Annotated in this window: 32 protein-coding genes and 1 pseudogene; 19 read left to right on the top strand and 14 right to left on the bottom strand. The window is 74.2% G+C overall.

Going from position 1 to position 45,092, the window contains the following annotated elements; translation table 11 throughout:
- The first annotated feature begins 366 nt into the window (after positions 1-366).
- From AB0411_RS36560 to AB0411_RS36545, 4 genes are read left to right on the top strand one after another with little or no spacing between them, the layout of a single operon-like run.
- On the top strand, positions 367-1,494 hold the full coding sequence (locus AB0411_RS36560; protein WP_366421546.1) for a glycosyltransferase family 4 protein: 1,128 nt from the start codon (positions 367-369) through the stop codon (positions 1,492-1,494).
- Positions 1,491-2,720 (top strand): glycosyltransferase, encoded by a 1,230-nt coding sequence (locus AB0411_RS36555; RefSeq protein WP_366421545.1) that lies wholly within the window; start codon positions 1,491-1,493, stop codon positions 2,718-2,720. The genes AB0411_RS36560 and AB0411_RS36555 overlap by 4 nt, the downstream gene beginning before the upstream one ends.
- Complete coding sequence (locus tag AB0411_RS36550) at positions 2,717-3,676, top strand: SGNH/GDSL hydrolase family protein (RefSeq protein ID WP_366421548.1); 960 nt, start codon at positions 2,717-2,719, stop codon at positions 3,674-3,676. Before AB0411_RS36555 ends, AB0411_RS36550 begins: the two co-directional genes overlap by 4 nt.
- Positions 3,673-7,287, top strand: coding sequence for a hydantoinase B/oxoprolinase family protein (locus AB0411_RS36545; RefSeq protein WP_366421544.1), 3,615 nt, complete (start codon positions 3,673-3,675; stop codon positions 7,285-7,287). The genes AB0411_RS36550 and AB0411_RS36545 overlap by 4 nt, the downstream gene beginning before the upstream one ends.
- A 20-nt stretch (positions 7,288-7,307) precedes the next feature.
- On the opposite strand, the gene AB0411_RS36540 is transcribed toward AB0411_RS36545, so the two are convergent.
- From AB0411_RS36540 to AB0411_RS36530, 3 genes are read right to left on the bottom strand one after another with little or no spacing between them, the layout of a single operon-like run.
- Positions 7,308-8,171: a biotin-dependent carboxyltransferase family protein gene (locus AB0411_RS36540; protein WP_366421543.1), complete on the bottom strand. Its 864-nt coding sequence runs from the start codon at positions 8,169-8,171 to the stop codon at positions 7,308-7,310.
- Positions 8,171-8,791, bottom strand: coding sequence for a 5-oxoprolinase subunit PxpB (gene pxpB, locus AB0411_RS36535; RefSeq protein ID WP_366421542.1), 621 nt, complete (start codon positions 8,789-8,791; stop codon positions 8,171-8,173). The genes AB0411_RS36540 and pxpB overlap by 1 nt, the downstream gene beginning before the upstream one ends.
- Positions 8,788-9,564 carry a LamB/YcsF family protein gene (locus AB0411_RS36530; RefSeq protein ID WP_366421541.1) on the bottom strand — a complete coding sequence of 259 codons (777 nt, stop codon included), beginning with the start codon at positions 9,562-9,564 and terminating at the stop codon, positions 8,788-8,790. Before AB0411_RS36530 ends, pxpB begins: the two co-directional genes overlap by 4 nt.
- A 306-nt stretch (positions 9,565-9,870) precedes the next feature.
- Here AB0411_RS36530 and AB0411_RS36525 point away from each other — a divergent pair, with 306 nt between their 5' ends.
- From AB0411_RS36525 to AB0411_RS36495, 7 genes are all read left to right on the top strand, one after another.
- Positions 9,871-10,614 carry a GntR family transcriptional regulator gene (locus AB0411_RS36525; RefSeq protein WP_366421540.1) on the top strand — a complete coding sequence of 248 codons (744 nt, stop codon included), beginning with the start codon at positions 9,871-9,873 and terminating at the stop codon, positions 10,612-10,614.
- Between the two features lie 169 nt (positions 10,615-10,783).
- The gene (locus tag AB0411_RS36520; RefSeq protein ID WP_366421539.1) at positions 10,784-11,494 is read left to right on the top strand and encodes a DUF969 domain-containing protein; all 711 of its coding nucleotides are present in this window, start codon (positions 10,784-10,786) and stop codon (positions 11,492-11,494) included.
- Positions 11,491-12,459 carry a DUF979 domain-containing protein gene (locus AB0411_RS36515; protein ID WP_366421538.1) on the top strand — a complete coding sequence of 323 codons (969 nt, stop codon included), beginning with the start codon at positions 11,491-11,493 and terminating at the stop codon, positions 12,457-12,459. Before AB0411_RS36520 ends, AB0411_RS36515 begins: the two co-directional genes overlap by 4 nt.
- Before the next feature lie 105 nt (positions 12,460-12,564).
- Entirely contained in the window at positions 12,565-13,209 is a 645-nt protein-coding gene (gene pcp / locus AB0411_RS36510) for a pyroglutamyl-peptidase I (RefSeq protein WP_366421537.1), read from the top strand.
- 180 nt (positions 13,210-13,389) lie between these two features.
- Entirely contained in the window at positions 13,390-14,913 is a 1,524-nt protein-coding gene (locus AB0411_RS36505; RefSeq protein ID WP_366421536.1) for a hypothetical protein, read from the top strand.
- 139 nt (positions 14,914-15,052) lie between these two features.
- Entirely contained in the window at positions 15,053-16,024 is a 972-nt protein-coding gene (locus tag AB0411_RS36500; protein ID WP_366421535.1) for a hypothetical protein, read from the top strand.
- A gap of 59 nt (positions 16,025-16,083) precedes the next feature.
- Positions 16,084-20,784 (top strand): hypothetical protein, encoded by a 4,701-nt coding sequence (locus AB0411_RS36495; protein WP_366421534.1) that lies wholly within the window; start codon positions 16,084-16,086, stop codon positions 20,782-20,784.
- A gap of 27 nt (positions 20,785-20,811) precedes the next feature.
- Here AB0411_RS36495 and AB0411_RS36490 read toward each other — a convergent pair whose 3' ends face one another.
- Both AB0411_RS36490 and AB0411_RS36485 read right to left on the bottom strand, forming a co-directional pair.
- The gene (locus AB0411_RS36490) at positions 20,812-21,897 is read right to left on the bottom strand and encodes an S-(hydroxymethyl)mycothiol dehydrogenase (RefSeq protein WP_366421533.1); all 1,086 of its coding nucleotides are present in this window, start codon (positions 21,895-21,897) and stop codon (positions 20,812-20,814) included.
- 297 nt (positions 21,898-22,194) lie between these two features.
- A complete protein-coding gene (locus AB0411_RS36485) occupies positions 22,195-23,001 on the bottom strand; it encodes an IclR family transcriptional regulator (RefSeq protein WP_366421532.1) in 807 nt (268 codons plus the stop codon).
- A 160-nt stretch (positions 23,002-23,161) separates the two neighbouring features.
- Here AB0411_RS36485 and AB0411_RS36480 point away from each other — a divergent pair, with 160 nt between their 5' ends.
- Positions 23,162-23,491, top strand: coding sequence for a bifunctional 3-phenylpropionate/cinnamic acid dioxygenase ferredoxin subunit (locus AB0411_RS36480; RefSeq protein ID WP_366421531.1), 330 nt, complete (start codon positions 23,162-23,164; stop codon positions 23,489-23,491).
- A 52-nt stretch (positions 23,492-23,543) separates the two neighbouring features.
- On the opposite strand, the gene AB0411_RS36475 is transcribed toward AB0411_RS36480, so the two are convergent.
- Positions 23,544-24,032 carry a hypothetical protein gene (locus AB0411_RS36475; protein WP_366421530.1) on the bottom strand — a complete coding sequence of 163 codons (489 nt, stop codon included), beginning with the start codon at positions 24,030-24,032 and terminating at the stop codon, positions 23,544-23,546.
- A 267-nt stretch (positions 24,033-24,299) separates the two neighbouring features.
- On the opposite strand from AB0411_RS36475, the gene AB0411_RS36470 reads away from it, so the two are divergent.
- The 5 genes from AB0411_RS36470 (at position 24,300) to AB0411_RS36450 (ending at position 30,097) form a co-directional block, all read left to right on the top strand.
- Entirely contained in the window at positions 24,300-27,239 is a 2,940-nt protein-coding gene (locus AB0411_RS36470) for a nitrate- and nitrite sensing domain-containing protein (RefSeq protein ID WP_366421529.1), read from the top strand.
- Entirely contained in the window at positions 27,236-27,676 is a 441-nt protein-coding gene (locus AB0411_RS36465) for a roadblock/LC7 domain-containing protein (RefSeq protein WP_366421528.1), read from the top strand. Before AB0411_RS36470 ends, AB0411_RS36465 begins: the two co-directional genes overlap by 4 nt.
- Before the next feature lie 81 nt (positions 27,677-27,757).
- A complete protein-coding gene (locus tag AB0411_RS36460; RefSeq protein ID WP_366421527.1) occupies positions 27,758-28,171 on the top strand; it encodes a DUF742 domain-containing protein in 414 nt (137 codons plus the stop codon).
- A 204-nt stretch (positions 28,172-28,375) separates the two neighbouring features.
- The gene (locus AB0411_RS36455; protein ID WP_366421526.1) at positions 28,376-29,248 is read left to right on the top strand and encodes an alpha/beta fold hydrolase; all 873 of its coding nucleotides are present in this window, start codon (positions 28,376-28,378) and stop codon (positions 29,246-29,248) included.
- Between the two features lie 237 nt (positions 29,249-29,485).
- On the top strand, positions 29,486-30,097 hold the full coding sequence (locus AB0411_RS36450; RefSeq protein ID WP_366421525.1) for a GTP-binding protein: 612 nt from the start codon (positions 29,486-29,488) through the stop codon (positions 30,095-30,097).
- A 72-nt stretch (positions 30,098-30,169) separates the two neighbouring features.
- On the opposite strand, the gene glpK is transcribed toward AB0411_RS36450, so the two are convergent.
- The 6 genes and pseudogenes from glpK to AB0411_RS36420 form a co-directional block, all read right to left on the bottom strand.
- Complete coding sequence (gene glpK, locus AB0411_RS36445) at positions 30,170-31,696, bottom strand: glycerol kinase GlpK (protein ID WP_366421524.1); 1,527 nt, start codon at positions 31,694-31,696, stop codon at positions 30,170-30,172.
- Positions 31,697-31,793: 97 nt separating this feature from the next.
- The gene (locus AB0411_RS36440; RefSeq protein WP_152105270.1) at positions 31,794-32,561 is read right to left on the bottom strand and encodes an MIP/aquaporin family protein; all 768 of its coding nucleotides are present in this window, start codon (positions 32,559-32,561) and stop codon (positions 31,794-31,796) included.
- A 457-nt stretch (positions 32,562-33,018) separates the two neighbouring features.
- Positions 33,019-34,206: a lipid-transfer protein gene (locus AB0411_RS36435; protein ID WP_366421547.1), complete on the bottom strand. Its 1,188-nt coding sequence runs from the start codon at positions 34,204-34,206 to the stop codon at positions 33,019-33,021.
- 291 nt (positions 34,207-34,497) lie between these two features.
- Positions 34,498-34,935 (bottom strand): annotated as a pseudogene (locus AB0411_RS36430) (Zn-ribbon domain-containing OB-fold protein); the annotation flags it as partial.
- A 478-nt stretch (positions 34,936-35,413) separates the two neighbouring features.
- Positions 35,414-36,259 (bottom strand): M15 family metallopeptidase, encoded by an 846-nt coding sequence (locus AB0411_RS36425; RefSeq protein WP_366421523.1) that lies wholly within the window; start codon positions 36,257-36,259, stop codon positions 35,414-35,416.
- Between the two features lie 227 nt (positions 36,260-36,486).
- Complete coding sequence (locus AB0411_RS36420; protein WP_366421522.1) at positions 36,487-38,883, bottom strand: glycoside hydrolase family 31 protein; 2,397 nt, start codon at positions 38,881-38,883, stop codon at positions 36,487-36,489.
- Between the two features lie 340 nt (positions 38,884-39,223).
- On the opposite strand from AB0411_RS36420, the gene AB0411_RS36415 reads away from it, so the two are divergent.
- Positions 39,224-41,254, top strand: coding sequence for an acetoacetate--CoA ligase (locus AB0411_RS36415; RefSeq protein WP_366421521.1), 2,031 nt, complete (start codon positions 39,224-39,226; stop codon positions 41,252-41,254).
- 150 nt (positions 41,255-41,404) lie between these two features.
- A complete protein-coding gene (locus AB0411_RS36410) occupies positions 41,405-42,331 on the top strand; it encodes a hypothetical protein (RefSeq protein WP_366421520.1) in 927 nt (308 codons plus the stop codon).
- Positions 42,332-42,427: 96 nt separating this feature from the next.
- Here AB0411_RS36410 and ptsP read toward each other — a convergent pair whose 3' ends face one another.
- On the bottom strand, positions 42,428-44,098 hold the full coding sequence (gene ptsP, locus AB0411_RS36405) for a phosphoenolpyruvate--protein phosphotransferase (RefSeq protein ID WP_366421519.1): 1,671 nt from the start codon (positions 44,096-44,098) through the stop codon (positions 42,428-42,430).
- Between the two features lie 77 nt (positions 44,099-44,175).
- On the bottom strand, positions 44,176-44,625 hold the full coding sequence (locus AB0411_RS36400; protein ID WP_366421518.1) for a PTS sugar transporter subunit IIA: 450 nt from the start codon (positions 44,623-44,625) through the stop codon (positions 44,176-44,178).
- Positions 44,626-45,092: the final 467 nt, after the last annotated feature.

Below are 45,092 nucleotides of genomic sequence, written 5' to 3'. Positions count from 1 at the left end.
CACCCGCGCAGGCCCGTCACCGGCACCCGACAGCCCCGCGCAGCGGACCGGCCCGCCGCAGGCGCAACGGCAGGGAAGTCAAAAACATGGGCCACAGGCAAAGCGCAGCGAAGCGGCGCAACGGCGGGCGCACCGCGGCAGCGGGCGGCAACCGGCGAGCAACCCCCACGGCGGGACAGCCAAAAGCGTGGGCGGCAAGCAAAGCGCAGCGGACCGGCTCGCCGCCAGGCGCAACGGCGAGCAACCCCACGGCGGGAAGCCAAAAACGTGGGCCAAAAGCCAAACGCAGAGGACGGTCATGGGACGTTCCCCAGTTGGAAAGATCCCCTTGGTCCCCTCCACGCACGGTGCGCCGACAACAGCGGTATGCGTGTCGCCCTGGTCACCGAATCCTTTCCGCCCGATGTCAACGGCGTCTCCCACTGCGCCCTGGAAACCGTCCGGCACCTCGTCCGGCGGGGCCACGATCCGCTCGTGATCGCCCCGTTCGGTGGCGCGTCCCCGGCCACCGGTACGCACGAGAGTCCCTGCCCGGTCGTCCGGGTGCCCTCGATGCCGCTGCCCGGCTATCCGCAGGTGCGGATCGCGCTTCCCGGGCGCCGGCTGTCCGCGGCGCTCGACGGGCACCGGCCCGATCTCGTGCACCTCGCCAGTCCGTTCGTGCTCGGCGCCCGGGGGATGGCGGCCGCCGCCCGCCGCCAGGTGCCCGCGATCGCCGTCTACCAGACCGACCTGGGCCGCTACGCCCGCACCTACCTCGGCGGCGGCGCGGCCACCGCTTGGCGGCGCATCCGTGCGGTGCACGGCGCCGCCGACCGCACCCTGGCGCCCTCCAGTGCGGCGCTGCTGGACCTGACCGAGCACGGGGTGCCGCGGGTCCACCTGTGGCCGCGTGGCGTCGACTCCGCGCGGTTCCACCCCGGGCGGCGTGACGCGGTGTTGCGCAGCTCGCTCACCGCGGGGCGGGAGCTGCTGGTGGGGTACGTGGGACGGCTCGCGCCGGAGAAGGACGTCGGGCTCCTGGCCGAGACCTCGCGGCTGCCGGGGGTGCGCACCGTCGTCATCGGCGAGGGGCCCAGCGCCGCCGGGCTGCGGACCGCGCTGCCCGGGGTCCGCTTCCTCGGTCGCCGTACCGGCGATGAACTCGCCCGTCTCTACGCCTCGTTGGACGTCTTCGTCCACACCGGTCCGTACGAGACCTTCTGCCAGACCGTGCAGGAGGCGATGGCCTCCGGGGTGCCGGTGGTGGCGCCGCGGGCGGGTGGTCCGCTCGATCTGGTGGACCACGGCCGTACGGGGCTGCTGGTGACACCGGGTGACGGCGGCGCGTTCCGGGACGCGGTGCGGGTGCTCGCGCGCAGCGCCGAACTGCGCGTCCGCTACGGTGCCGCGGCCCGCCGGGCGGTCGAGGACCGTACCTGGGAGGCGGTCGGCGACCAGCTCCTGGGCCATTACGAGGCCGTGCTCAGCGACCGGACGGCGGTGGCGGCATGACCGCCCGGCACGGCCGCCGGGCGGGCCTGCGGATCGTCCGGATCGCCAACTTCGTCACCCCGGCCTCCGGCGGGCTGCGCACCGCGCTGCACGAGCTCGGCGCGGGCTACCGGGCCGCCGGGCACGAGCCGGTGCTGATCGTGCCGGGCCCGCCCGCGGCGGACGGGACGGCCGGCCTGCGCGAGGAAGTCACCGCGCAGGGACGGGTGATCACGCTGCCGGGGTCGAAGCTGCCGGGCAGCGGCGGCTACCGCATGCTGACCGACCGCCCGCGGCTCCGGCGGTTGCTGCACGCGCTGGCCCCCGACCGGCTGGAGGTCTCCGACCGGACGACGCTGCGCTGGACGGGGGAGTGGGCCCGCCGGGCGCGGGTCCCCGCGGTGATGGTCTCGCACGAGAGCATCGACGGGGTGCTGCGCACCTGGGGCGTACCGCAGCCGGTGGCCCGCGCCGCCGCGGACCGGCTCAACCGCCGTACGGCGCACGCCTACAGCCGGGTCGTGTGCACCACCGACTGGGCGGCGGCGGAGTTCACCCGGGCCGGGGTGCGCAATGTGGTGCGCGCGCCGCTCGGGGTCGATCTCGCCGCCTGGCACCCGGACTGCCGCAGCGCGGAGCTGCGGCGGCGCTGGGCGGGCCGGTCGGAGGTCCTGCTGCTGCTCTGCTCCCGGCTGTCGCAGGAGAAGCGGCCCGGGCGGGCCCTGGACGCGCTGGCGGAACTGCGGCGGCGCGGGGTGGACGCGACGCTGGTGGTGGCCGGTGACGGGCCGCTGCGGGCCCGCCTGGAGACCCGGGCGCGGGCCGAGCGGCTGCCCGTGGCGTTCGCCGGGCATCTCGCCGACCGGTCCCGGCTCGCCGCGCTGCAGGCCGGTGCCGATGTGGCCCTGGCGCCGGGCCCGGCCGAGACGTTCGGGCTGGCCGCGCTGGAGGCGCTCGCCTGCGGCACCCCGGTGGTCGCGAGTGCGGCGTCGGCGCTCGCGGGGCTGGTCGGCAGCGGTGGCGACACGGCGCTCGACGACGGGCCCTCGTTCGCCGACTCGGTCCAGCGGGTCCTGGCCCGGCCGGAGACCGCCCGCCGCGCCGCCGCACGGCGGCACGCCGAGGGCTACGGCTGGCAGCCCGCCGTCGCGGCCTTCCTGGCGGCGCACGATGCGCCGACGCCGCTCGGCAGGCCGGTCGCCGCCCGGTCGGCGACCTCCCCGGCCGGCCCACTGGGCGGGTGGTGACGGTGCGCGCCGAAGGGGAGGCGAGAGGGGAGCGGGCGCCGGACGACGGCCGGGCCCCGGTCCGCTTCGTGGCGTTGGGTGATTCGCTGACCGAGGGGCTCGGCGACCCCGTACCGGGCGGCGGCTGGCGCGGCTGGGCGGCCCTGCTCGCCGGGGCGCTGGGCGAGCGGCCGGGTGGCGTGGAGCTGGTGAACCTGGCGCGCAGCGGGGCGCTGGCGGCGGAGCTGGCCGAGCGGCAGCTGCCCCTGGCGCGTGCGCTCGCGCCGCGCTTCGCCTCGCTGGTCGTCGGGGCGAACGACACCCTGCGCGCGGCCTTCAGCATCGAGCGGGTCGCGGCCGCGCTGGACCGGGCGCACGGTGCGCTGAGCGCCGACGGGGCCGTGGTGCTGACGGCCTGTCTGCCCGATCCGGGCCGGATGCTGGGGCTGCCCGCGCCGCTGGCGCGCCCGCTGGCCCGCCGGATGCGCGCCGTGAACACCGTCGTCCATGCGGTGTCGGCACGCCACCGGGGCGTGCATCTGCACCTCGCCGCACACCCCTGGGTCGCCGAGCGCGCATGCTGGAGCGTGGACCGGCTGCACCCCAGCGAGCGCGGCCACCGGCTGCTGGCCCGCGGTTTCCACGGGGCCCTGGTCGCCGCCGGCCTGCCCGTCGGACCGCCGCCCCCGCTCACCCTCGACGGCCCGCCGCCGACCCGTGCCGGATCCGCCCGGTGGATGGCGACCCGCGGCACCCGCTGGGTCGCCCACCGGTGCACGGACCTGCTGCCCGGCCTGCTCGGCCTGGCGCTCCGGGAGTGCCGGCACCACGTGGCGGGGTCCGGCCGGCTGCTGGACACCGCGGCCGAGCGGGCCGCGCTGGCCGCGCTCGCCGCCCTGGCCGGGCCGGACGCGGACGCCGGCCCGGCGGGGAAAGCCGCCGCGAGGGCGGGGGGCGCTGCGACAATGACAGGATGACCGGACGCTGGGAGTTCTGGATCGACCGCGGTGGCACGTTCACGGACGTCGTCGGACGCAGGCCGGACGGACGGCTGGTCACCGGCAAGCTCCTGTCACACCACCCGGAGCGCTACCGGGACGCCGCGGTGGCCGGCATCCGGATGATGCTGGGGCTCGGCCCGGACGAACCGGTGCCCGCCGAACGGGTCTCCGTCGTCAAGATGGGCACCACCGTCGCCACCAACGCCCTGCTGGAGCGCAAGGGCGAGCCGACCGTGCTGCTGACCACCGAGGGGTTCCGGGACGCGCTGCGGATCGCCTACCAGAACCGGCCGCGGATCTTCGACCGGCACATCGTGCTGCCCGAGGCGCTCTACGACCGGGTGATCGAGGTGCCGGAGCGCATCGGCGCCCGCGGCGAGCCCGTCCGGCCGCTGGACGCCGATGCGGTGCGCCGGGCGCTGATCCGGGCCCGCGCGGACGGCCTGCGCAGCGCCGCCGTCGTCCTGTTGCACGGCTACCGCCACGCCGACCACGAGCGGGCCGTCGCCGAGCTGGCCAGGCGCGCCGGGTTCTCCCAGGTCAGCTGCTCGCACGAGGTCAGCCCGCTGATGAAGCTGGTGCCCCGCGGCGACACCACCGTCGTCGACGCCTATCTCTCCCCGATCCTGCGCCGGTACGTCGACGAGATCGCCGACCAACTCCCCGGCATCCGCCTGATGTTCATGCAGTCCAACGGCGGACTGCGGCAGGCCGCGCACTTCCGCGGCAAGGACGCGGTGCTGTCCGGCCCCGCGGGCGGTGTCGTCGGCATGGTGCGGGCCGCGACCGAGGCCGGCGGCGGCCACGACCGGGTGATCGGCTTCGACATGGGCGGCACCTCCACCGACGTGTCCCACTATGCCGGGGAGTTCGAGCGGGTCTTCGGCAACGAGGTCGCGGGCGTACGGATGCGCGCCCCCATGATGAACATCCACACCGTCGCGGCCGGCGGCGGATCCGTCCTGCACTTCGACGGCCGCCGCTACCGGGTCGGCCCCGACTCGGCAGGGGCGGACCCGGGACCGGCCTGCTACCGGCGCGGCGGCCCGCTCACCGTCACCGACGCCCAGGTGATGCTCGGCCGTATCCAGCCCGACCACTTCCCCGCGGTGTTCGGGCCGGACGGCGACCGGCCGCTGGACGCCGAGGTGGTCCGCACCCGCTTCGCCGAGCTGGCCCGGCGGGCCGCCGCCGAGACCGGGGACGACCGCGGCCCCGAGGAGGTCGCGGCCGGGTTCCTGGACATCGCGGTGCTCAACATGGCCAACGCCGTCAAGAAGATCTCGGTGCAGCGCGGCCACGACATCACCCGTTACGCCCTCATCAGCTTCGGCGGCGCCGGCGGCCAGCACGCCTGCGCCGTCGCGGACGCGCTGGGCATCGACACGGTGCTGGTCCCGCCGCTGGCCGGGGTGCTCTCCGCATACGGCATCGGGGTCGCCGACGCGACCGCGATGCGCGAGCAGGCCGTCGAGGCGGACTTCACCGACCCCGCGGCGGTCGGGAGGGTGCACGAGGTGTGCGAGGCGCTCGCCGGGCAGACCCGGCGCGAACTCCTCGACGACGGCGTGCCGGACGCCTCGGTCACCACCCGCGCCCGGGTGCTGATCCGCTACGCCGGGACCGACTCCACCATCGGCGTCCCGCTGGCCGACGCCGCCACCATGACCGCGGACTTCGTCCGGGCCCACCGCGAGCGGTACGCCTTCACCATGGACAAACCGCTGGTGGCCGAGGCGGTGTCGGTCGAGGCGCTGGGCGCGGCCGGCGGCGCGGGCGGCCACGAGACGCAGGCGGGCAGCAGAGAAGGGGAGCTGGCGCCGGCCGCCACGGTACGGATGTACACGGCCGGGCGTTGGCAGGACACCCACCTCTACCGCCGTACGGACCTGCGCCCCGGCGACACCCTCACCGGCCCGGCCGTCATCGCCGAGGAGGACGCGACCACGGTCCTCGAACCGGACTGGCAGGCGGCCATGGGCGGGGGCGGGCACCTCGCGCTGACCCGGGTGCGGCCGCGCACCGGCCGGGCCGCGGTCGGCACCGGCGCCGACCCCGTGATGCTGGAGGTCTTCAACAGCCTCTTCATGGCCATCGCCGAGCAGATGGGCGTCCGGCTGGAGCACACCGCACACTCCGTCAACATCAAGGAGCGCCTCGACTTCTCCTGCGCCCTCTTCGACGCCGACGGCAACCTCATCGCCAACGCGCCGCACATCCCCGTGCACCTGGGCTCGATGGGGGAGTCCATCAAGGAGGTGCTGCGGCGCCGCGCCGGCGAGATGCGGCCGGGCGACGTGTATGCGATCAACGACCCGTACCACGGGGGCACCCACCTCCCCGATGTCACCGTCGTCACCCCCGTCTTCGACACCGAGGGGACCGAGCTGTTGTTCCTGGTGGCCTCGCGCGGCCACCACGCCGAGATCGGCGGCATCACCCCGGGCTCGATGCCCGCCTTCAGCCGTACGATCCAGGAGGAGGGCATCCTCTTCGACAACTGGCTGCTGGTGCGCGACGGCGAGCTGCGCGAGCGCGCGACCCGCGAGCTGCTCGCCGCCGGCCCCCACCCCTCCCGTGCGCCCGACGCCAACCTCGCCGACCTGCGCGCCCAGATCGCCGCCAACGAGAAGGGCATCGGGGAACTCCGGCGGATGACCGACCAGTTCGGGCTGGACGTCGTCCGGGCCTACATGGGGCACGTCCAGGACAACGCCGAGGAGTCGGTGCGGCGGATCATCGCGCGGCTGTCGGACGGCAGCTGCCGCTACGAGACCGACAGCGGGGCCGAGATCCGGGTCGCGCTGAGCGTCGACCGTGCGGCCCGCAGCGCCGTGCTGGACTTCGCCGGCACCTCGCCCCAGCAGCCCGGCAACGCCAATGCGCCCCGCTCGGTGGTGATGGCGGCGGTGCTGTACGTCTTCCGCACCCTGGTGGCCGACGACATCCCGCTCAACAGCGGCTGCCTCAAGCCCGTGGAGGTCCGCGTCCCGGAGGGCTCGATGCTCGCGCCCGTCTTCCCGGCGGCCACCGTCGCGGGCAACGTGGAGACCTCCCAGGCGGTCACCGGCGCGCTCTACGCCGCGCTCGGTGTCCAGGCCGAGGGCTCGGGCACCATGAACAACGTCACCTTCGGCAACGACCGGGTGCAGTACTACGAGACCGTCGCGAGCGGCTCGGGCGCGGGCGACGGCTTCGACGGCGCGGACGCCGTGCAGACCCATATGACCAACTCCCGGCTCACCGACCCCGAAGTGCTGGAGTGGCGCTACCCCGTCCGCGTCGACGCCTTCGCCATCCGCTCCGGCAGCGGCGGCACGGGCCGCTGGCACGGCGGCCGCGGCGTCGAGCGCCGGCTGCGCTTCCTGGAACCGATGACCGTGGCCCTGCTGACCAACCACCGCAGGGTCGCGCCGTACGGCATGGCGGGCGGCGCCCCGGGTGCGCTGGGCGCCAACTGGGTGGAGCGGGCGGACGGCTCGCGGGTGGAACTGGCGGGCTGTGACGTGGCGGACGTCGGCGTGGACGACGTGCTGGTGCTGCGCACCCCGGGCGGCGGCGGATACGGGGCGGCGGACGAGGGCTGACGGCCGCCGCCCGCACCCTGCTAGCGCATCCGGAGGAAGCGGACCGGGGTCCCCGGCGCCGCCTGGGCCGCGGGGGCCAGATAGCGCTCGGGGACGACGCCGACGACCGGATAGCCACCGGTCGTGGGGTGGTCGTGGAGGAAGAGGACCGGCAGGCCGTCGGGCGGGACCTGGAGGGCGCCCAGGGGCATGCCCTCACTGGGGAGTTCACCACTGCGGGCGCGCTCCAGGGGCGGGCCCACGGTGCGCAGGCCGATGCGGTTGCTGGCCGGCGAGACGCGGAACCGGCCGGTGGTGAGGGTGTGCAGGCCGGCGGCGGTGAACCACGCGTCGCGGGGGCCGGGCAGGAACGGCAGGACGAGCTCCGTCACCGGGCCGGGGTGCGGCACCGCGTCGGCGCCCGCGGCCGGGCCGTACGGGGCGCCCAGCGCGAGCACCGCTCCCTCGGTGAGCGGGTCGGGGCCCAGGCCGGAGAGCAGATCGGCGGCGCGGCTGCCCAGGACCCGTTCGGTGTCGATGCCTCCGGCGAAGGCCAGGTGGGAGCGCAGGCCGTGGGTGGCGGGACCCACGTCCAGGACGGCGCCCGCCGGGACGCGGACCGGCGCGCCCCAGGGGGCGGGGCGGCCGTCGACCGTCACCGGGCAGGGCGCGCCCGTGACGGCGACGGTGGTGGCCGTACGGACCCGCAGGGCACAGCCCGTGAGCGTGGTCTCCAGGGCGGCGGCGGACTCGGGGTTGCCGACCAGGCGGTTGGCGAGCCGGTGCGCGGGCTCGTCGAGGGCGCCGGCCCGCGGCACGCCGAGGTGGGCATGGCCGGGCCTGCCGAGGTCCTGGACGGTGGTGAGCGCACCGGCCCGGACGACCGAGAAGGCGCGGTCGGTCATCAGGCGGTCTCCTGAGGGACGAAGCGGACACGGGTGCCGGGGGCGAGCAGCGCGGCCGGTTCGCGGCGCGGGTCCCACAGGACGGTGTCGGTGGTGCCGATCAACTGCCAGCCGCCGGGGGAGGAGCGGGGGTAGACCCCGGTGTAGGGGCCGGCCAGGGCGACCGAGCCGACCGGGACCTTCGTACGGGGAGTGTCCCGGCGCGGTACGTGCAGCGGCTCGGGCAGCCCGGTCAGATAGCCGAAGCCGGGGGCGAAGCCGCAGAAGGCGACGCGGAACTCCGTGGCGGAGTGCCGCCGGACGACCTCGTCGGCGGTGCAGTCCCACAGGGCGGCGACATCGGCGAGATCGGGGCCGTCGTAGCGGACCGGGATCTCCACGGCGGGCCGGTCGCCGGCGGTGAGCGGTGGAATGTCCCAGGCGGCGAGCTCGGCGAGGAGCCCGCGGGGGTCGGCGAGACCGTCGAGGAGCACCGTACGGGCGGCCGGCACGATCTCGCGCAGCGGCGGCAGGGCGCCGTCGGCGGCCCGGCGCAGCAGTTCGGCGTGCAGCGCCTCGACCTCCTCGGCGCTGTCCAGCTCGATCAGCAGGCCGTGTTCACCGACCGGCAGCGGCCTCATACGAAGCTCCGGATGTGCACGCCGGCCGCGGCCAGCTCGGACCGTACGCGCCGGGCGAGGTCGGCTGCGCCGGGGGTGTCGCCGTGCAGGCACAGCGAGCGGGCGGTGATGCCGACACGGCGGCCGTCGCGGGAGGTGACGGTGTGGTCGCGGGCCATGCCGAGGGCCCGCTTGACGACCTCGTCGGCGTCGTGGACGACCGCACCCGGTTCCCGGCGGGGGACGAGGGTGGCCTCGTCGGTGTAGGCGCGGTCGGCGAAGGCCTCGCCGACGACGGGCAGTCCGGCCCGCCGGGCGGCCTCGTGCAGCCGCGAACCGGGCAGTCCGAGGACCGGCAGGCCGCCGCCCGCGGTGAGGATGCCGTCGACGACGGCACCGGCCTGCTCCTCGTCGTGGACGCAGCGGTTGTAGAGCGCGCCGTGCGGTTTGACGTAGCCGACGCGGGCACCGGCGGCGCGCGCGAAGACCTCCAGCGCGCCGATCTGGTAGGTGATCTCGGCGGACAGCTCGTGCGGCGGCACCTCCATCGCGCGGCGGCCGAAGCCGGCCAGGTCGCGGTAGGAGACCTGGGCGCCGATGACCACGCCGCGCTCGGCGGCCAGTTCGCACACCCGGCGCATGGTGGCCGGGTCGCCGGCGTGGAAGCCGCAGGCGACGTTGGCGCTGGTGACGACGGAGAGCAGGGCCTCGTCGTCGGTGAGCTGCCAGCGGCCGAAGCCTTCCCCGAGGTCGGCGTTGAGGTCGATGACGGGAGGGGCCGCCGGGTCGCTCATGTGGGTCCGTTCCATGGGGCTCGGGGCCGCCCGGTGCGGTGGGGGCACCGGTGCGACGGCCCGTGCGCGGGCAGGGGGCGGGCGACGTTCCGGCCGGCCCGTATCCGTAGTGACTCTCCCCCGAGGGCACTCGAGCCGACCGGTGTCGAGGACAACGTAGAGGATTGTTCAACGATCCGACAAGAGGTGTTCCAGGGGCGATCACGGATGCGTTGTTTCGTTCTCCCATCTGGGATTGACTTTCGCTCATACGACTCCGGGACGGCCCCGATCGCCGCCCGGTACGGCACGAGAGCGGGGAGCGGTATGGCGGGCGGAGCGGCGAAGAACGACCAGGGGCGGCTCACCGAGGTCGCGAGCCTGGAAGGCGACCGTGCCCTGCTGGGGCGCTCCAGTACGGCCGAACGGGTCGCCGACATCCTGCGCGACCGGATCGCCGAGGGCTACTTCCCGCCCGGCGCCCGCCTCTCGGAGGAGAGCATCGGCGGCGCGCTGGGCGTCTCGCGCAACACGCTGCGCGAGGCGTTCCGGCTGCTGACGCACGAGCGGCTGCTGGTGCACGAGCTCAACCGCGGGGTGTTCGTCCGGGTGGTGACGGTCGAGGACCTGGAGGACATCTACCGGGTGCGCATGCTCGTGGAGTGCGCCGCGGTGCGGGGGCTGGGACAGGGGCCCTACGGCGCCGCCGCGGCCGGCGCCGTCGCGGCGATCGAGGCCGCCGTGCGGGCCGGCGAGGCCGCCTCCGAGGGCCGGGAGTGGCAGGCGCTCTCGACCGCCAACATCCGCTTCCACCAGGGCATCGTCGCCCTGGCGGGCAGTCCGCGCACGGATGAGCTGATGCGGGGCGTGCTCGCCGAACTCCGGCTGGTCTTCCATGTCATGGCCGACCCCCGGCGCTTCCATGCGCCCTATTTGACCCGTAATAGGCAGATTGTGGAGGCGCTGCAGGCGGGCGATACCGCCGAGGCGGAGCGGCTGTTGCTGTCGTACCTGGAGGACTCGCGCAGCCAGCTCTCGGGGGCGTACGCGCAGCGCATCGCGGAGGGCTGAGGCCCCGCGGGGCCGCCGCGCCGCCCCCGGTGAGGCCCGCGGTGGGGGCGGCCTGGGATCCGCTCCCGCAGACCCCTTGTCGAATCGTTGAACAATCGCCTAGCCTCCGCTGCAATCTCTTCCTCTCCCCACGGACCTGTGGGGCTCCCCGTACGCGGAAGGCGGATCCATGATCGTGCTCCTCGGCGTGCTCGTGGTCGTGATCGGCTTCGCCACGAAGCGCAATCCCCTGCTGGTCGTGGGGGTGGCCGGCATCGCGACCGGCCTCCTCGGAGGGCTGTCTCCGGGCAAGGTGCTCGCCGCGTTCGGCGACGGTTTCGCCGGCAGCCGGGCGGTGACGATCTTCGCGATCACCCTCCCGGTCATCGGCCTCCTGGAGCGCTACGGCCTCCAGGAGCAGGCCCGCCGCCTCATCGCCCGGTTCGCCAAGCTCACCACCGGACGCTTCCTGGCGCTCTACCTCGGCCTGCGGCAGATCGGCGCCGCGGTCGGACTGACCAATGTCTTCGGCCACGCCCAGACCGTCCGCCCGCTGGCCGTCCCGATGGCCGAGGGCGCCGCCGAGCGCAAGTACGGCCGCCTCCCGGAGCGGACCCGGGAGAAGGTCCGGTCGTTCTCCGCCAGCGCGGACAACGTCGGCCTCTTCTTCGGGGAGGACGTCTTCCTCGCCGTCGGCTCGATCCTGCTGATCACCGGCTTCGTCAACACCACCTACGGCACCCACCTCGAACCGCTGCAGCTCGCGCTGTGGGCGATCCCCACCGCCGTGTGCGCCTTCGTGGTCCACGGCTGGCGACTGCTGCGCCTGGACCGCCAGTTGGAACGCGAACTGCTCACCGCCCACGTCCACGACACCGCCGCAGTGGAGGCCGCCCAGTGATCAAGGCAGAGTGGTTCTACTGGCTGGTCGGCCTCAGCTTCCTGGTGATGGCCTCCCAGATGGTCACCGACCGCAGCAACCCCAAGCGCTTCGGCACCGGCGCCTTCTGGGGCCTGATCGGCGCCGGCTTCATCTACAGCAGCTGGGTCGTCACCAAGCAGGCGCCGGCCGAACCCCTGGGCGCCGCGGTGCTCGTCATGGCCTGTCTGGCCGGCTTCGGCTTCACCGGGCGCGGCACCCCGCGCACCACCACCCCCGAGCAGCGCACCGCCAGCGCCGTCAAGCTGGGCAACAGGCTGTTCGTCCCCGCGCTCACCATCCCGGCCGTCGCCATGGCCTGCGCCATCGGCGTCAAGCACCTGACCATCGGGGGCGAACCGGTCCTCCAGGAGGGCAGCGAGACCATCCTGGGCCTGGGCATCGGCGCCGTCGTCGCCCTCGTCGTCGGCATGATCATGCTCCGTGAGAAGCGGATCTCGGTGCCCGTGCAGTCCGGCCGTTCCATGCTCGAGGCGATGGGCTGGGCGATGCTGCTGCCGCAGATGCTGGCCACGCTGGGCGCCATCTTCCAGGTCTCCGGCGTCGGCGACCAGGTCGGCAAGCTCACCACCTCCGTCCTGCCGAAGGACTCGCTGTATGTCGCGATCGTCGTCTACTGCGTGGGCATGTTCGCCTTCACCATGATCATGGGCAACGCCTTCGCGGCCTTCCCCGTGATGACCGCCGCCGTCGGCTGGCCGGTCCTGATAGGCCACTTCGACGGCAACCCGGCCGCCGTCCTGGCCATCGGCATGCTCGCCGGGTTCTGCGGCACCCTCGTGACGCCCATGGCCGCCAACTTCAACATCGTTCCGGCGGCCCTGCTGGAACTGAAGGACCAGTACGGGCCCATCAAGGCGCAGCTGCCCACCGCGGCAATCCTGCTCGGCTGCAACATCCTGATCATGGCGCTGTTCGCCTTCTGACCCCCGGGCCCACGGCGCCGCACTCCGCGGCACCGCGGGCCCGCCGCCTCCCGCCCCCGCCTCCGACGCCGGACGCACCCACCGCACCGCACCGAGGATGACCGTATGACCCGGGTACTGCTGACCGGATTTGCACCCTTCGACGGCGAATCCACCAACCCCTCCTGGCAGGCGGTACGCGCCGTCGCCGACGAACCGCCCAGCGGCATCGAGGTCTTCGCCGTCGAGCTGCCCTGCGTCTACGGGGCCTCGGTGGCGGTGCTGCGCGCCGCGATCGAGGAGACCCGCCCCGAGATCGTGGTGTGCGTCGGCCAGGCGGGCGGCCGCCCCGACATCACCGTCGAACGCGTCGCCCTCAACGTCGACGACGCCCGGATCCCCGACGCCTCCGGTGCCGAACCCGTCGACGAGGCGATCGTGCCCGGCGGCCCCGCCGCGTACTTCTCCACCCTGCCGGTCAAGGCGTGCGTGGCCGCCGTCCGCGCCGCCGGGCTGCCCGCCTCCGTCTCCAACACCGCCGGCACCTTCGTCTGCAACCACGTCTTCTACGGCCTCGCCCACCTCATCGCCACCGAAGTGCCCGACCTGCGCGGCGGGTTCGTCCACGTCCCCTACGCGCCGGAGCAGGTCGTCGACCGCGCCCAGCCCTCGCTGCCGGCCGACGCGGTCGCCCGGGCCCTGCGGGAGATCGCGGTCACCGCCGCGCACACCCGCACCGACCTGCGCATCGCCGGCGGGGCCACCCACTGACCGCCGGCACCGGCTCCGGCACGAGGGCCCGGGACCTGGCCGCCGACCGCCGCGGGCCACGCCGTAGACTGACGCGCCGGCCCGGCGAGCGGTCCGTCAACGGATCCACCGGCGGTTCCACCCATGAGCGGATCCGCGCCGTTTCGTCCGTTGTCAGTGCGAGCGCCTACTCTGTGCGACGTGACTTTTTCCGCCCCGGGGGCCGCTGCGCCCCAGCTCAACGGGCCGAACCGGCCCGCGCCGGGCCCGGCCGCCGACGAAGGCCTGGCCCGCCGGCTGCGCGCCCTCGCGTGCACCGCGCCGCTGCACGACCTCGACGTGCGCAAGGCCAACCTCGCGGGCGAGTACGGCGTCTACGCCATGGCGGAGGTGGCGCTCGCCGTCATCGACCTCGTCACCCTCAACATGGACTTCGACACCGGCGCCGACCATGAGGAGATAGTGGCGAAGGTGCTCCCGAGGGTCGCCGCCCAGGCGCCCCGCCGCCCCACGGGCGAGCACGAGCGGGTGGCCCGCTGGGTGCTGGAGAACCTCATCAACGTCGGTAGCGTGGACCGCGGATTCCGGGCGGTCTACGGCACCTTCACCACCGAGGGCCAGTACGTCCGCCGCGACTACGACTTCAAGCTGATCGAGGAGGTCCCCGGCGCCGGCGGCACCGTCTTCCTGCGGGCCACCGACGAAGCGGTCAACGTCCTGGTCGGCGCGCTCGACACGGACGTCACCAGCGCCCAGATCGCCGCCGAGGTCAAGCTGGAGGTGCTGATCAGCCGCGGCCGGCTGGCCGACGCCCAGCTCGCCGCCGAGCAGGCCCGCTACCGCACCGTGCAGTACGCCGAGACGCTGCGCAGGACCCTGGACGCCACCCGCCGCAACGTCCGCGCCGTGGACTGGCTGGAGACCGTCCCGGACATGATCAACGAGGCGCTGGACCACGTCGCGGACCGCTACCGCCACGAGAACGCCATCCTCACCAACATCCGCAAGGCCCGCGACGAGACCGAGGAGCCCGAGCACAAGCGCCGCGCCGCCGAACTCGTCGACATCGTCAAGGACTGCATCCGCCGCCACACCCAGCTCCAGTCCCGGCTGCTGGAGGCCGGACCGCTCTTCCGGGCCGAACAGGACCGGCAGGCCTTCGCCGCCCCCGTGGCCCGCTCCGGACTCGACCTCTACGGCCAGCTCGTCGCGCCCCTGCTGCCGCTCCCCGCCGAGCAGGCCATCCGCGTCACCGACGCCTTCTTCGCCCGCGGCACGGGCCTGCGCACGCCCTCCGCCGTCCGGGTCGGCGACCTCGTCGAGGTGCTGCTCACCCCGCCCGTGGAGCGCGAGCACCTCGGCGCGGAGATGCCCGAGCCCGATCTGGTGACGACGCCCGACGACAGCCGCTTCAGCGAGGCCCAGCTCGACGCCGCGATGGCGCTGCTCGACCTGCCCGCCGACGCACCCCGCAGGCTCTCCGGGCTCCTCGCCGAGGCGCGCCGCAGCGACCCCGAACTCCCCTACCTGGTCGCCCTGCTGGCGGTGCACGCCGCCAGCCCGCCGGTCGGCACCGCCTACCGCCAGGGGGAGCACCAGCTGCTGTTCGCCGTCGACGACGGCACCGAGCTGACCGACTCCGAATTCGGCGGCGCCGACCTCATCGTCGGCACGGCCCTGCTGGACTCCGCCGGCATGGCGGCGGACCGTTCGGAGGTGGCGTGATGAGGTCCCGCCACCACGGCGGTCGGCCCGCGAACGGCGCGGCGGGCCCGGTCCGGCAGAGCCCCGGCGTGCCGGGCGGCGGCCCGCCGCCGTGCCGCGCAGAGATGTCCGAGACCGTCCCCCGCAAGGAGCTTGTTCCGTGACCCAGTACGACGAGGCGCCGCAGCCCGACCCGGCGTCCGGGGCCGGTGAACCGGGCTGGGACGCACCCACCGCCGACGCCGGTCCTGCCGCGACCGGGCCCTCCGCCACGCTCTCGGCTCCGCTCGAGCAGGCGGGACCCCCCTCCCTCAGCCCGGCCGATGCCGCCGACGCCGCCCGGCTGGTCTCCTTCGGACTCCAGCCCAAGCTGCTGCCCGCCCGTGACGCCGAGTACGGCGAACTGCTGCGCCGCTACCGCGACGAGCCGGCCTTCGCCCGCCTCGCCGACGCCGTCGCCACCGGTCTCGGCCTGGTCGTCCTGGAGGTCTCCACCCGCGCCGGGATGGCCGTCACCGCCGACGAGGACTCCGTCTTCGCCGTACGCATGGGCGACTACGCGCGTCGCGCCTCCGCCGACTCCGCGGACCGCTTCCTGCACGGCCTGGCCCATCTCGCCGTCGCCGCGCTGGCCTTCCCGCGCCCCGAGGACCTCGCCGACGACGGCTACATCGGCCGGATCACCGTCAACGGCGTCGACGCCTTCGTCCGGCAGGCCTGCCGCCGCCTGGAGGAGCGCGCCGAGCAGGAGGGCGAGAACACCGACCCGGCCACCGACGCCCCCGGCCTGGAATCCGCCTGGCGGATCTACGCCCGGCGCAGCGCCACCGGCGCCACCAAGGACGCCCGCCGGCTCGCCGGTTCGACCACCGGCATCATCGCCAAGGCCGTCACCTTCCTCGTCGACTCCGGCTTCCTGCAGCGCACCGGCGACGACTCCGGCGGCGCCTACCGCACCACCGCCCGCTACCAGCTCCAGGTGCGGGACATGGCCGGCAGCGCCGCCATGGCCGAGCTGCTGGAGCTGGGCATCGTCCCGGTCGCCGACGGCAGCGCCGCGCTGCTGCCGGGCGAGGACACCGACGACCTCGACCTGGTCTCCGACGCCGGCCTCCCCTTCCACTCCGGATGACGCCCCGGCCCCACGGCCACTGACCGTCCGACCTCCCCACACGACAACGAGAGTCCGCCATGTACGAGCTGTCCCGGGTCCGCCTCTACTCCATCGGGCCCGCCGGTGCGCGCTACGCCGACACCGTGCTGGACCTGCGCGGAGTCGGTGCCCCCGTGCCCCAACCGGCCCCGGCCCAGGCGGACTTCTTCGAGGACGAACCGGTCGGCCCGCCGCGCCGCCCGGCGCCCGCGGGCGTGCTCTTCCTGGAGAACGGCGGCGGCAAGTCCGTCCTGCTCAAGCTGATCTTCTCGGTGATGCTGCCCGGCCACCGCAACACCCTCGGCGGCGCCAGCTCCGGCGTCCTGCGCAAGTTCCTGCTCGCCGACGACTGCGGCCATGTCGCTCTGGAGTGGCAGCACGTCCTCACCGGCGAGTCCGTGGTCGTCGGCAAGGTCAGCGAATGGCGCGGCCGGCAGGTCTCCAACGACCCCCGGAAGTTCGCCGAGGCCTGGTACAGCTTCCGGCCCGGGCCGGGGATGAGCCTGGACTCCCTCCCCGTCGCCGAGGCCACCGTCGTCCGCCCCCGCCAGGAGAGCGGCGAGGGCAGCTCCGGAGCCCAGGGCCGCCGGCGCACCATGAAGGGCTTCCGGGACGTCCTCACCGAGGCCGGGAAGAACTACCCCAACCTCGACGTCGCCTGGGAAGAGATCCACGAACGCTGGAACGAACACCTCGGCGAGCTCGGCCTGGACCCCGAACTCTTCCGGTACCAGCGGGAGATGAACGCCGACGAGGGCGAGGCCGCCGGGCTGTTCGCGGTCAAGAACGACTCGGACTTCACCGACCTGCTGCTGCGCGCCGTGACGGACACCCGTGACACCGACGGCCTCGCCGACCTCGTGCACGGCTTCGCCCACAAGCTCGGCCGGCGCGCCGAACTCACCGCCGAGCGGGACTTCACCGCCGGCTCCCTCGATCTGCTCTCCCGGATCGCCGACGCCGCCGAGCAGCGCGAACGGGCCCGCGAGGTGCACGCCGGGGCCGAGCGCCGCACCCGCGCCCTCGCCCAGCGGCTGCACGCCCGGGGCACCGAGGAGCGCGGCCGCGCCGCCGAGCTGGCCGAACAGGTCGCCGCCGCGGCCCATCGCGTCACCGACGCCGAGCGCGTCCAGGAGCGCCGCTCCCTGGTCTCCGCCGAACTCGCCTACCGGCACGCCTCGCTGGCGCTGGCCGCCGCGGAGAAGGGCGCCGCCGCCCAGCGCCGCGAACTCAACGACGCCCGCACGCTGGCCAGCGCCTGGCAGGCCGCCGAGACCGCGCTGCGGCACCGCGCCGCCGCCGACCGCTCCGCGCGGGTCGCCGCCGCCATCCGCGAGGCCGAGCGCGACGCCGCCCCCGCGCTCGCCGCCCGGGCCACCGCCGCCGCCGACCTGGTGCGCGCCCTGCACGCCGCGGCCGAGGCCGGTGAGCGGGTCGCCAACGAGGAGGAGGAACGCTCCGCCGCCCTCCAGGAGGCCGGGGAGTCCGCGCACCGCGACGCCACCACGGCCGCCACCCACGCCCAGCGCGCCCGCAGCGAGGCCGACCACCTCAAGCAGCGGCTGGCCGAGGTCGCCGAGGAGACCGCCGAGGCCGTCCGGGCCGGCTGGCTGGACGACAGCGCTCCCGACGCCGATCCGGCCCGGGCCGCGCTCGCCGCGTCGGACGCCGAGAAGACCGCCGTCGAGGCCTGGGACTCGGCCCGCGAGACCGCCCGGCAGGCCACCGACCGCGCCCGGGAGGCCGCCGCTCGGCACTCCGCCGCCGAACTCGCGGCGGCCCGCGCCGAGGACGCCGCCGAGGCCGCCGGGCGCGCCCATGACGCCGAGCGCCGGGCGGCCGAGTCGATCGGCGCCGAGCAACGGCTCGCCGACCTCCTCGGGCTCCCGCAGTCCGAGGCCAAGGCCCTCGGCGTACCCGGCCCCCGTACGGCGACCCCGGACACCGCCCGGACCGCCTCCCCCCGCCCCCACGCCGGCCCGCTCACCGCCGAGGAGCTGGACCGCAACGCCGACGAGCTGCACGAGCTGCTGGAGGAGGGCGTCGCCGCCGCCGAACGGCAGCTGTTCGACCTGCGCACGGCCGCCGCCGACGACGCACGGATCCTCGGCGCGCTGGGCGACGGCGGCCTGCTGCCCCCGGGGCCCGATGTGCTGGCCGCCGTGGAGTACCTCGGTGAGCACGGCGTCCCCGCGCTGCCCGGCTGGCGCTATCTCGCCCAGTCCGTCGACCCGGCCGACCACACCCGGGTGCTCGCCGCCCGCCCCGAGCTCGTCGACGGCGTGATCATCACCGATCCGGACACCCATGCGCGGGCCCGCGGGGTGCTCGCCCAGGCCGCGTTGCTGCCGCGCTCGGCCGTCGCGGTCGGCACCGCCGCCGCACTGCTCGCCCCCACGCCCGCGCCCGAGGAGCAGGACTCCGGCGTCTTCCTCGTCCCGCCGAACCCGGCGATGCACGACGAGTCCGCCGCCGACGAGGAGCGGCAGGCGCTGCGGGCGCGCGCCATGGAGCGGGACGAGGAGATCCGGTCGCTGGCCGCCCGGCTCTCCGGGGACCGTGCGCTGGCCGCCCGGCTCGGCTCCTGGCGTGCGGGCTGCCCGGCCGGCCGGCTCGGTGAACTGGCCGCCGCGGCGGAGGAGACCCGTACGGCGGCGGACGAGGCGGCCGCCGAGCTGGCCGAGGCCCGTGCCGCCCGCGCCGAGACCGAGGAGGTCGCGGCCGAGGCCACCCGGGTGCGGGACGAGCGGCAGGAGACCGCGCAGCGCGCCCGCCGCGCCGCGGACCTGCTGGCCGGGCTCGCCCACCGGCTGCGGGAGCGGGCCTCCTGGCAGTCCCGGATGCGTGAACTCGTCGACGAGGCGGCCGAGTTCGAGGCCCGTGCCGAGGAGTGCGTGGACCGCGCGCGGGCCGCCGACGAGGACCGCAGGGCCGCCCAGCGCGCCGCCGACGACGCCCGGCGCACCGCCCGCGCGCTGCGCGCCGAGCGCGCCGAGATCGCCGGCGTGCCGGACGAGGTGGGGGAGGCCCCGGAGGGCGCCGGCGCCTCGCTGCCCGCGCTGCGCGAGGCCTACCGCGCCGCCTCCCAGCTCTACGAGAAGGTCGGCGTCGGCGCGGACCTGCGCGCCGAACAGGCCCGCGCCGAGGGCGACGAGAGCGCCGCCCTGGCCGAACTCAACCGCCTCACCAACAAGGTCCGTACCCGAGCCGAGGCCCTGCTGGAGAGCCCGGACGCCGCCGACGGCCCGTCCCGGCAGGCCGCCGCGGCCCGCGCCGAGTCGCTGGTGCACATGCTGGAGACCCGGGCCTCGGCCGCCAGTGAGCAGCTCGGCCGGCTGCGCGGCGAGGCCGAGCGGCTCGCCCCCACCGACGGCGAGGCGCACACCGAGCTGCCCGACGAGCTGGTGCCCAAGGACGCCGACCGCGCCAAGGAGCTGCTGCGCACCGCCTCGGCCGAACGGGCCACCGCCACCGAGGCGCTGGAGGCCGCCCGCGGCCGGCACGAGGAGCTGCTGCGCGGCCACCGCGCCGCCGAGGACGCCGCGAGCGGCTTCGACGAGACCGCCGCCCTGCTGCGCGACCTGCTCCGCGACCACCAGGACGCCGAGGATGCCGGCGACGGGCGGACCGAGCCGTACGCCGGCCGGCTGGCCGAGGCCCGGCAGGCCGCCGCGGAGTCCCGCCGCTCGCTGCGCGGCTGCGCCGCCGACCTCTCCACCGCCGAGTCCGCGGTGCGCGAGGCGAGCGACATCCTCGTCCGGCACGCCAACTCCACCCGCTACGAACAGGTCCGTACTCCCGCCCGGCAGCAGATCCGCGAACTGCCCGCCGCGGCGCTGCCGGACCATGCCGCGAAGTGGGCGGAGGCCTTCGCGCCCCGGCTGCGGGTGCTCACCGACGAGCTGGAGCAGCTGGAGCGCAACCGCGACTCCATCGTCGACCGGCTGCGCGGGCTGGTCGAGTCGTCCCTGACGACGCTGCGCTCCGCCCAGCGGCTGTCCCGGCTGCCCGAGGGGCTGGGGGAGTGGTCCGGGCAGGAGTTCCTGCGGATCCGCTTCGAGGACCCCGACCAGGCCACGCTCACCGAGCGGCTCGGCGAGGTGATCGACGAGGCGACGAGCGCGGCCGTCAAGAAGAACAGCGATCTGCGGCGGGACGGGATGTCCCTGCTGCTGCGCGGGGTCGGCGCGGCGCTGCAGCCGCGGGGGGTGGCCGTGGAGATCCTCAAGCCGGACGCGGTGCTGCGCGCCGAGCGGGTGCCGGTCGGGCAGATGGGCGATGTCTTCTCCGGCGGCCAGCTGCTGACCGCCGCCATCGCCCTGTACTGCACGATGGCGGCGCTGCGGAGCAACGACCGGGGCCGCGACAAGCAGCGGCACGCCGGCACGCTGTTCCTGGACAACCCCATCGGCCGTGCCAACGCGACCTATCTGCTGGAGCTCCAGCGCGCCGTCGCCGACGCCCTGGGCGTCCAGCTGCTGTACACCACCGGTCTCTTCGACACCACGGCGCTCGCGGAGTTCCCGCTGGTGATCCGGCTGCGCAACGACGCGGACCTGCGCGCCGGGCTGAAGTACATCAGCGTCGAGGAGCATCTGCGCCCGGGCCTGCCGCAGCCGGACCCCTCCGGCGAGGCGGTGCACGGCCAGATCACGGCGACGCGGATGTACCGCCGCCCGGAGGAGCAGACCGCCGAGGAGCAGACCGCCGAGGAGCCGGCGGACCCGGCCGGCGGGTGAGCCGCGGGGCGGGTGTCCTGCGGGCGGTCACACCACGACGACCGACCGCAGGACCTCTCCGCGCTGCATCTTCGCGAAGGCCGATTCGATGTCGCCGAGCGCGATCGTCTCGCTGATGAACCGCTCCAGATCGAGCTTGCCGCTCAGGAACAGGTCGATCAGCACGGGGAAGTCGCGGCTGGGCAGACAGTCGCCGTACCACGACGACTTCAGCGCGCCGCCGCGCGAGAAGAGGTCGATGAGCGGCAGTTCGATGCGCATGTCCGGGGCGGGTACGCCGACCTGGACCAGGGTGCCGGCCAGATCGCGCATGTAGAACGCCTGCCGGTAGGTCTCCGGGCGGCCCACCGCGTCGATCACCACATCGGCGCCGTGTCCGCCGGTGAGCGCGCGGACCGCCTCGACCGGGTCCGTGCCGCGGGAGTTGACGGTGTCGGTGGCGCCGAACCGCTCGGCGGCGTCCAGCTTGCCGTCGTCGAGATCGACGGCGATCACCCGTCGTGCGCCGGCCCGGGAGGCGCCCGCGATGGCGGCGTTGCCGACACCGCCGCAGCCGATGACGGCGACGGTGTCCCCGCTGCCCACCCCTCCGGTGTGCACGGCGGCGCCGTACCCGGCCATCACCCCGCAGCCGATGAGCCCCGCGGCCTCGGGGCGGGCCGAGGGATCGACCTTCACCGCCTGCCCGGCGGCGACCAGGGTCTTCTCGGCGAAGGCCCCGATGCCCAGCGCCGCGGTCAACTCCGTGCCGTCCAGCAGGGTCATCGGGCGTGCGGCGTTGCGGGAGTCGAAGCAGTACCAGGGGCGGGCGCGGCGGCAGGACCGGCACTGTCCGCAGGGCGCCCGCCAGGCCAGCACCACATAGTCACCCGGCGCCAGGTCCGTGACACCGGGCCCGACGTCCTCGACGACCCCGGCCGCCTCATGGCCGAGGAGATACGGGAAGTCGTCGCCGATCGCGCCGTCGCGGTAGTGCAGATCGGTGTGGCACACCCCGCAGGCCTGCACGGTCACGAGCACTTCGCCCGGGCCGGGGTCGGGTACGAGGATCGGCAGCACCTCGACGGGGGCGCCCTTCTTGAGGGCGACGACGGCGCGGGCTTCGTGCGGCATGTCTCACTCCTAAAACAGCGCCTGCGGGGCGGCAGGGGCGGGTAGCACGCGTGAGGTGGCACGGATGCCTGTGAGGGGTTGGAGTGGTGCGCGGTGCTGGGAGCGGGGGAGAGCGGGGAGCCTGCGGGCCCGGGAGCCCGAAGACCTGGGAAATCCGGGGAACCTGGACAGGGGGACAGCGGTGGAGGACGGTCCACCCCTGCCACCGTGTTGCCTATAGTGCGCCGGGTTGCGCTATAGGAGACATGCTGGAAGTCGGGTCAGGGATCCGTCAAGGGGGATTTTTCGCTGGCCGCCTCAACCCGCGTAGCCCATCAGGCGGGAGAGCTCCGCGGCCGCCTTCGCGGACCGCTCCGCGAGCTCCGGCAGCAGCTGACGCTCCATCCGGTACGCCGGTCCCGAGACGCCGATCGCGCCGATCACCGCGCCGTCGTGCGCCCGCACCGGCGCCGCCACCGCGTTCAGCCCGATCTCCAACTCCTCGCTGGTGCAGGCGAATCCGTCCGCGAGCGCGGCGGTGAGCTGCTCGCGCAGACCGGCCGCCGTGGTCAGGGTGTGCTCGGTGAACCGCGGCAGTTTGCGGGTCACCAGAGCCTCCCGGCGCTGCGGCGGCAGATGCGCCAGCAGCACCTTGCCGCTGGCGGTGGCGTGCAGCGGGGTACGGCGGCCCAGCCAGTTGTACGCGGTGACCGCGGCGGAGCCCCTGGCCTGCATGATGTTGACCGCCGCATCACCGTCGAGCACCGCGATGTTGGCGGTCTCCCCGGTGTCCGCGGCGAGCGCGCGGCACACCGGCTGGCCCTCCTGCGAGATGTCCAGCCGGATCGCGGCCGCGCCGGCCAGCCGCAGCACCCCGGCGCCCAGGTAGTACTTCCCGCGGTCCCGCTCCTGCTCCACCAGCCCGCGGTTCTCCAGCACCCCGAGGATGCGGAACGCGGTCGACTTGTGGACGCCCAGCTCCTCGGAGATCTCGGTCACCCCGGCCTCGCCCAGCTTGGCCAGGATCTCCAGCACGCTCACCGCACGGTCCACGGACTGGACGGATCCCGCCCCGCCGCGCCGCTCCTCGGACCGGTCGTTGGCCGTATCGGAAGTGTTCGACATGGGTCTTTGCGTCACCACCCGGTGGCCCCGCGGGGCACGTCTGAAGGCATCTGCCGGGAAGCCCTTGACGGCCCGCTCCCCGGCTTGGATTCTGTTGCGCATCGCGCTCTGCGATGCGTTATTCAGAACACATGATACCGATCAGCGAGAGGGGGGCCAGATGATTCCCGTCTGCCGCATCGAGGACCTGCCCGAGGGCGAGTCCGTACGGATCGAGATCGACGACGTCACGCCGGCCATCGCGGTCTTCCACGCCGAGGGCGGCTACTACGCCATCGACGACACCTGCAGCCATCAGGACGCCGCGCTCTCCGACGGCTGGGTGGAGGGCTGCTTCGTCGAATGCCCCCTGCACGCGGCCCTGTTCGATCTGCGCACCGGGGCCCCGACCTGCCTGCCCGCCCGCCGCCCGGTGCGCACGCACGAGGTCAGCGTCCTGGACGGCATGATCCATGTCCGGCCCGCCGTGCGGGAAGAGGCCGTGGCGTAGATCCCGGGACGCGACGGGAGGCCGCCGGGGAACCACCCCTCCCGCCGGCCCTTCAGGCGGCCGCCCGGTCGATCCTCGACGGACCCTTCCGTGCTTCCCTGCGCTGCTGCCGGCGCACCCTGCGCCGCTCGCGGCGCAGCTCCCGGGCCGTACTGCTCGGCTGCGACTGCACCCCGTGGCGCTGCACCCACACCTGACGGGTCACCCAGACGTCCAGCACCGCCCAGGTGGCGACCACGGTACTGGCGACCGTACAGAGCACCGCGGGGAACGCGAACCAGGAGCCCGCCAGGGTGCACAGGAACGCCACCATCGCCTGGACCAGGGTCACCGCCACGATGACGACGGCACGCACCGCCGCGGTCCGCACCGGATCCGCCATCCGGCGCCGGACCGCCGGTTCCTCCTGCCACAACGGCTCTCTGCCGGTGTCCATGAACGCGTCACACTCCCCGTATTCTCCCCGCGTGTCCGACTCCTTGGTGGCTGCCCGGATTTCGCCGGGTACATGCCCCTGGCGTCGCACCCCGTCTCTCCTCATGGTCACGTACCCGGGCCGCGGTGAGTGCCCTGGGTGCCGACCAAAACCGGCCAACCGTCCGGCATTCCGCCGGGCGGAGGGGGGCGGTCCGGGGTGCTGACGCGGGCGGGTTGTCCGGGAATCGGGGGACAACTCAGGACGATCCCGCTCCGGCCGCTTCCCCGTCGTCAGGAGAGGCCTTCGGCTTGGTCACCCGAGAGTAGTAGGCTCGCGCCGTTTGTTGACGGAACACCACCCCCGTGCGCCGGGGTTGTCGTAGGGGAGGCCATGCGCTTTCGCGGGAAGTCGGTCCGCCGGAAGATCGTGGCGTTGCTGCTCGTACCGCTGGTGTCCCTGACGTCCCTGTGGGCGTTCACGACCTATCTCACCGGTCGCGAGGCGAACCAGCTGCTGGACGTCGGCAACGTCGTGAAGAATCTGGGCTACCCGGTCGAGGACGTCATCCAGACCCTCCAGCAGGAGCGCCGGCAGAGCCTGCTCTACCTCGCCGACCGCCGCGGCGCCAATGCCCTCGACGAGCTCCACCGGCGGACCCGGGCCACCGACGACGCCGTCACCCAGCTGCGCGCCGACATCGACCTGGGCGACCTGCGCGAGGACCTCAGCAACTCCAACCGCGCCCGGATGAACGGTGTCCTCAAGGGCCTGGGCACCCTCGGCTCGCTGCGCTCCCAGATCGAGCACAACACCGTCTCCCGCGACGAGGCGATGGAGAGCTACAACTCCCTCGTCGACCCCGGCTACGACTTCCTCGCCGCGCTCCACGCCCTGGAGAACGTGGAGATGGACAAGCAGGCCAGGGCGCTGGTCAACATCACCCGGGCCCGGGAGGCGGTCTCCCGCGAGGACGCCCTGATGTCCGCGGTGCTGCTGTCCGGCAGCATGAGCGGGCGCGATGTGCGCGCGCTGTCCGACCGGGTCGCCGAACGCCGCGTCCTCTACAGCACCGGCCTGCCCGCCCTGCCCGCCAAGGACCGCGGCCTCTACGAGGACTACTGGCGTTCCGCGAAGGCCCGCGAACTGGCCTCGTACGAGGACCGGGTGATCGCGGCCGGCGCACGGGGCGGACCGCACGCGGTCAACGCCGAGCGCTGGAACAGCACGGCGCGCAAGGTGCTCGGCGACCTCCAGCGGATGGGCAAGGACGCCGGGGACCGCTACCAGGAGCGCGTCGCCCCCGTCGCCATGAACGTCCTGCTCAAGGCGGCCATCGCCGGCATCCTCGGCTTCGTCGCGCTGCTGGTCTCGGTCATCGTCTCGTTCCGAATCGGCCGCCGGCACGTCCGCGACCTCATCCGGCTGCGCAAGACCGCCCACGACGTCGCCGGGGTACGGCTGCCGAGCGTCATGCGCCGGCTGGCGGCCGGCGAACAGGTCGACGTGGAGACCGAGGCGCCCCGGCTCGCCTTCGGACCGGACGAAACCGGCCAGGTCGGTCAGGCGCTGCACACCCTCCAGCGGGCCGCGATCGAGGCCGCCGTCAAACAGGCCGAAATGCGCCGCGGCGTCTCCGAGGTGTTCGTCAACCTCGCCCGTCGCAGCCAGGTCCTGCTGCACCGGCAGCTGACCCTGCTCGACGCCATGGAACGGCGCACCGAGGACACCGACGAACTCGCCGACCTCTTCCGGATCGACCACCTGACCACCCGTATGCGCCGGCATGCGGAGGGCCTGGTCATCCTCTCCGGCGCGGCGCCCTCGCGGCAGTGGCGCAGGCCGATCCAGCTGATGGACGTGGTGCGCGCGGCGGTCGCCGAGGTCGAGGACTACGAGCGGATCGAGGTGCGCCGGCTGCCGCGGCTCGCGGTGGACGGCCCCGCGGTGTCGGACCTCACGCACCTGATCGCCGAACTCCTGGAGAACGCCACCGTCTTCTCCCCGCCGCACACCGCCGTCCAGGTCCTGGGCGAGCGGGTCGCCAACGGCTACACCCTGGAGATCCACGACCGCGGGCTGGGCATGGCCCCCGACCTGCTGCTGGAGGCCAACCTCCGGCTGGCCGAGACCCCCGAGTTCGAGCTGTCCGACACCGACCGGCTCGGCCTGTTCGTGGTCAGCCGGCTCGCCCAGCGGCAGGACGTACGGGTCTCCCTGCAGCCCTCGCCGTACGGCGGCACCACCGCCGTGGTCTTCATCCCCGGGACGCTCCTCACCGAGACCGCCGCCGGCGGCCGGGAGGACGACGACCCGGCGCGGGACGGCCTGCCCGGCGGCCCGGTCGGCAACGAACTGGAGCACGCGGCGGGCAAGCTGGCCGCGCTCGCCCAGGAGCCGCCCCGGCGGGAGCGGCGCGTCCCGGCCGTCATCGACGGACCGGTCGAACTGGAGGCGCCGCTCGGCCCGGACGAGCGGGGCCCGGCCGACGACGAGGACGGCGTCTTCCGCCGGCGGGAACGCGGCCGTGACCGGCAGCCGCCCGTCGCCCCCGACGGCCCGGCGGCCGCACCGCGCGGCATCGCACCGGTGCCGCCCGTCCCCGACGGCGAGCAGCACCAGCAGACCCGGGACCAGGCGCCCGGCGGACTGGCACCCCTGCCGCGCCGCCACCGCCCGCCGGTGCTGGTCTCCGACCACGGCAGGACGGTCGACGACCGCGAGCCGCCCGGGAAGCGGCCGGCCGGGCGCCCCGGCTCCGGGGAGCGGGCGGGCGAACGTGCCGACGCCGCCGAGCATGCCGACGCCGCCGAGCGTCCCGGCTCCGGTCAACGGGCCGCCGAGCGTGCCGCGTCCCGGCCGTCGTCGTCCGCCGCGCCGCAGGACCCGGCCGCTGACGGAGCCCGGCCCGCCGGGGACCGGGAGACGCCCGCGCCCACCACGCCCAAGGGCCTGCCCCGCCGGGTGCGGCAGGCGAGCCTCGCGCCCCAGCTCAGGACCGACCCCGCCGGGCAGGCCGAGACGCCCCAGCCCGATGCACCGCCCGCCGACGACCGCGACGCGGAGGCGGTCCGTGCCCGGATGGCCTCGCTCCAGCGCGGCTGGCAGCGCGGCCGCCGCGACAACGGCGAGGACCCGCACGGGACCGGAACACCACCGGGAGACGACGGCACGGCGGCGGCCGGCAGCACCGTCCCGGACCCCACCAGGGGCCCGGACGCCACAGACCGGGACACCACAGACCCGGGCGCCCGTGACACGGCCACCCGGCACGGCACCGACACGGGCGCCACAGCACCACCAGGAACCACATCGGGAGGGGACGGTCCATGACCGCACCGAAGGCAGCAGCTTCCACCGCACCGGTCTCGGCGAAGGGATCCGGTGAGCTGAACTGGCTCCTGGACGAACTGGTCGAGCGGGTCGGCTCCATCCGCAAGGCACTGGTCCTCTCCAGCGACGGCCTGGCGACCGGGGCCTCGAAGGACCTCACCCGCGAGGACGGCGAGCACCTGGCCGCGGTCGCCTCCGGCTTCCACAGCCTGGCCAAGGGCGTCGGCCGGCACTTCGACGCGGGACACGTCCGGCAGACCATGGTCGAGCTGGACGAGGCGTTCCTGTTCGTCAGCGCGGCCGGCGACGGCAGCTGCCTGGCCGTGCTGGCCGACGCGGACTCCGATGTCGGCCTGATCGCCTACGAGATGACGCTCCTGGTCAAGCGCGTGGGCACGCACCTGGGCACCGCGCCCAGGTCCGGCCTGACCACCTGAGCACGACGAGGGTGACGTCATGAGCGAGCGCAGCGAGCTCCTCCTGCGCGGGTGCGAGGCCGGGCGCGGCGAGGTTCCGGCATGAGCGAGCAGGACGGCCGGACGGCGGGGGACCGGGAGGCGGCCCGCTGGTTCGACGACGACGCGGGCCCCGTCGTGCGGCCGTACGCCATGACGCGCGGGCGCACCCGCACGGCCGCCGAGGGGCGCCTCGACCTGATCGCGCTGGTGATCGCCGAGAGCCGCGCGGAGGAGACGGTCGAGGACCAGACCCTGTCGCCCGAGCACGTCGACATCGTCGAGCTGTGCCGGCAGGAGCCGCTGTCGGTCGCCGAGCTGGCGGCCGAACTCGACCTGCCGGTCGGCGTCGTACGGGTCCTGATCGGGGACCTGCTCGATGCCGAGCTGGTCCATGTCAGCAGGCCGGTACCGCCGGCCGAGCTGCCGGACGAGAAGGTGCTGCGCGAGGTGATCGACGGCCTGCGCGCGCTGTGACCCGCGGGGCCCGGTGGCCGCCGTCGTCCGGAACGTGCTTCCGGGGCGGCGGCTTCCTCGCGTGCCGGTCCGCGTGCGGCTCGGCCCAGGGGAGCACCCCTTCGGCCGGGTGCGGGCCCCGCCCGCTCCCCGGGGCGGGTGCCGCCTCGAACGCCCCGGCTACGGTGCCTGTTGAACGATCGTCAACACGAGGAGAGCGCCGCCATGGCCACGGACGACACCCCGGCACCCGTCGAACACCTGGAGATCCAGGCCGGCCCGCACACCTACGACGCCCTGGCCTGCGGCCCCGCCGACGGGGAGGTCGTCCTGCTGCTGCACGGCTGGCCCGAGTTCGCCGACTCCTGGAGCGCCGTGCTCCCCGCCCTGGGCGCGGCCGGCTACCGCGCCCTCGCCGTCGACCAGCGCGGCTACTCCCCGCGCGCCCGCCCGCCCCGGATCGCCGACTACGCCGTCCCCGAACTCGTCGCCGACGCCCTCGCCTTCGCGGACTCCCAGGGCGCGGGCCGCTTCCACCTCGTCTCGCACGACTGGGGCGGCATGGTCGCCTGGGCGCTGGCCGGCGCCCACCCCGAGCGGTTGAAGTCCCTGACCGTGCTGGCCACCCCGCACCCCGACGCGCTCAACCGGGCCGCCGCCGAGGACCCCGACCAGCACCACCGCCTCGACTACGTCCGCTTCTTCCGCCGCGACGACGGCGCAGCGGAGACGGCGCTGCTCGCCGACGATGCCGCCCGGCTCCGGGCCGCTTACGCCGGCAAGGTGCCCGCCGCCCTCGTCGAGCGCAATGTCCGCAGGCTCTCCGCCCCGGGCGCGCTCACCGCCACACTCAACTGGTACCGCGCCCCGGAGTCGGTCATCTCGGTGCCCGCGGGCCGGATCTCCGTCCCCACCCTGTTCCTGTGGGGCAGCGAGGACACCGCGCTGGGCCGCGTCGCGGCCGAGTCCACGGGGGAGTGGGTGGACGGCCCGTACCGCTTCGAGGCCCTGGAGGGCGCCAGCCACTGGCTGCCCGAAGAGGTTCCCGACGTGGTCACGCCCCCGATCCTCGACCACCTCGGCCGGCACCACGTCTGACGCCGCCGACACCGTGACGGGCCGGGACGCCGAGGGAGCTCCCGGCCCCCGCCGGCGCCCTTTGGGGCAGCTTTGCCACCTCTGCCCCGGCACGTCGCCCCGGGCGTGACACATCTCAAGTGGGCGCCGTGCCGAGCACGTTGTACCGTTCCCTTGCACCTGTTGGCCCGTGCGCCGACGCTCGGGTATCAAGCGTGAGCTCCACCCGTATACACGGCAATTCAGGAGAAGAATCCCATGGCCTTCGGGCGATCCGATCGCCGCCGACGGTCCGCCGCCGTCGAGCCGGTGACGCTCAAGATCCTGGTCGCGGGCGGCTTCGGGGTAGGCAAGACCACCCTGGTCGGTGCCGTCAGCGAGATCAAACCCCTGCGTACCGAGGAGCGCCTGACCGAGGCGGGCCGGCCGATCGACGACCTCGACGGGGTGGAGACCAAGACCACCACCACCGTCGCCATGGACTTCGGGCGGATCACCGTCAACGAGGAGCTGGTGCTCTACCTCTTCGGCACCCCGGGCCAGGACCGCTTCTGGTTCCTGTGGGACGAACTGGCCCGGGGCGCGCTCGGCGCCGTGGTGCTGGCCGACACCCGCCGGCTGGCGGACAGCTTCTCCGCCATCGACTACTTCGAGCGGCGAGGCCTGCCCTTCACCGTCGCCGTCAACTGCTTCGACGGCGCCGACCGCTACCCGCCGGAATCCGTACGCGACGCCCTGGACCTGGACCCCCAGGTCCCGGTGGTGCTGTGCGACGCCCGCCAGAAGGACTCCGCGCGGGACGTGCTGATCTCCGTCGTCGAGCACGCGATGGAGACCGGCGCCCGGCGCCGGGAGCCCGCGCTTCCCTGACGGACGCGGACGGTACGGCCCGTACCCCGCCGTCCGGGGTACGGGCCGTACGTCTGCGCCCCGCCGGCGCCGCTACGCGCCCGAGCCGTCCTCGGCCAGCCAGCCGAAGCTCCGCTCCACGGCCTTGCGCCAGTTGGCGAACTCGCGGTCGCGGGTCTGCGCGTCCATCCGCGGCGTCCACTGCGTGTCCTGCTTCCAATGGGTCCGCAGTTCGTCCAGGTCCTGCCAGACACCGGTCGCCAGCCCGGCCGCGTACGCGGCGCCCAGGCAGGTGGTCTCCGAGATCACCGGACGGCTCACCGGCACGTCCAGCACATCCGCCTGATGCTGCATCAGCAGGCTGTTGGCGGTCATGCCCCCGTCGACCTTGAGCCGGGTGATCCGCACACCCGAGTCCTGGAACATGGCGTCCACCACCTCCCGGGTCTGCCAGCTGGTCGCCTCCAGCACGGCGCGCGCCAGGTGCGCCTTGGTGACGAACCCGGTCAGACCGCTGATCACGCCGCGCGCGTCGGAGCGCCAATAGGGCGCGAACAGGCCGGAGAACGCCGGGACGACGTAGGCCCCGCCGTTGTCCGGGACGCTCGCCGCCAGCGGCTCGATCTCCTCCGCCGACGCGATGATGCCCAGCTGGTCGCGGAACCACTGCACCAGCGCGCCGGTGATGGCGATCGACCCCTCCAGGCAGTAGACGGGCGCCTCGCCGCCGAGCTGGTAGCCCATCGTCGTCAGCAGCCCGTTCTTGGACGGGACCGGCCGGTTGCCGGTGTTCAGCAGCAGGAAAGAGCCGGTGCCGTAGGTGTTCTTGGCCTCGCCGACGCCGTAGCAGGTCTGCCCGAACACGGCCGCCTGCTGGTCGCCGAGGGCGGACGCCACCGGCACGCCGTGCAGCTGTCCCACGGCCGTGCCGTACACCTCGGCCGACGACCGGATCTCCGGCAGGATCGCGGCCGGTACGTTCATCGCCGACAGGATCGCCGGATCCCACTGGAGGGTGGAGAGGTTCATCAGCATCGTGCGGCCCGCATTGGTCACGTCCGTGACGTGCACCCCGCCGTCGGTGCCGCCGGTCAGGTTCCAGATCAGCCAGGAGTCGATGGTGCCGAAGGCGATCTCGCCGCGCTCGGCACGGGCCCGCAGCCCCGGCACCTCGTCCAGGAGCCAGGCCGCCTTCGGGCCGGAGAAGTAGCTCGCCAGCGGCAGCCCGGTGGCCTCCCGGAAGCGGTCCTGGCCGTCGGCGCCGCCGAGTTCGGCACACAGCTGCGAGGTCCGGGTGTCCTGCCAGACGATCGCATGGTGCACCGGTCTGCCGGTGGCCCGGTCCCACAGCACCGTGGTCTCCCGCTGGTTGGTGATGCCCAGCGCACTGAGCTGGTCCGCCCGCAGCCCCGCTTTGGTGAGCGCACCCGCCACCACGGCCTGCACCTTCGACCAGATCTCGGTGGCGTCGTGCTCCACCCAGCCCGGCTTGGGGAAGATCTGACGGTGCTCGCGCTGGTCGACGGCGACGATCGCGCCGCCGTGGTCGAAGATGATGCAGCGGCTCGACGTGGTGCCCTGGTCGATCGCGGCGACGTACTTCTCGCTGTGCTCCGTCATGCCGTCACGCCTCCTGAAGTCCTGGTGAGTGGGTGCAGCGGGGCCCGGGCCGGCCGGGCGGGCACCTCCGGGAGAGGGCGGGTGTCGCAGCGGCGCGTCAGAACGCCGCGTTGTAGACCAGGCCGGACAGCACCGCGCCGATCAGCGGCCCGGCCACCGGGATCCAGGAGTATCCCCAGTCCGAGGAGCCCTTGTTGGGGATCGGCAGCAGGGCGTGCACCAGACGCGGACCGAGGTCACGTGCCGGGTTGATGGCATAGCCGGTGGGACCGCCCAGCGACAGCCCGATCCCGACGACCAGCAGGGCGACCAGCAGCACATTGATCCCGGAACCGTAGACCCCCACGTGCTCGCCGGGGACCTGGCCGATGCCGATGCCCTTGTTCTGGCCGAAGAACAGCAGCGGCAGCACCAGCCCGACGGTGGCGATGATCTCGGTGACGAGGTTGGCGGCCGGATTGCGGATCTCCGGCCCGGTGGAGAAGATCCCCAGCGTCGGCTGGGCCTTGTCCGCCTCCGCGTTGGCGGCGAACTGCGCGTAGTACAGCGCCCAGGCCAGCACGGCCCCGATCGCCGCACCCACCATCTGCGCCAGGATGTACAGCGGCACCTTCGACCACTCGGTGCCGCCCGCCACCGCCGAGCCGAGCGTCACCGCGGGGTTGAGATGGCCGCCGGACAGTGGGGCGGCGGTGTAGGCGCCGGCGAGTACGCCCATGCCCCAGCCGAAGGCGATCACGACCCACCCCGCGGCCCTCGCCTTGGAGTAGTGCAGGGTGACGGCGGCGCACACACCGGCCCCGAAGAGTATGAGTACGGCGGTGCCTATCACTTCACCGACGACGATGTCCCCATTGGAATACATGGCGGCTCCTAGGCCCTCGCCCGGGGACGTCCCCCGGTCCTCCGTGCAGGGTGCGTGCCACCGGCGGGCAGCGGAGTGCCGCTGCCACCCGGCCGGGGTGCCTGAGTGCGGCGATGCCGACTGGCATCCGGAAGTGTTCACCGGTGATGAGGGGGCGTCAAGGTCGCCGACAGCGCAGGATGCCGACGGCGGGCGACCGGGGGAGCGGGACCGTGCGTCCCGTCGTCGGAGGGCGCACGGGCCCTCTTGACCGGGCGGGGCGGAGCGCGTAGAGGACGGGCGGATGCGGTCCCCGGAGCCGGCGGATGGGGTCCCCGGAGCCGGCGGATGCGGGCCCCCGGGGCCGGCGGAGGGGGCAACCGGGCCGGGCCGCCTGCGCACCCGGACCTGCAGAACGCGGGGCCCGCCCCGGCGCCTCGGCCGGTCTCCTACCGTGCGTCTCGCCGCCCGCCGTCGCTCACCGCACCGCGACCACCGCCGACCCGTGCCCGAACAGACCCTGGTTGGCGGTCACCCCCACCCGGGCACCCGCCACCTGCCGCGCGCCCGCCCGCCCCCGCAACTGCCTGGTCAGCTCGCAGACCTGGGCAATGGCCTGGGCCGGTACCGCCTCGCCGAACGAGGCCAGGCCCCCGCTGGCGTTCACCGGCAGCCGCCCGCCCAGCGCCGTCGCGCCGTCCCGCAGCAGCTTCGCCCCCTCGCCCGCGCCGCACAGCCCCAGATCCTCGTACCACTCCAACTCCAGCGCGGTGGACAGGTCGTAGACCTCGGCCAGGGAGAGGTCCTCGGGGCCGATCCCGGCCTCCTCGTAGGCGGTCCGCGCGATCGACGCCCGGAAACCGGTCTCCGGCTCCGGCACGGCGGCCGCGGAGTCGGTCGCGATGTCCGGCAGGTCCAGTACCGTCCGCGGATACTGCGGGGTGGCCGTGGCGACCGCGCGGATCCGCACCGGATCCGGGACGCCGTGCCGACGGGCGAAGTCCATGCTGGTCAGGACCAGTGCCGCGGCCCCGTCGGAGGTGGCGCAGATGTCCAGCAGCCGCAGCGGATCGCACACCACGGCCGAGGCGGCGACCTCCCGGGCGGTGACCTGCTTGCGGTAGCGGGCGTACGGATTGGCCGCGCCCGCCGCCGAGTTCTTCACCTTCACCTGGGCGAAGTCGTCGGCCGTGTCGCCGTACAGCGCCATCCGGCGGCGCGCGTACAGCCCGAAGTACGCCGGGTTGGTGGCGCCCAGCACCCGGAACCGCAGCCAGTCGGGATCGTCGGGCCGGTCGCCGCCCGCCGGGGCGAAGAAGCCCTTGGGCGCGGCGTCGGCGCCCACCACCAGGGCCACGTCCGCCATCCCCGAAAGGATCTGCGCCCGCGCGGTGCCGATGGCCTGCGCGCCGGACGCACAGGCCGCATAGACGCTGGTCACCCGCGCGCCCTGCCAGCCCAGCGCCTTGGCGAAGGTCGCGCCCGCGACATAGCCGGGGTAGCCGCCGCGCACGGTGTCCGCGCCGACGATGCTCTGCACGGCGCACCAGTCGAGCCCGGCGTCCGCCAGCGCTTCCCTGGCCGCCTTCGTCCCGTACTCGACGAAGCTGCGCCCCCACTTCCCCCAGGGATGCATCCCGGCACCGAGCACGGCGACATCGCCGATCCCGGCACCGTGCACTGCGACATCGCCGATCCCGGCACCGTGCACTGCGACATCGCCGATCCCGGCACCGTGCACGGCGACATCGCCGATCCCGGCACCGTGCACGGCGACGCCGCCTCCCGTGCTCCCCCCTACCCGCCGCCCACCCGCGCCGTTGGTTTTTTCCCCGCCGCCCACCCCCCTTCGGGGGGTGGGCGGGTGTAGTGATGCGGTTCCCGCTCGGGGAACGGACGGGGGCGGTGCTGAGGTTCCCCCGCGCGGTCCCGAAGCCACGGCTCGCGGCCCCTGCCCCGGCCCGCACGGCCGCCACCGCCATGTCGTCCACACATGCCGGTCGTCCTCGTCGAGGGTCCCGGGGACCAGCTCGACCTCCGTGCCCACGGCGAGGTCCGCGGGGCGGACGCCGGGCGCGGCCTGCCCCAGGACCACCATCCGCTCCTCCGCCAGCTCCACGGCGACCAGCGTGTAGGGCCGCCACTCGGCATCCGGATCGGAGACGTACGGGGCGGGCGGACGATAGCGCGCGTCCGTGTACGACCAGACCGTTCCGCGCCGGGACAGCGGCACCTCCGCCAGCTCGTCGCCCCCGCACCCGGGGTTGCGGCAGAAGGCGTCCTCGCGGGGGAAGAACACCGCACCACAGGCCCGGCAGCGTGTCCCCAGCAGCCGGAAATCCGCCCCGTCCTGAGCGAACCACCCCGGCACCACCGGCTTCGGCGTACGTGTCACAGGCCCTCCCGACCGCAGAACTGATGGCACTGGCGGAACTGGCGGAACTGGCGGAACCGATCGAGCTGACGGTTCGTCAGAAGTGTGGCACGCGGCCGCGCCCCGCGGAACCCCGGTACGGTCGCCGGGCGATCAAGCCGTTCACGAGGGGGCGCCCGTGACCGATGCCGCCCGCGCCGGCCCCTGTCCCGTCCCCACGGCAGTCGCACCGGCCGTACGGAGCCGCCGCGCCACGAAAGGGTGACTCCGCAGACTTCCGTCGAACCGGACGCGGCCCGGCCGCGTCCCCCAGAGCAGGGCTCGGGGCGCGGGATCGACGGGGGTGATTCCGCGCCCCGGCCCCTCGGCGGCACGACGGCCGAGAACGCAGCCGGTCCGCGTACCCTCCTCGCGGCGGCGTCGACCACGCCGCCATGACCACCGGGGGCCCGCCGCACGGGCCGCCAACAGCGTGGCCGGTCAGTGCCGGTCAGTGGCGTCAGTGCCGGACGAGCGAGCGCCGCGCCACCGGGAAGTCGAAGTAGGTGTCCGGGAACGTCTCGGGTGTGAAGGTGTAGTGCCACCACTCGTACGGGTAATTGACGAATCCGGCGCGCTCCATGCCCTCCTTGAGCAGCAGCCGGTGTGCCCGCTGCGGGCCCTTGATCCGCGGGTCGAGGGTGTGCGCCAGCGTGTCGAAACAGTCGAAGCCGGTGCCCATGTCCAGCCCGTTGTCGGGGAAGCGGGCGGCCTTCGGGCCGTAGCACGACGACAGCGGCTCCCCGGGGACGTACGGCCGGGTGGGCAGGGCCGGCAGCCGCACCAGCGTCAGATCGAGGGTGCTGCCCCTGCTGTGCCCGGACTTCTCCGCGATATAGCCGTCCCGGAACAGTGCCGACTTGTCGACCCGCGGATAGAACTCGGCCTTCATCCGCTGGTCGCCGAGGTCCTTGGCCCAGCGCACGAAGTGGTCCACCGCGCGCTGCGGCCGGTAGCAGTCATAGACCTTGAGGGAGTACCCGCGGCGCAGGAACGAGCGCTGCGCCCGGTGCAACGCCCGTGCCGCGTCCCGGGTCAGCAGGCACATCGGCGCCCGGTAGCCGGTCACCGGCACCCCCATGAAGTCGTGCGGGGTGGCGTAGCGCATCTCCTGGATGATCGTGGGGTCCACATCCCGCAGCGCGACGAACTCCCGTGGCCCCTTGGGGTCGTCGGCCGCGGGCGACGACGGCGCCGGGCGGTGCGGGACGGTGCCCGCCGCCGCGCCCGACGGGACGGCGGCGACGGCGATCAGCGCGGCGGCAGCGGCGGCAAGGCCGCGCAACGCGGCAGCAAGTCTGGGCATGGACACCGTCTACCAGCGCCGCAGCCGGAGGGGAAGCCCCACGACCAACCGACCACGGCCAACCGACCACGACCAACCGACCACGACCAACCGACCACGGCCCAACCGGCCCACCGCCCAACCGACCACCGCGCGACCACCCGCCGCGCCCCTCTCGGGCGGAGCGACCGCTCGCGACGGTACGGCCCTCCGTGCCCCCGCCCCGCGGTGCCGCCGCCCCCGCCCCGCTACCCCTCCGCCCCGTCGTCCAGCCCCCGCACCCGCACCGGATATCCCACCGCGCCCCCGTCCCGCCGCTCCACGACCACCCGGTCGTCCTCCCGCCGTGAGGTGAAGCGCTCCACCGTCGGCCGCTGCCAGCCGTCCCCGGCATCCGGGACCACCAGCCCGCTGCCCCCGCGACCGGCCACCGGCGCCCACACCTCCAGCTCCGTCCCGCCGTCCGCCCCCGTCACCGGCAGCACCGCACCGGCCCGTGCCAGCACCGGAATCCGCGACAGCGGCGCCTCCACCCACACCTGCCCCGGGCCGTCGTACGCCCGCCCGGTCGCGGTGTCGTACCACCGTCCGCGCGGCAGCCGCACCGGCCGCCGGGTCACCCCCGCCGCCAGTGCCGGCGCCACCAGCAGCGCATCCCCGAGCAGGAAGGCGTCCTCGCAGTCCCGCAGCGCCCGGTCCCGCGGCGCGCTCCACCACACCGGCCGGACGTACGGCGCGCCGGTCAGCCGCGCCAGCTGGCCCAGCGTCCCGAAGTACGGCAGCAGCCGCTGCCGTTCGCGCAGCGCCGTACGGGCGTGCCCCAGCACCTCGTCCCCGTACTCCCACGGCTCCCGCCGGCCCGCCCCGAGCGCCGAATGCGTACGGAACAGCGGCAGGAAGGCGCCCAGTTGGAACCACCGCAGATACAGCTCGGGGGACGGCGCCCCGGAGAACCCGCCGATATCGGGACCGCTGTACGGCACCCCGCACAGCCCCAGCCCCAGCACCAGCGACAGCGAGGCGCGCAACCCCGCCCAGTCCGTCGCCACATCGCCCGACCAGGTGCCGCCGTAGCGCTGCATCCCCGCCCAGCCCGAACGCGAGAAGAGGAACGGGCGCTCGGCCGGCCGCAGTTCGCAAAGCCCCTCGAAGCCGGCCCGTGCCATGGCCAGCCCGTAGACGTTGTGCGCCTCACGGTGGTCGCCGCCGCGGCCCTCCAGGGCGTGCCGCGCCGAGCGCGGCAGCGTCCGCTCCCCGAACGCGGCGAACGAGACCGGCTCGTTCATGTCGTGCCAGACGCCCGCGAAGCCCTGCACCAACCGCTCCCCGTACAGCGCACCCCACCACTTGCGCACCCGCGCATCGGTGAAGTCCGGGTACACCGACTCACCCGGCCACACCACCCCGCGCACCTCGCGCCCCCGCGCGTCCCGTACGAAGGCGTCCGCGGCCGCCCCGCTCTCGTACACCGCGTCCCCCGGCTCCGCCTTCACCGCAGGATCCACGATCGACACCAGCCGCACCCCGTCCGCCCGCAACTCCCGTGCCAGACCCGGCAGATCCGGATAGCGTTCCCGGTCGACGGTGAAGACCCGGTGCCGGTCGTAATGGTCGATGTCCAAATGGACCGCGGAGAGCGGAAGCCCGCGCTCCTGGTAGCCCGCCACCACCCGGCGGACCTCCTCCTGGCCGCCGAAACCCCAACGGGCGTGCTGGTGTCCCAGCGCCCACCGCGGCGGCAGCGCGGGCGCCCCGGTCAGCGCCGTCCAGCCCTGCAGCACCCGCGCCGGGGTGCCCACCAGCACCCAGTAGCGCAGCGGCCCGCCGTCCATCCGCAGTTCACAGGTGCCCGGCCGGTCGTGCCCCGAGCCCGCGCCCTCCGCGCCCTCGCGCAGCGACACCCGGCCGTCCCAGGAGTTGTCGTGGAAGACCAGATGCGTACCGGCGTCCGCCACCACCAGCTGCACCGGCATGGTCAGCGACAGCGGATCGTCCCCCGGCCCGAAGGCGCCGCCCGGATCGGTGTTCCACAGCCGGTACACCCCCTCCCGCAGCCGTGGCCCGTGCGCCCGCCCGCCGAGCCCGAAGAACCGGGCATCGGCCGCGACCTCCGCCCGCTGCACCCAGCGCGAGGCACCGCCCCCCTCGGGCCGCCCGTCCGCGCCCTCCCCGGCGACGCGGTCCCACCAGCGCGGCGGCAACTCCCGCCGCAGCACCGCCCCGCCCGGTGTCCGCACCTCCACCGCCCCGTGCCGCGACACCACCACCAGCACCCGCTCGGAGACCACCCGCCAGCCGCCCTCGGTATCGGGCTCCAGCACCGCCCGCGCGTCCACCTCGGGACACGCTCCGGCCAGCGCGTACGACGGCTCCGGCTCGGCGCCCTCCCAGCCGCAGAACACCGCGCCGCCCGAGGCCACCCGCACCCGCAGCGACGACCGCGCGAAGTGGATCACCCCGCCGCCCGGCTGCGGCTCCGCGCCGCGCGCCGTCCCCGGTACCCGCGCCCGCTCCGCGCCGCGCCGCGGGAGCGCCAGCGCATCCGCCCGCCGCGCCCGCCACGCCGCACGCACGGACCGTAGCCCCTGCGCCGGCCCGACCGCCTTGATCATCCGTACCGACCGCACCAGATCCCGCCCGTCCATGCCGGTCAGCCTGCCATTGACGGCCGGGTGCGCGGGCACCGTTCAACTGCCGTTCACCTGCGCAGGGTCACGCTCGGCCACCCTCGGGCCCGCGGATCGTCACCCGATGGCCGAAACCCGCCGTATGTCCCGCCACCCACCGCGGAACCGGCCCCTCCCACATGCCGCCACCACACCCGCCACCCCCCGAATGTGGGTAGTCCACCCTGGTGCCCGAGTCGATCACATGGCATCGTCCAGGCAAGCCGTGTCACGCGCACACGCCCAGCGTCTGGGCCGGGGGACCCCCACCGCTGTGCGCGCCCGACGCCCACGACGCGTACCGCCCGGGAGCCGCATCATGACCACCGCACCGCAGTCCGCCCCGCAGCCGGAACCCCTCTGGCAACCAGGCCCGGACCGGATCGCCGGCGCACAGGTCACCCGCTTCCACATCTGGGCGGCCGCCCACCACGGCGCGCCCGCACCCACCCCCGGCGACCCCGCCACGAGCTACGCCGCCCTGCACCGCTGGTCCGTCGACGACCTCCCCGCCTTCTGGCAGGCCACCGCAGAGTGGTTCGACGTCCGCTTCGCCACCCCGTACGAGACCGTCCTCGCCGACCGCGCGATGCCCGGCGCCCGCTGGTTCCCCGGCGCCACCCTCAACTACGCCGAGCACGCCCTGCGCGCCGCCCAGGACCCGGCCCGGGCCGGCGACCCCGCGCTGCTGTACGTCGACGAGACCCATGAGCCCACCCCCGTCACCTGGGCGGAGCTGCGCGCCCAGGTCGGCTCGCTGGCCGCCGAACTCCGCCGCCTCGGCGTCCGCCCCGGCGACCGCGTCAGCGCCTACGTGCCCAACATCCCGCAGGCCGTCGTCGCCCTCCTCGCCACCGCGGCGGTCGGTGCCGTATGGACCTCCTGCGCCCCCGACTTCGGCGCCCGCAGCGTGCTCGACCGCTTCCAGCAGATCGAACCCGTCGTCCTGTTCACCGTCGACGGCTACCGCTACGGCGGCAAGGAACACGACCGCCGCGAAACCGTCGCCGAACTCCGCGCCGAACTCCCCACCGTGCGCGCCGTCGTCCACATCCCGCTGCTCGGCACCCCCGCCCCCGAAGGCGCCCTGAACTGGTCGGACCTGACCTCGAACGACACCGAACCGGTCTTCGAACAGGTCCCCTTCGACCACCCGCTGTGGGTCCTGTACTCCTCCGGCACCACCGGCCTGCCCAAGGCCATCGTCCAGTCCCAGGGCGGCATCCTCCTCGAACACCTCAAGCAGACCGGCCTGCACTGCGACCTCGGCCCCGACGACCGGTTCTTCTGGTACACCTCCACCGGCTGGATGATGTGGAACTTCCTCGTCGCCGGCCTCCTGGTGGGCGCCACGATCGTGCTCTACGACGGCAGCCCCGGCCACCCCGACATCTCCGCCCAGTGGCGGGTCGCCGAAACCACCCGCGCCACCGTCTACGGCACCTCCGCCGCCTACGTCATGGCCTGCCGCAAGGCCGGCATCCACCCGGCCCGCGACCTCGACCTCTCCGCCGTCACCTGCGTCGCCACCACCGGCTCCCCGCTCCCGCCCGACGGCTTCCGCTGGCTCCACGACAGCTTCGCGGAGAGCGGCGCCGACCTGTGGACCGCCTCCGTCAGCGGCGGCACCGACGTCTGCAGCTGCTTCGCCGGCGCCGTCCCCACCCTCCCGGTCCACATCGGCGAGCTCCAGGCCGCCTGCCTCGGCACCGACCTCCAGGCCTGGGACCCCCAGGGCAAGCCGGTCGTCGACGAGGTCGGCGAACTCGTCGTCACCAACCCCATGCCGTCCATGCCCACCCGCTTCTGGAACGACCCCGACGGCACCCGCTACCACGACAGTTACTTCGACATGTACCCCGGCGTCTGGCGGCACGGCGACTGGATCACCGTCACCTCCCGCGGCAGCGTCGTCATCCACGGCCGCTCCGACTCCACCCTCAACCGCCAGGGCGTCCGGATGGGCTCCGCCGACATCTACGAAGCCGTCGAACGCCTCCCCGAGATCCGCGAATCCCTCGTCATCGGCCTGGAACTGCCCGACGGCGGCTACTGGATGCCGCTCTTCGTCCACCTCGCCCCCGGCGCCACCCTCGACGACGCCCTGTGCGACCGCATCAAGCGGACCATCCGCGAAGAGCTCTCGCCCCGCCACGTCCCCGACGACATCATCGAGGCCCCCGGCGTCCCGCACACCCTCACCGGCAAGCGCATCGAGGTCCCCGTCAAGCGCCTCCTCCAGGGCACCCCGCTCGACAAGGCCGTCAACCCCGGCTCCGTCGACAACCTCGAACTGCTCCGGTTCTACGAGAACGTGGCCCGCGACCGCGCCGCCGACCGCGCGGAATAGGCCCCCGCCGGGCGCCGGACCGCCAGGGCACCCACGCCCTCCGGTCCGGCGCCCGGCCGCATTGTCAGACCCCCTGATTACTCTCAGTGACAAGTGAGGTTTCGGCCGCCGGCGCTCACACCGCGCCGGCGCACGCACTCAGGGGGAGTCATGACATCCGCATCCCGGCACACCGACCCGTCCGCCGCCCGCCGCGCTCTACGCCGCGAAATCCCCAGCAGCGCCGCCGTCCTGGCCGACGAGCGGGACTTCACGGCCATGCGCCGCTACCGCACCTTCCCGTTCGACGACCACCGCAGCTACCTCCAGCAGGTGGAGACCCTGCTGCGCCGCCTCGCCGCCCAGGGCGTGCTCACCACCGTCAGCCTCTTCGACCCGGCCGCCTACGAGAAATACTGCGCCGACCTCGCCCTGGACCCGGACCGCCCCGACAGCCGCAGCCGCTACACCGCGGAAGTCGCCCGCACCGGCGCCACCCTGACCTACCAGGGCGAGCCGCTGAACCACCTGCTCCCGCTCCTCGTCGAAGAAGCCGACCGCCAGGCCACCTGGGACCACGCCTCCGGCGTCCTGGCCCGCGCCGGCCGCTGCGACGAGTGCGGCGACGACCTCGCGCACGCCGCCTTCGCCCGCGCCACCCAAGCCCTCCAGGAGCTCCTGACCTCCCTCGGGGACGGCACCCACCACCTCGTCTGCTCCGTCGCGGCCGCCGAACCGCCCCTCCTCGCGGTCCTGCACGCCACCGGCGACGACGGCGCCCGGCCGCAGCTCGCCGAATCCGAGACCCTCGTCTTCTGCACGGTCCTCGCCGCCGGCTTCGCCCTGCGCACCCCCGGCGGCCTCGTCTCCCGCACCACCAACCCTCCCGCCGACCGCGCCGCCACCGGCGCCGGGCCCCGCGAAACGGTCCGCGGCTGGGCCCTCGGCGACTCCTGGCTGCGCCCCCTCGGCGCCGCCGAGGTCTTCACCGCCTACTGCACCGACGCCGACACCGGCGAGCCCATCCCACCCGAGCAGGGCGTCGACTACGCCCCCGGCCTCCCCCTCACACCCCCATCCGACCCTCACCACCACTGACCACGCCGCCCACCCGGCGCACAAAGGACGAGGGCCGCCCCGCCACAAGGGCGGGACGGCCATCCACACTCCGGCGACGCACGGCGCCGCGCGGGATCACTCCCCGGAGAGCACCGCCTGCGCGGCGGCCCGCGCGTCCTCGGCGCTGTCCGCGGCACGGGCCGCGGCCGCCGCCCGCTCGCACTGCGCCAGCGTGTGCTTGGACAGCGTCGCCCGCACATACGGAATCGACGCCGCACCCATCGAAAGGCTGGTGACACCGAGTCCCGTCAGCACACACGCCAACAGCGGATCCGAGGCCGCCTCACCACAGACACCACAGCTCTTGCCCTCGGCCTTCGCGGCCTCGGCCGAAGCCGCCACCAGGTCCAGCAGCGCCGGCTGCCAGGGGTCCTGCAGCCGTGAAACGGCACCCACCTGACGGTCCGCCGCGAAGGTGTACTGCGCCAGGTCGTTGGTCCCCAGCGAAAGGAACTCGACCTCCTGCAGAATCGACCGCGCCCGAAGCGCCGCGGACGGAATCTCCACCATCGCCCCGAACTTCGCCCGCAGCCCGGCCTCCCGGCAGGCATCGGCGAACGCCTTGGCGTCGGCCCGGTCCGCCACCATCGGCGCCATGACCTCGAGGTAGACCGGCAGCCCCTCGGCCGCCCGGGCCAGCGCCGTCAGCTGCGTCCGCAGCACCTCCGGGTGGTCGAGCAGGGTCCGCAGCCCCCGCACACCCAGCGCCGGGTTCGGCTCGTCGGCCGGCGTCAGGAACTCCAGCGGCTTGTCGGCACCGGCATCCAGCACCCGCACCACGACCCGCCCCTCAGGGAAGGCCTCCAGCACCTTGCGGTACGCATCGACCTGCTTCTCCTCGGACGGCGCGTTCTTGCTGTCGTCCAGGAACAGGAACTCCGTACGGAAGAGCCCGACACCCTCCGCCCCGGCCTCGACCGCCGCGGGCACATCACCAGGACCACCGACATTCGCCAGCAGCGGCACCTTGTGCCCGTCGGAGGTGGCCCCCGGCCCGGACGACGCCGCCAGCGCCGCCCGCCGCTCGGCCGCGGCCTGCTCCAGCGCCGCCCGCCGCTCGGCGTTCGGCTCGACGAAGACCTCACCGGTGCTGCCGTCGACGGCGATGACCGTGCCCTCGACGAGCTCACCCGCACCCGGCAGCGCGACGATCGCCGGCACCCCCAGCGCCCGCGCCAGAATCGCGCTGTGGCTGGTCGGCCCGCCCTCCTCGGTCACGAACCCGAGCACCAGCGTCGGGTCCAGCAGCGCGGTGTCGGCCGGCGCCAGATCCCGCGCGATCAGCACATACGGCTCATCGCTGTCCGGCACGCCCGGCATCGGCACACCCAGCAGCCGGGCGACGATCCGGTTCCGCACGTCATCGAGGTCGGCCACCCGGCCCGCGAGGTACTCACCGGCACCCGCGAGCAGCGCCCGGTAGGCGGCGAACGCGTCGTACACCCCGCGCTCGGCGGTGGAGCCGACGGCGATCCGCCGCTCGACATCGGCCATCAGCTCGGGGTCCTGAGCCATCAGGGCCTGCGCCTCCAGCACGGCCTGCGCCTCACCGCCCGCCAGGTTCCCCCGCGCTATCAGGTCGGCGGCAACAGCTTCCACGGCCTGGCGGGCACGCCCCTGTTCGCGCTCCGCCTCGTCCGCCGGAATCTGCTTGGCCGGCGGCTCCAGGACCGCCGTGCCCATGTGCCGCACCTCGCCGATCGCCACACCGTGGCTGACGCCGACGCCTCGCAGCGTTGTCTCCATTGCACCCGTCTCCGGTTGATGCGGCGGACCGGGCCGCCGCGTTGGATGTCGTACCTGCCGTACGGGACGGCGCCCGGCTACTGCCAGGAGAAGAGCTGGTCGCCCGCCTTGATGTCGCCGGCCTCGCTCACCTCACCGAGCGAATCGGCAGTGGCCTCCAGCGCGACGACCGGGCACACCGGCGACTTGCCGGCCTCCTCGACCGCGGCCGGGTTCCAGCGCACGATCTCCTGCCCGCGAGCGACGGTGTCACCCTTGTTCACGAGCAGCTCGAAGCCCTCGCCGTTGAGCTGAACGGTGTCGATCCCGAGGTGGGTGAGCACACCGTGCCCCTCGGAGTCGACGACGACGAACGCGTGCGGGTGCAGCGATACGAGAACCCCGTCCACGGGCGAAACAGCGGTGGACGGCTCACGATCGGGGTCGATGGCGGTACCGGGACCCACCATCGCTCCGGAGAACACCGGGTCGGGCACAGCCGCGAGTCCGATGGCGCGTCCTGAAAGAGGGGACGTCACGGTGGTCATGGGAAGCCTCCCAGGGGTGGAGATTCATCAGGCCGCCGTCACTACCTGTCCTGGACGGCGCACCGTTCAGAAGCGTAAGTCATAAGAACTGACGGTTCCGCATGAGAGACGCCGGTTGCCCACCGCGCGTCACGCCGAATCGATTTGCCTCGCCCACAGCAGAGCTGTACTGTCTGAGACCTGCCCCAGACAGACCGGACGCAATCAACTGCGTCCAGTTGAGGTGGGCGGCACTCCCAGCGTCTTGATCGCGACTCAAGAATTGCGCGCTTCTGCATGTCTGCAGAAAAGCAGCGGTTCGAAAGCCGGAAAAGGCCTGATAGAGTGTGAAACACCGAAGGGAAGCGCCCGGAGGAAACCCGAGAGGGAATCCAAAGGAAGCGTCCGTTCCTTGAGAACTCAACAGCGTGCCAAAAGTCAACGCCAGATATGTTGATACCCCGTCCACTTCGGTGGATGAGGTTCCT

The sequence above is a fragment of the Streptomyces angustmyceticus genome (genome assembly GCF_040701845.1).
Taxonomy (GTDB): domain Bacteria; phylum Actinomycetota; class Actinomycetes; order Streptomycetales; family Streptomycetaceae; genus Streptomyces; species Streptomyces angustmyceticus_A.
This window is presented reverse-complemented; position numbering and strand designations above follow the sequence as displayed.

Coding starts and splice junctions, on each gene's coding strand:
- AB0411_RS36540 (WP_366421543.1), bottom strand. CDS start 8,171: ATGACCGACCGCGCCTTCTCGGTCGTCCGGGCCGGTGCGCTCACCACC.
- pxpB (WP_366421542.1), bottom strand. CDS start 8,791: ATGAGGCCGCTGCCGGTCGGTGAACACGGCCTGCTGATCGAGCTGGAC.
- AB0411_RS36525 (WP_366421540.1), top strand. CDS start 9,871: ATGGCGGGCGGAGCGGCGAAGAACGACCAGGGGCGGCTCACCGAGGTC.
- AB0411_RS36460 (WP_366421527.1), top strand. CDS start 27,758: ATGAGCGAGCAGGACGGCCGGACGGCGGGGGACCGGGAGGCGGCCCGC.
- AB0411_RS36530 (WP_366421541.1), bottom strand. CDS start 9,564: ATGAGCGACCCGGCGGCCCCTCCCGTCATCGACCTCAACGCCGACCTC.
- AB0411_RS36470 (WP_366421529.1), top strand. CDS start 24,300: ATGCGCTTTCGCGGGAAGTCGGTCCGCCGGAAGATCGTGGCGTTGCTG.
- AB0411_RS36450 (WP_366421525.1), top strand. CDS start 29,486: ATGGCCTTCGGGCGATCCGATCGCCGCCGACGGTCCGCCGCCGTCGAG.
- AB0411_RS36555 (WP_366421545.1), top strand. CDS start 1,491: ATGACCGCCCGGCACGGCCGCCGGGCGGGCCTGCGGATCGTCCGGATC.
- AB0411_RS36465 (WP_366421528.1), top strand. CDS start 27,236: ATGACCGCACCGAAGGCAGCAGCTTCCACCGCACCGGTCTCGGCGAAG.
- AB0411_RS36545 (WP_366421544.1), top strand. CDS start 3,673: ATGACCGGACGCTGGGAGTTCTGGATCGACCGCGGTGGCACGTTCACG.
- AB0411_RS36490 (WP_366421533.1), bottom strand. CDS start 21,897: ATGCCGCACGAAGCCCGCGCCGTCGTCGCCCTCAAGAAGGGCGCCCCC.
- pcp (WP_366421537.1), top strand. CDS start 12,565: ATGACCCGGGTACTGCTGACCGGATTTGCACCCTTCGACGGCGAATCC.
- AB0411_RS36455 (WP_366421526.1), top strand. CDS start 28,376: ATGGCCACGGACGACACCCCGGCACCCGTCGAACACCTGGAGATCCAG.
- AB0411_RS36520 (WP_366421539.1), top strand. CDS start 10,784: ATGATCGTGCTCCTCGGCGTGCTCGTGGTCGTGATCGGCTTCGCCACG.
- AB0411_RS36425 (WP_366421523.1), bottom strand. CDS start 36,259: ATGCCCAGACTTGCTGCCGCGTTGCGCGGCCTTGCCGCCGCTGCCGCC.
- AB0411_RS36480 (WP_366421531.1), top strand. CDS start 23,162: ATGATTCCCGTCTGCCGCATCGAGGACCTGCCCGAGGGCGAGTCCGTA.
- AB0411_RS36420 (WP_366421522.1), bottom strand. CDS start 38,883: ATGGACGGGCGGGATCTGGTGCGGTCGGTACGGATGATCAAGGCGGTC.
- AB0411_RS36495 (WP_366421534.1), top strand. CDS start 16,084: ATGTACGAGCTGTCCCGGGTCCGCCTCTACTCCATCGGGCCCGCCGGT.
- AB0411_RS36410 (WP_366421520.1), top strand. CDS start 41,405: ATGACATCCGCATCCCGGCACACCGACCCGTCCGCCGCCCGCCGCGCT.
- AB0411_RS36415 (WP_366421521.1), top strand. CDS start 39,224: ATGACCACCGCACCGCAGTCCGCCCCGCAGCCGGAACCCCTCTGGCAA.
- AB0411_RS36400 (WP_366421518.1), bottom strand. CDS start 44,625: ATGACCACCGTGACGTCCCCTCTTTCAGGACGCGCCATCGGACTCGCG.
- AB0411_RS36485 (WP_366421532.1), bottom strand. CDS start 23,001: ATGTCGAACACTTCCGATACGGCCAACGACCGGTCCGAGGAGCGGCGC.
- glpK (WP_366421524.1), bottom strand. CDS start 31,696: ATGACGGAGCACAGCGAGAAGTACGTCGCCGCGATCGACCAGGGCACC.
- AB0411_RS36475 (WP_366421530.1), bottom strand. CDS start 24,032: ATGAGGAGAGACGGGGTGCGACGCCAGGGGCATGTACCCGGCGAAATC.
- AB0411_RS36440 (WP_152105270.1), bottom strand. CDS start 32,561: ATGTATTCCAATGGGGACATCGTCGTCGGTGAAGTGATAGGCACCGCC.
- ptsP (WP_366421519.1), bottom strand. CDS start 44,098: ATGGAGACAACGCTGCGAGGCGTCGGCGTCAGCCACGGTGTGGCGATC.
- AB0411_RS36560 (WP_366421546.1), top strand. CDS start 367: ATGCGTGTCGCCCTGGTCACCGAATCCTTTCCGCCCGATGTCAACGGC.